This is a genomic window from Micromonospora trifolii (genome assembly GCF_022229005.1).
Classification (GTDB): domain Bacteria; phylum Actinomycetota; class Actinomycetes; order Mycobacteriales; family Micromonosporaceae; genus Micromonospora; species Micromonospora trifolii.
Genome location: NZ_JAKKFD010000015.1, coordinates 56,561 through 113,284, shown reverse-complemented (window position 1 = coordinate 113,284; position 56,724 = coordinate 56,561). Strand labels below are relative to the sequence as shown.

Sequence of the window (56,724 nt, the reverse complement as noted above, 5' to 3'; positions counted from 1 at the left end):
TTCGTCACCACCTACGGCGCGAGCCACGCCAACGGTCGCGCCGCGGCCGAGGTCCTCGGCCTGGCCGGCTGAGCCACGGCGCCATCCGGCCGGGCTGAAACGCTCGGCCGGAGGGCGCGCTCTCGGCGGCGCACCAGAGTGTCCACAGTCACTGGCCGCCACTTCTTGAACATGTTCAATATCAGCCCTAGTCTGATGACGTCGGTAGTTGAACACGTTCAAGAAGGGCGTCCACATGGACATCAAGGTCTGGATGTACGTGATCTACCTCGCGGTCAGCGTCGGCCTGACCATCTGGGTGGCTCGAGCACTGTCCCGCAACGGGCTCGTCTTCCTGGAGGAGGTGTTCGCCGAGAAGCGACTCGCGCAAGCGGTCAACAGCCTCCTCGTGGTCGGCTTCTATCTGCTCAACCTCGGCTACGTCACTGTGGCGATGAAGCACTCCGACCCGGTGCGTTCGACAAGCCAGGCCATGGAAGAACTGTCACTCAAGATCGGCTTGGTGCTGCTGGTGCTCGGCGCGCTGCACTTCTTCAACGTCTTCGCACTCGGCCGCTACCGCCGAAACCGTCTCCGCCAGCTCGCCACCCACCCCCCGATCGCCCCGATCGGCCGACTCCCCATGCAACCCGCCCCGGCCGGACCGCAGTTTGTCGGCGCGTACCCGGGCGGAGGGCAGCAGACCGGCGCCCACCCGGTCGGACCCCAGCCGGGTGGCCCGCAGCCCGGTGGTCCGCAGCCCGGTGTCGGCCCGACGAACAACCCACCGACCCGATGACAGTGCCCCCGACCGACGGCGTCGGCCGGCTCCCGGATCCCACCGCTCACTCCGGCGGTGGGATCCGGGGGTTCATCGTCCTGTTCGACGCGGCCTGCCCGCTCTGCCGCGCCGCCCGCCGCTGGTTGTCGTCCCGTGCCCAGCTCGTACCCCTGGAGTTCGTGCCGGCCGGGTCCGCCGAGGCCCGGCGGCGCATCCCCGGCCTGGACCACGACGCGACGCTGCGCGACCTCACCGTGATCGCCGACACCGGCGAGGTGTACGCGGGCGACGGCGCCTGGTTCGCCTGCCTCTGGGCGCTGGCCGACCATCGATCCACGGCCGGGCGGTTGGCCCGACCGCACCTGCTGCCCCTCGCCCGGCAGACGGTGGCAGCCGCCTCGGCGATCCGGGAGCGGATCCGCGACCCGCGGGCCGAGCCGACCGACGAACCGGCGGGATACGGTGAGCCCGATGACCGAGCAGCCTGCGCAGACGACCACTGCGGGTGACCCAGCAACCGCCCGAGGCGAGCAGACCCGGCAGCTGATCCGGGACACCGCGATGCGGCTGTTCCGCGAACGCGGGTACGCCCAGACCACCATGCGGGCGATCGCGCAGGAAGCCGGCGTGGCGGTCGGCAACGCCTACTACTACTTCGGTTCCAAGGACCACCTGATTCAGGAGTTCTACGCCCAGGCCCAGGTCGAGCACCGGGCCGCCGCGCAGCCCGTGCTCGATCGGGAGGAGGCGTTCGGTCCCCGGCTCGCCGGGGTGCTGCACGCGGGGATCGACGTGTTGACGCCCTCACACGGGTTCGCCGCGACCTTCTTCAAGACGGCGGCGGAGCCCACCTCCCCGTTGAGCCCCTTCTCCGCGGAGTCCTCCGGCCCCCGAGAGGCGGCCATCGACCTCTTCGGCGAGGTGTTGACCGGCTCGACCGCCACTGTCGACGCCGAGCTGCGTCCGCAGCTGCCCGAGCTGCTCTGGCTCGCGTACATGGGCGTGATCCTCTACTGGGTGCACGACCGATCGCCGGACCAGACCAAGACCCGCCAGCTGATCGACGGGGCCGTACCACTGGTCGACCGGCTCGTGGCGCTGTCCCGGCTCCGGGTCCTGCGGCCGGTGACCCGACAGGTGCTCGACCTGATTCGCACGCTCCGTCACTGATCCGGCCGGCACCGACCGGCCAGCGAAGCCGCAGGTCAAGTCTGGTTTTCGACACTCCGAACCGACAGCTTCAACCTTGCCCCGAGCCAATTCGATACGTAGCGTGATCGACACGTAGCGGCTCGCCCACGGCGCGGCCGCTACACCCGGTACCGGGGCCTGGGGGGAGGTTGCGGACCGTGGATCCGGCCCGGGATCCACGGTCCGCGCCGGTACACACCGCCCCGCCCCCGCCCCCTCCCGCGCCGATCTTGCAGTTTCGGTTGCCTGGATGCGTGAAATGCCCGTCATGTCGCGACAGAAAGCGCAAGATCGCGGGCCTCTGCCGGTCAGCGGGGATAGACGCCGTACGCGCGCCAGCCCCGGTCCGGGAAACCGGCCGCTTCGGCGACCCGGGCCGAGGCGTGATTGTCCCGCTCGTGCAGGTAGGTGGGGACCGCCCCCTCGTCGAGCACCCGCCGCGCCGCCTGGGCCACCAGTCGACGGGCCAGACCGCGCCCCTGGGCCGCCGGCACGGTACCGACGGCCAACTCGTGCCCGTACGCGTCGTGCCGTTTGATCCCGGCACCCGCCAGGTAGCCGCCGTCCGGGTCGCGGACCACCAGCACCGGCCGGTCGAAGAGTCGCAGCCACGGTGGCAGCCCGGTGGCGGTCGGCTCGGTCCACTCCCCCACGTCGGGCAGCGGCGCGGGCGCCAGGGTCCACCGGAAGAGGCCGTCGTGTACGCAGAAATCGGGCCGGCCGACGGTCTCCGGCAGTGCGGCGAGCAACCGAGCCGGTGTACGGCTGACCAACGCGCGGGTCGCCGCCACGCGGTCCGGTGCCACGGAGAGCACGGCGCTCTGCCCGGTGTCCACGGCGAGCGCGGGGCGTAGCCGGCCGTCCCAGGCCGGTTCGGCCCGCCGCTGCGAGGCGACCACGTGCAACCCCGGCCCGGCCGGCCACTGGCCGAGCCAGGTGGCCAGGTGCAGGTGGAGTCGCCGGTCGAGCATGCGCACCTCCCCGTCACCCGACCCGTCGTCGATCACCGTACGCCGGACGGCAGGGCCGGGCGCAGGATACGTCAGGGCCGGGCGGTAAAGGGGTGCGGGAACCAGGCGTGCGAATCGACCGTCATATGTATTTCCATACCTGGACACCTTTGTTTGGGACGGTGAACGCATGCCGATTCAGCCGAGCGACCACTACCAGCAGGACCCCGAGCGACTCTGGCAGGCGGCGGAGGCCGTCGGAGGCAATCCGCCCCAGCCGCGCTACCGGAACCCGCGGACGATCGGCGGCGCGCTGTCGTGGGCCGGGCTGAACAAGCTGTCCGTCGGCAGCTCCGGTCGGCACCGCCTGAACACCCACTGACGCACCGCCGCTCGGGTGGCACCGAGGGTGCAGCCTCCGACGTTCGGAGCGACACACCGGAGGAGGTCCAGCGGCGGCTTTCGCACACCTGTCGGGTAATTTCTTGTGGTCCGCCATCCCGGCCTACGACAGGAGAAGCTCCGCGCATGGGCAAGAAGACGATTCACGTCTCCGACTTCACCGGCACGGTTCTGCAGCAGGACGACGAGGTGGTCCGCGTCGTCGTGCTGGAGCACCCGGACCTGGTCGCCGGGCCCGTGCAGTTGGATGCCACCCCGGGCGAGGTGGAGAACATCGACGACGCCGCGCTGGACGTCGCGGTGGTGGAGATCCACGACCGGCACGGTGGCGGCGAGCCCCGCCGGGTGGTGTTGACCGCCAGCGAGTTCGACGCGATGGCCACCGACGTGCCGATGGCGCAGCTGTTGAAGACGGCCGAGCGGGTCCGCCCACCCAAGGCCCGCAAGACCACCGAGAAGATCGACTACGGCACGCTGGAGCACGCCGGCAAGCCACACCGGGGCCGGGTCACCGAGGAGGAGGCCCGCCTGGTGCGTGAGCAACTCGACGAGGTCAACAAGCGCCTCGCCGACGCGGGCGTACGCCAGATCGACCCGGCCGATCCGGAGCACGCCCTGCGTTACGGCTTTCCTGAGGTCCCCTGACGCCGGGTTCTCACTTCTTTCCGACGGCGGCGGCGAGGGCGGCGGCCAGGTCGGCCTCGACCGTCGCCTTGTCCAGGCCGAGGTTGGTGAGCACGCCGGCGCCGTCCTCCTGCTCCAGCAGGGCGAGCAGGATGTGCTCGGTGCCGATGTAGTTGTGCCCGAGGCGCAGCGCCTCCCGGAAGGTCAGCTCCAACGCCTTCTTGCCGCGTGCGTCGTACGGGATGAGGTCCGGGACCTGCTCGACCCTCGGCGGGAGGACGGCGCCGACCGCCTCCCGTACCACCTCGGGGGTGGCGCCGCGACCGGCCAGCACCCTGGCGGCCAGCCCGTCCGGCTCGGCCAGCAGGCCCAGCACCAGGTGCTCGGGGCCGATCTCGGCGTTGCCGCTGGCCCGGGCCTCCTCCTGCGAGGCCATCACCACGTTGCGGGCGCGAGGGGTGAACCGGCCGAAGCCGGCGTTGGGGTCGAGCGCGGCCGTGTCGGTCGCCTTCGGCACGAAGCGCTTCTGGGCGGCCTGCTTGCTGACCCCCATACTGCGGCCGATGTCGGTCCAGGAGGCGCCCGAGCGCCGGGCCTGGTCGACGAAGTGCCCGATCAGGTGGTCGGCCACCTCGCCGAGGTGGTCGGCGGCGATGACCGCGTCGGTGAGTTGGTCGAGCGCGTCGGTGTGCGCCGTCTTGATCGCCTGGATCAGGTCGTCGAGCTTGACGGTGTTACCCATTTGGAGAGGATCTGTCATGCGTCAACCATAGGTTGACGCACCCGTGTCGTCAACCCCGAGTTGACGATGTGGCGTCCAGTCAGGCGGCGTACTCCGGCAGGAGTCGAGCGACGGCCGCGGGCGAGGGCATGCCGGCGATCTCCTCGGCGATCAGACGGGCCGCGTCGCGCTGCTCGCCCTGCCCCCGCCGCGGCAGCAGCAGGCGCGCCTGCTCGGCGATGGCGCTCGCGTCCACCTCGCCCGGAAGGAGCCGCACCGCGACGCCGGCGGCGGCGAGCGTGTCGGCGTTGGCGAACTGGTCGGCGCCCTGCGGCAGCAGCAACTGCGGTACGCCAACCGCTAGCGCGCCGAGGGTGGTGCCGCTGCCCCCGTGGTGCACCACCACATCGACGAGCGGCAACAACTCCGCCTGCGACACCCACTGGTGAACGCTGACGTGGTCGGGGATCTCGCCCAACTGTTCGACGGGCACCCGGCCGGCCGCGACCACCACCTCGGCGTCCAGCACCGCCAGGCCGGCGATGGCGGCACGCAGCAACTCCGGCGTACCGAACGCGGTGCCGAGGGTCAGATAGATCAACGGCCGGGACGTACGACGACTCACCCGCTCGGGCAACGGGGCCGGTGTCGAGAAGGCGACCGGTCGCAGCTCGATCCGACGTTCCGTGGCGAGGAAGTCCTTGTCCTGGAGCGAGGGCGGCCAGATGTCCAGGTGCGGCCGGCCGACGACCTCGGTGTTCCTGGTGGGCGGTTCCAGGCCGATGCCCTCGGGAAACATCCGCCCGAACCCGTGCCACAGGCCCGGAATCCCGGCGCGGTGAGCTGCCACTGCCGCCCCCGGCAGCCCCCACTCGTGCACCACCAGGTCGGGCCGCAGCCGCGCCAACTCCGGTGCGAGATCCTCGGCGTACACCTCGTAGAAGGCGTCGCCGGGCCGGAACGGCCGCAGGCCGTGCGTGGCGAGCGGCGCGTGCACCTCCGTCCCGGCGGCGAAGTGGACCTCGTGCCCGGCGTCCCGGGCGGCGATCGCCAGCGGGATCAGCGGATAGGTGTGGCCGACGGACGCAAGACTGGCGAACAGCACACGCATGGCGTCGGACCCTACCTGTCGCACCGTGGGCCCGGCCGGGTCCGGCGGCCCGTATACGGTGGGCTCCGGTCGAGCGCGGTCACCGGCGGGGAGGGCGGTCATGCGTCTGCACGTGGGGTGCGCGATGTGGAGTCACCGGTCGTGGCCGGGCCACCGGCTGCCGCCCACCGAGCGCCTGCGGCACTACGCCAGTTGGTGTGACGCCGTCGAGGGCAACACCACGTTCTACGCGACCCCGGCGCGGGACACAGTGGCCTCGTGGGCCGCCCAGACGGGTCCCGACTTCCGGTTCGTCCTCAAGCTTCCCAAGGTCATCACGCACGAACGCCGGCTCACCAACGTCGACGAACCGCTGCGCGTCTTTCTGGACGCCATCGAACCGCTCGGCCCGCGCACTCACGCCCTCTGGATCCAGTTGCCCGGCTCGTTCGCGCCCGCCGACGTCCCGACCCTGGGCCGTTTCCTGCAACAGCTTCCGCAGTCGCACCGGTATGCGGTGGAGGTCCGCCATCCCGCGTTCTTCACCGACGCCCACGCGGCCCGACTGCTCGGGGCGACCCTCGCCGCCGCCCGCGCCGAGTGGATCCCCTTCGACACGACAGCCTTCTTCGCGAGCCCGCCGACCAGCGACGCGGAACGCGACGCCTGGACCAAGAAGCCCCGCGTGCCGCTCCGGTCCCTCGCGCTGACCGACCGGCCGATCGTCCGCTACCTCGGTCGCGACGATTCGACGCGCACCGTCGAGGGGTGGCAGCGCTGGGTCGACGTGACAGTCACCTGGCTCCGCGAGGGGCGCTCGCCGACCATGTTCATCCACACCCCGGACAACGCCGACGCGCCGGCGCTCGCCCGCCGGTTCCATGACGAGGTACGAGCACGCGTACCCGGGCTCGACGCGTTGCCCGAGCCGATCCCGGTCGAGCCGCTGACGCTGTTCTGACCCGACCGGTCAACCCTGCTGGTCGAGCAGGTCGTCGAGGTGCGCCGCCGTGCTGATCAGCGAGAGATGGCTGAACGCCTGCGGGAAGTTGCCGATCTGCTCACCGGTCGGCGCGATCTCCTCGGAGTAGAGGCCGAGCGGGTTGCTGTAGGTGAGCATCTTCTCGAAGGTCAACCGGGCGTCGTCGATCCGGCCGGCCAGGGCGAGCGCCTGCACGTACCAGAAGGTGCACATGTTGAAGGTGCCCTCGGTGCCGGCGAGGCCGTCCGGCGAGGCTCTCGGGTCGTAGCGGTAGACCAGGCTGTCGGAGACCAGCCCGGTGTCCATCGCCCGCAGCGTCGACTCCCACATCGGGTCGGTCGGCGAGATGAAGTTCAGACCGGGCATAGCCAGCAGCGACGCGTCCAGGATGTCGGAGCCGTAGTGCTGCACGAACGCGCCACGTTCCTGGTTGAACCCCCGCGTCATCACCTGCTGGTAGATGGCGTCACGTTCGGCGGACCAGCGGGCGATGTCACCGGGGCGGCCCCGGCGTCGCGCGATGCGGATGGCCCGGTCCAGCGCGACCCAGGACAACACCCGACCGTAGGTGAAGTCCTGCCGACCGGAACGGGTCTCCCAGATGCCGTCCTCGGGCTGGTCCCAGTGCGCACAGAGCCAGTCCATCAAGCCGGCCGTCTTGCGCCACCCCTCGTACGGCGCGATCAGCCCGTTGCGGTCCGCGAGCTCCAACGAGACGAGCGCCTCGCCGTAGATGTCGAGTTGGAGTTGCCCCGCGGCGCCGTTGCCGATCCGCACCGGCGCGGAGCCGCGGTATCCCTCCAGGTGACCCAGCACCTCCTCGGGGAGGTCCGGTGAGCCGTCGATGCGGTACATGATCTGCAGGGGAAGGTTGCCGTCCCGTGCCTCACGGATGCGCGCGTCGAGCCAGAGCAGATACTTCTCGGCCTCGTCGGTGAAGCCCAGGCGCAGCAGCGCGTGCACGGAGAAGGACGCGTCCCGGATCCAGGTGTAGCGGTAGTCCCAGTTCCGCTGCCCGCCGATCTGCTCGGGCAGCCCCGCGGTGGGCGCGGCGACCAGGGCGCCGGTCGGTGCGTACGTCATCAGCTTGAGGGTCATCGCCGACCGCTCGACCGTCTCCCTCCAACGGCCCTTGTACCGGGAACCGCTCACCCACCGCCGCCAGTAGTCGCGGGTCTCGGCGAGCAGATCGCACGCCTCGTCGGTGCTGAGTGCGCGGGGTGCGTGCGGACAGGCAGTCTCCAGGGTCACCCCGCCGATGTCACCGGCGTGCAGGGTGAACGACGCGGACACCCCGTCGGCGTCGCGTTTGATGTTTCGCGTCTCGAACTCGCGGAGCGAGTTCTTGAAGGCGGCGAGGGTGAAGCTCATCGTCGCGCTGCGGAAGACGTCGCCCTCGGGGTGCACCTCCAGCTCGTACGGATCGCGCCCGTAGTTGAACCGTGGGTGGCAGTGGAAGCGGAACCGCATGCTCCCCCGGACCATCCGTACCAGCCGGATCAACCGGTGCCGGTCGGTGGCCTCCGCACCTGTGACCGGCATGAAGTCCAACAGCTCACCGACACCGTCGGCGCTGTGGAACCGGGTGATCAGGATCGGCGTACCGGGCAGGTAGAGCTGCTTGCTCGTGTAGTCGACGCCGTCGGGCGAGAGCTGGAAGTGGCCGCCGTTGCGGCGGTCCAGCAGCGCGCCGAAGACGCTCGGCGAGTCGAAGCGGGGCGCGCAGAACCAGTCGACAGTACCGTCCGTGCTGATCAGCGCCGCGGTCTGTAGATCACCGATCAGACCGTGGTCCTCGACTGCCGGGTAGCTGTCCACGCTGTCCCCCGCCATCAGTACTGGCAATGGCGGCGACTACCCGGGCACCGTCGAAAGATGCGGCCCGCGGCTGGACACGGTCGAGACCACCGCTCATTGCGGAAGCACACCTTCCGCAATCGTCGATAGCGTCACCACCGACGACATCGACGAGAGGACACCCGATGAGCCTGCGAGGATTCGCCACCCTGAACATCTGGGCGGACGACGTGGAAGCGGCCACCGCCTGGTACGCGGACTTCCTCGGCGTCGAGGCGTACTTCATGCGCCCCGGCCCCGACGGACGCCCGGCCTACACCGAGTTTCGCATCGGGGACTACCAGGCCGAACTGGGCATCATCGATCGCAAGTTCGCACCGGCCGGCGCGGCGACCGGACCCGGCGGCGTGGTCATGCACTGGTACGTCGACGACCTTGACGCGACAGTCGAGCGGCTGCTGGCGATGGGTGCCACGGAGTACCAGCCGATCACTCCGCACGGAGACGAGGGGTTCATCACCGCGGCGGTGGTCGACCCGTTCGGCAACGTGCTGGGGGTCATGAAGAACCCGCACTACCTCGACGTCCTCGCCTCACTGAAGACCACCTGAGGGGGCGCGCGCGGCGTTCCCGACGCGCGGCTGGGGGCTCGGCGACAGTGGCGGAGGTGCCGGGGTGGGTCAGTCCCACTCGTCCCGGTCCGCCGTCCGCCGCACCAACGCTGCGGCCTCGTCGGCGTTCAGCCCGCTGGCCATCAACAGGTCGTGTGCCGACGTGCGGAAGTCACCCGCAGCGATCATGCCGGAGTAGCCCAGCCGGTGGGTGTGCGGGCGGGTGGGGTCCGACGCCGCGGGTCCCTGCGCCTTACCGACCAGCTCGACGGCGGTCAGGATCTGCTGGCGCGCCTGTTGCGGCTCGGCCCGGGCGCGGATCGCGCATCGCAGCGTCTGCACGCTGTCGGCCAGCAGGTCGATGGCCGCGGGAAACTCGTCCGGCACCGGTTCGCCGTCCCGCAGGGCCCTGGTGAGCCTCCTCGCGATCGCTCGCAAGCTGTACAGGGTGCGTTCCATATGTCGGACGGCATCGGTGTAGTAGGCCAGGGATGGGCGCTCCCGCCAGCGCAGTGGTGCCAGTCTCACCACCTCCTGTGCGGCGCCCAGGCCCTCGTCGAGCACGGTCAGCCGGGAGCCGAGACCGCGTAACGCATCCAGGCTCCGCTGTGCGCCGTCAAGATCCCGAAGGCGTAGCGCCCCGGCCAGGTCATGCATGGCGGCGATGGCCGGGTCGAGGACGGGTTCGGCCAGACGCCGCACGGTCCGTTGCGGGTGGATGGGCACCACCAGCAGACCGACCGCCAACCCGACCAAGCCGCCGACCGCGGCATCGACGAAGCGAGGAACGGACAGGTCACGCACTGGCGGTTCCAGTGTGGCGATGAGCACCGCTGTGCCACCGGCCTGGGTGAGCAGGGAGCCACCTCCCTTGAGCAGGATGGCGACGATGATCGCCAGTACGACGACCAGGCCGGTCTGCCAGGGCCCGATGCCGAACAGCGGCATGACCGCGTCGCCGACGGCGAGCCCGAGAACGACCCCGACCAGCAGCTCGATGGTGCGCCGCAGGCGTGAGCCCATCGCGGCGGCCACGATGCCGACAGCTGTGGTGGGCGCGAGCACCGGGGCGGGGTTGTCCAGGAACTGGGCCCCCACGAACCAGGCGATCGTCGCGGCGACGCCGGCCTGCACGGCGAGGAGCCCGTAGAGGCGCAGGCGCCAGGCGCGGGAGCGCACCCCGTGCCGCACCCGCTCGCGCAGGCCGTCCCACGTTCGGTCGACCCGGGACACCCCGTGCGGGGGCGGGTCGTTGTCAGCTGCCGGCTCCTGCGTGGCGGGCATCCGCGCCGCTTACCCGGCGGAGACGTACCTATCCGGCCAGAGCTGAATGGTGTGGTGTCCCGTCAGTGGGCGGGGTTCGGCGTGTGCGGGAGTTTGCCGAGTTGGCGCCAGTTCGTCTCGGCGACGTCGACACCGTAGTGCTTGGCGGCGGCGAGAATGTTCTGGAAGGCCAGGTCGCGGTCCTTGTCGGTGACGCCCTGCACCTGATCGAACCGGGCGATGGCGTTGCGGACGTGGCTGGCATCGGTCATCGGTTCCTTGCGTTTGTCGGGGAACGCGAAGACGCTCTCCGGCAGCTCGCGCTTGTCCTTGTCCGACAGGCCGCCGTGCTTCTCGTGGGGCTTCCAGGTTGATGTCATCGCCCAGCATTACCCGCGCGCTGTCCGGCAGCACCTCCGCAACCGACATTTGCCGGACAGGGCCCGCGTACTTTAAGGAAGGTTTAAAGACCTTCCGGGCGCGGGCCGGAAGCGCCTAGCATTCGGCCGCCGTGGCCGTTCGGGTCATCCTGGCGTCCACTCGTTGGGAGTGACAGTGTCGTACGACAGCGCGCCACCGCCCCGTCATCGCGTCCCTGGCTGGCTCGGCCGCAACAGGCTGGGTGTGGCCGTCGGCGCGGCGGCCGTACTCGTCATCGCGGCGGGGGGCGTGTACCTGGGTTCAGGCGCACCGCAGCCCGAGCCGTCGAACGCGGCCAACGCCCTCGACTACCCGTCGTCACCGGCCGGGCAGCCGGCGGCGACCGGCGTGGCGGTGTCGGCCTCCGCGACGCCGTCAGCCTCCACGACCCCGTCGCCCGGCGCGACGCCGTCGACCGCAGCCGCGCCGAAGGTCCCGGCAACCGGCTGGATTCCGGTCGACCGGGCAGCCTGGAAGGCGCAGGCCGACGCGTACCGGGCGTTGACGATCGACCCCGTCCCGTCCGGGGTGGGCAACCTGCCGGAGTTCCGGGCGGACTGCCAGTACAGCCACCGGCTACCGGATGACCCGATCGTCGCCCCCGGACTCCCGGGCGCGTCACACATGCACTCGTTCGTCGGCAACAAGGCCGTCGACGCGAACACCGTCGCCGGGGACCTGACGAAGTTCACTGCCACCTCCTGCAAGCCGGTCCAGGACCACTCCGCCTACTGGGTGCCCACGCTCTACGACAACGCGACGGGAAAGCCGGTCGAGACCACCGGGTTCCGGGTCTACTACCGCTCGCTCGCCAAGAACTCGACCGGCCAGATGCCGATGCCCAACGGCCTGCGCATGATCTCCGGTGACGCCAAGAAGAAGAAGCCGACCCCGCGCGGCGCGACCGGCCAGTTCTACTGCGCCTTCTACGGCCCCGGTGACCTCGACGGCATCGCCCGCAGCACCAACGGCAACTGGCCGATCTGCGGGGGCGACGCGACGCTGCACTTCATGATGCAGTTCCCGGACTGCTGGGACGGCAAGCACCTGGACAGCCCCAACCACAAGGACCATGTGGCGTACGGCAGCGGCAACTCCTGCCCGACCAGTCACCCGGTCCGGATCCCGGCGATAACCTTCGACATCCAGTACCCGGCGAAGGGCACCCCGGCGGGCTACTACCTCTCCTCCGACAAGGAGGGCAAGAGCGCCTCGTCGATGCACGGCGACGCGTTCGTGATGTGGGACGTCAACACCATGAACAAGCGCACCAGGAACTGCGTCCAGGGACGCCGGACCTGCGACAACTACGGCTATCAAAAGTAGCCGGGGCCAGGCCCGTGTCGGCCTGGCCCCGGAGTCTGGTCGGGTCAGCTACGCAGCGTCCACCGCTGGTTCGTGCCGCCGTTGCAGGACCAGAGGATGAGCTTGGTGCCGTTGGCGGTGGCGGCGCCATTGGCGTCGAGGCAGAGCCCGGACTGGGCGTTCGTCACGGTGCCGTTGGCGTTGAGGTTCCACTGCTGGTTGAGCCCGCTGTGGCAGTCCCAGATGATGACCGCGGTGCCGTTGGCCGTGCCGGCCCCGGAGGCGTCCAGGCACTTGTTGCCATACACGGTCAGTTGCTTGCTGGCGGTCTGGGTCCACCGCTGGTTGGTGCCCGTGGAGCAGTCCCAGAGTTGGGTCTGGGTGCCGTTGGTGGTCGAGGAGTTGGGCACCTCGGCACAGCGACCGGACTGGGCACCCACGAGTTGTCCACTCCCCGTACCGCTGCCACCGCCCTGCTGCTGCCGGACGATCGCTGTCGACTCGGCCGACCGGTTGCCCTGTGCGTCGACGACGTAGAGCCGGTACTCGCCCTGAGTTGCCGGCACGGCGATGGACGTGGCGGTGCCGGCTGCCCTGGTCATCGTCGCCCCGGCGGTGAAGGTGGTCGTGCCGTACGGCGCCAACCAGACCGACTTGGTGGCGTCGCCGATGCTCCGGATCGGGATCGACGCCGTGGCACTGGTGACGAAGGTGCTGGCTGGCAGCACATAGTTCGGTGCGGAGAAATTGCTCGCCGGAATGACGTCCCGGTAGGCGTCCTCAAGGCCGGAGTTCGCGGCTATGCCGTATGCCGCCGCCGGCCAGACATAGTCGGACGAGACGAGGATGTCGGCGACGGTGCTGTTCGGCAGATTCTTGTTCGAGACCTTGTTGATCGGGCCGTAGATCTGCGTGATGCTCAGATCGTGCTTCCGCCCGAAGTCGTCCGAATTGATCATCCAGGTGACGTTCTTGTCGATACTCAGGACGTTGTCGCGGAACGTGATGAACGCCGATCCCTCATCCGGGTGCAGTCCGTACTTGTGGCCCGACGGAACACCCTGGAGATAGTTGTTGGTGATGGTGGTCCCGGGCTGGCTCCCGAGCGTGTAAATGGGGGCCGTGTCGCTGAGGCGCTGCACAGTGTCGATGATGTGGTTGTAGCTGATGGTGTTGTTTCTCGCCGTGGTGGTCGGTCGGTTCGGCACGATCGAGCCCGACGACCCGTCGAAGTTCCACCAGCCCCAGCCGAGCGTGATGCCGGACCACGGGGTCTTCTCGATCCGGTTGCGCTGGATGGTGAGGGTGTCGACGAAGTACGCGGAGATGGGGCTGTGCCCGTTGAACAGAACCGCGCTGTCGTAGAGGTAGTTGTTCTTGATGTCGATGTTCTTCGGTAGCCCCTCGACCGACGCGGAGTACTTCTCCCGGTTGGTCGACGTGCCGTCGCCGATGTAGACGTGCTGCGGATGGCCCACGAGGATCGCGGACCCGGCGACGTCGTTGGTGTGGTTGCCGATCAACTGCGTGCTCTGCACGTCGTTGACCATGCTGATCCCGTCGGCACCGGTGTGCTGGATCCGGTTGCGTTGCAGGAGGATCCCGTCGGCGTTCTGCACCTGGACGATGCCGGGGACCACGTCGACGTTGCGGTAGTGGTAGACGTGGAAGTTGCCCTTGGCGTACACGTTCGCGCTCAGATTGCCCTGCTGCGCCTGCTTGAGGACCGAGCCTGCGACGTTGACCAGGTTCCAATCGGAGTGCTGCACCGTCAGGCCGGAGAACGTGATGTTGCGCGCGTGGCTGCTCGTCGAGGTGCCGGCGACCCGCAGCACTGTGGAGACGTTGTTCGGCGCGTAGACCGTCGCTGTCGACATGTTCTCGGCGCTGGCCTTGTAGTAGTAGAGCGTGCGGCTGGTCTTGTCGAAGTAGAACTCCCCGGGGGCGTCGAGGAACTCGTAGGCGTTCATGAGCTTGTGAGTGCCACCCACCTGGGCGTTGCCGTTGAACGAACCCTGGGCGATGGCCGCCCCGGGTTGCTGGAAGAGAGCGACCCGGTTCGCGCCGTCGGAACTCGTGGTCACCTGGCGGACGCCCACGATGGCAGTGGTCCAGGTCGTTCCGGTCTCGATCTCGATGTCGTCCTGGTTGTTGGCGACGGCCGGGAAGTCGTTCAGGCCGTATTTCGCGCCGTCGCACTGCGAGCCCGACTCCCAGGCCCAGGAGGCCTGGTTGGCGGTGATGTTGTACGTCCCGTAACAGCCCGCCGAGCTGATCGTCTTCGACGCCATGAACGCGCGCTTGTCATTGACGTAGAGCGCCCGCAGCTTGTTGGCGCGGTCGAGCGGAGCCTTCCAGATGTTGCCGCTGTGCTGGCTCCACCCGGTCACCTGGACGCCACCGTCGAGGACGGGCTTCTCGTTGCTGTAGGCCGCGTAGCTGACCCGGAATCCGTTGGTGCCGGAGTCGCTCGTTCCGAATTCGACGGTGCTGCTGACCGGATAGGTGCCACCACGGAGGTAGACGTTGACGTCGCCGGTCATGTTCGTGTTTACCGTACGAACGACGTCCCGGGCGCGTTGGACAGTCCGGAATGGCGACTCCAGAGTGCCCGGATTGGCGTCGTTACCGCCCGGGGCTACATAGTAGGTCGCCTGGACCGCGGCCGAGGCCGGCAGTTGGTTTGTCAGCACTGCCGGCAGTGTGGCGGCGACAAGCGCCGCCACCGCCAACACTGACATTCGAGCGGTGGATATGGCTGACTTCACGTCTGTTCCTCTCACTGGTCGTCGATGTGGTGCCCAAAGTGCGTATCGAGCGACGAGTACGGAACAGCGACGCCACTAAGGGCCGGCGGGGACTTCCGTCGCCCCGACCGCACTCTTTGTTAACCGCCCCGAAATTCTTACTGGGAGCGTAGGTCACACGTCTGACCAATGCAACCGGCAATTGGAGGGCGTCTATGCAGAAATGCCGTCGGATCGGGCAGATCAACCATGCCGTCCGCGCACCTCTGCCTACGTCGTCCGACGAATCCCCAGCGACGACGTGGGCTCGCCGTGGAGGCCCGCGACCACTCGCACACGCCTCGACGGCCGGCGACCGGACGGTGGCGTGGGGCTTGCCCGCAGCGCGGGGGCGCTGAACGTCGCGTGCAGTCGGGGCGACCCAGGGAGCGCCGGGCCAGGGAGCGTCGGGCCAGGGAGCGTCGGGCCAGGGAGCGTCGGTGCTCCGGCCTTCCTTTGGAGCTGAATCGCCTACGACATCACCGACTGCCGGCCCCCTCGCCTGACTCGCTTGCGGCATCAGCTCCATAGGCGCCGCAGTTGCTGAGCCCACCCGTCAAGGCGGGTCACGTGGAGGCTCAGCGACCCCGGGCGGGACCGACGATCAACCCGCGACCAGGAACTGATCAGTCGAGACGCTCCGAGGCCGAAAGACTCCGAAACTTTCGGCGGTCTCGGTAGTCGATGCGACGTCCCGGGCATGCCCACGTCAGGCGCCCCGCACCCTCGCCAGCCGGCCCCGGGACCTGCATGTGCGCACGGATCACACATTGACTTCGGTTGATGTTCTGCTTACAGTCACCAACGAAATACCGAAAGTTTACCGAAAAGTAGCCCGGAGGTCCGGCCACCTTCGCAGGTCGCCACGCAGCGACGGCGGACCTGGCGTCGGCCCACTCCGGCGTGAACCAGGAGGAACCCCAGCGATGTCGCAGCTCGTCCTGTTCGCGATCGACATCTGCGCGGTGGCGCTGCTCGTCTTCGGGCTCTACTTCCCCCGGCACCGCCGGCGCGACCTGGTCGTCGCCTACCTGGGGGTCAACGTCGGCGTCCTCGCCGTGGCGAGCGCGCTGAGCGCCAGCGACGTCGGTGCCGGGCTCGGGCTGGGGCTGGCGCTGTTCGGAGTGCTCTCCATCATCCGACTCCGGTCGACGGAGCTCGACCAGCACGAGGTCGCGTACTACTTCTCCGCTCTCGCACTGGGGATTCTCGGCGCACTCAGCACCACCTCGGTCTGGCTCAGCGGAGGCCTGATGGCACTCATCGTCGCGGTGATGTTCGTCGGCGACCACCGACGGCTGCTCCGGCACTACCGGCACCAGATCATGGTGCTCGACTCCGCCGTCACCGATCACGTCGCTCTCGTCGCCCAGCTGGAGCAACTACTCAACGCCCGCGTGCACAACGCCATCGTCCAGCGGCTCGACATGGTCAACGAGACCACAGTGGTCGACGTCCGATACTCGGTCGCCCGGCGCAGCGCGGCGGCCGGCACCAGCAAGTCGGTCCGGGCCGGGGCGCTCCGATGAGCGCGCCACCGCTGGGCACGCTGGCACCGATCGCACTCGCCGAGGTGATCGACCGAGCGGCGCTGCAGTGCAGGGTGGACCGCAAGTACGTGATCGCGGTGGACGAGTTGCCGCACCTGCTGGACCAGCTCACCCCGTACGCCCGGGTGCTGGACATCGATGGCGAGCGCAGCTTCCGGTACGAGTCCGTGTACTTCGACACGCCCTGTCTGGCCAGCTACCACTGCGCCGCGTACCGGCGGCGCAGGCGCTTCAAGGTACGGACCCGGACCTACCTCGACTCCGCCCAGTGCTGGCTGGAAGTGAAGATCAGCGGAGCGCGCGGACGGGTCACCAAGCACCGACTGCCCTATCTCGTCGAGGACCGCCGCACCGTCCGGTCCGGGCGCGGGTTCGTCGACGAGGTGCTCGATCGGGAGTCGATCCTGTCCGATCTCGTCGGCAGCCCGCTCGAGCCGGTGCTGGTCACCAGCTACCGTCGCTCCACTCTGCTGCTGCCGTCGACCGCGAGCCGGGTCACCATCGACACCGGGCTCACCTGGCAGGACGGTGACCGCACCCTGCGGCTGCCCGGCATCGCCGTGGTCGAGACCAAGACCAGCTCGGCCCCTTCGCTGGTCGACCGCGTGCTGTGGCAGCGCGGGAACCGGCCCGTCCGCATCTCGAAGTACGCCACCGGTCTCGCTGCTCTCCGCCTGGACCTTCCAGACGTGCCGTGGCGACGGACGCTACGCCGCCATTTCCGCGCCGACCCGTCCTCGGCGTTCCTGGAGTTGGCAGTTCCCACCCGATCAGAACAGGAGGCATCGTGCGCATGACCACCCGCAACACCGGTCTTCCGCTGGGGGCCCTTCGTGCCGCCGGGATCGCCGCCACCACAGTGTTCGTCGCAGGGCTCCTCGTGGTGTCGTCGCCGCCGGCCGGCGCCGAACCCGTCGCGACTGCCCAGGCCGCCCAACCGGTCACCGAACTCCTCGCCGGCACCCCGGCCGCCGATGCCGCCGCCGCACCCGACGACCTGGTCGGCGACATCACCTTCTCGGTGCCCAGCGGCACCTTCCAGGGGGAGGTGGCGGTGACGCTGAGCAGCACGGTCAGCGGTGCCCAGATCCGCTACACCACCAACGGGCAGCCGCCCACCGGCCAGTCGTCGCTCTATTCGGGCTCGGCGCTGCGCTTCACCCGCACCACCCAACTGCGGGCACAGGCGTTCGTCGGCCAGACACCGACGGGTGCGCCCGGCACCGCCATGTACGCGGCACAGAACGTCACCACCGCCCACGACCTGCCGGTGGTGCTGATCGACTCGTACGGCGCGGGCCGGCCCGACCGTGAGTACTTCGACGCCACCACCATGATCTTCGAACCGACGGGCGGCGGCACCACGTCGCTGGCGGCCGCCCCGACGCTCAGCACCCGAGCGGGGTTCCGGCTGCGCGGCAACTCGTCGGCGACGTTCGAGAAGACGCCGTTCCGCGTCGAGTTCTGGGACAACGAGAACGACGACGCCGACCACCCGGTGCTGGGCATGCCCGCCGACTCCGACTGGGTGTTGCGCGGCCCGTTCCCGGACAAGGCGCTGATCCGCGAGGCGCTCGTCTACGACCTCGGACGCGAGATGGGGCTGCCGGCCCCGCGCTACGCGTTCGCCGAGTTCTACCTCAACACGGACGCTGCGCCGGTGGGTGCCGGCGACTACATGGGCGTCTACATGTTCATGGAGACGATCAAGAACTCGAAGGACCGCCTCGACCTGAAGCAGTTGGACTCCGACGACGTGACACTGCCGAAGATCCAGGGCGGGTACATCTGGAAGTTCGAGTGGATGGCGGCCGAGGAGCCGACATTGCCGTGCACCGGGCCGGCGGCCACGTGCTGGAACTATCTTGAGGTCGCCGACCCGTCGCCCCTGCAACCGCAGCAACGGGAATGGCTGCGCGGTCACCTCCAGGAGTTCAACGACGTGCTGCACTCGTCGAACTTCGCCGACCCGACCACCGGATACCGCAAGTACATCGACGTCGACTCCTTCATCGACCTCATGACCGTCAACGAGCTGAGCCGGGAGATGGACGCCTACGTCCGCAGCTCGCACTTCTACAAGGATCGGGACAGCAAGATCTTCGCGGGTCCGCTGTGGGACTTCGACCTCAGCTTCGGCGTCGGTGGGTTCTTCGCCAACGACCAGGTGTCAGGCTGGCAACACCAGCAGACCCGGCAGCCGTCGGCAAACGACTGGTTCGCCCAGTTGCTGCGCGACCCCGCGTTCGTCAACCAGGCCCGGTCGCGCTGGCAGACACTACGACGGGGCCTGCTCTCCGACGCCGCGCTCCAGACCCGGGTCAACGCTCTCGCGACCCCGCTGACCAACGCCGCTCAGCGCAACTTCCAACGCTGGCCGATCCTGACGGCGCCGACGGTCAGCTTCTTCCGTACCCCGACCTCGCCCACCTGGCAGGGGCAGGTCCAGGTCATGCGGGACTGGATGCTGCGGCGCGCCGCCTGGCTGGACTCCACCGCCGGCTGGGGTGGTTCCGTCACCACCCCGCCTCCCACCACGCCGCCGCCCACCACTCCACCTCCGGCGGTCGGCTGCACCGCGACGTACGCGCTGACCAGCCAGTGGACCGGCGGCTTCCAGGGCGAGGTACGGGTCACCGCGGGAACGTCGGCGATCAGCACCTGGACGGTGACGTGGACCTTCGCCGGTGGCCAGAGCGTCAGCCAGGCCTGGAACGCGACAGTCACGAGCCAGGGATCGGCGGTCACCGCCCGCAACGTCGCCTACAACGGGGCTCTCGGCGCCGGCGCCAGCACCGCGTTCGGCTTCCTCGGCTCGTCCACCGGCACGCCCAGCACACCGACGCTGACCTGCACGGCCAGCTGACCAGCCACCGGCCCGGGGCCGGGTCGACGAATCGACCCGGCCCCGGGCTCCGGTCACCTGATGGAGAATTCCGCCAGCCGCAGCGGGGAGTCGAACACCAGGTACACGTCGTGGGTGCCGACGGCCCGGGCCAACTCGGTGCTGATGCTGACGTACCGGTAGTCGTCGCCGGTGCTGGGCACTGTGGCCGTGCCCAGCAGACGGCCGGTGGGCGACCCCAACCGGACCTGGATCGTGCCGGCGCCCGCGCCGGCCTTGGCGACAGTTGCGGTGAAGGTGCGCGCGTCGGCCCGCAGCGCGGAACCGTCGAAGGAGATCCACTGGTCGGCCGCTGTGGCGCCGACCGCCGTACCGCTGGGTTTCGTCTCGTCGACGAGCCGGGCTCCCGCGTACCTGTCGAAGTTCTCCGCCCTGGTGGGCCGGGACAGGTCGCGGGCCGGGATGGTCTCACCACGGACCCGGACCGCGGCGCGGGCCCGGATGTCCTCGGCGGACGCCCCGACCATCAGGTCGTGGACGGACGACTCGACGACCCACCGGCTGCGGGTGACGTCCCAGTGCGCCAGGTCGGCGGCGGGCAGGCGCAACGTCACCGTACGGGTCTGGCCGGGCGCGAGTTTCACCTGCTGGAACGCCTTGAGCTGGCGGATCGGGGTGGTGTCCCGCGAGGTGCGCTGGTGGGTGTAGAGCTGAACGACCTCGGTCCCGGCCCGGCTCCCGACGTTTGTGACGTCGACACTGGCCGTGATGGTGCCGTCGGCCGCGACAGACTGCGCACCGGCACGCAACTGGCCGTACCGGAAGCGGGTGTACGACAGGCCGTGGCCGAACGGGTAGAGCGGCTTCGCGCGGCTGTACAGGTAGGTCTGCCCGGAGGAGATGATGTCGTACTCCAGCAGGTCCGGCGGCAGTTGCGAGTCCGAGCGGTACCAGGTCTGGGTGAGCCGGCCGGACGGGTTGCGGTCGCCGAACAGGACGTCGGCGATCGCGTGACCGGTCTCCGCGCCCGCGTGGGTGGTCCAGACGATGGCCGGCACGTGCTCCTGCTCCCACCGGGTGGTGACCGGGTAGCTGGTCTGGAGCACGAGTACGGTCCGCGGGTTGGCAGTGGTCACGGCCTTGACCAGCGCCTCCTGGCCGGCGCTCAGCGCCGTCGAGGTCCGGTCGTGCGCCTCACGGCCGTTGATGAACGGGTTGCTGCCGACCACCAGCACGGCGGTGTCGGCCGCCTTGGCCGCCGCCACGGCCCGGTCGATTCCGCTGCTGATCACCTCACGACTGAAGTGGGTAGCGGCGGCCGGGGTCGATGCGCCGAGCTTGAGGGCACCGTCGTCGCCGACCGTCACGTACGTGTCGGTGCCGAACCAGCTCTCGGTGGTCTCGTAGCCGACGTAACGCAGCACCACCGTCCCGTCGGCCTGCGGCTCCAGCTTGAACTGCTGCTGGACGTACCAGCCGTTCGGCTGCTCGTCGCGGGTGACGAACGGCCCCCAGTTGTAGCCGAGGTAGCGGCCGTTGGCGGCGTTGCGCAACGTCACCACATCCTGCCCCCAGTCGACAACGTCGAACTGGGCGACGAGCGCCGGGGTGGCGCCGGTCCCGAGGACCCGGTCGGCGTCGGTGGTGCCGGTGGCCGAGACGTACCGGCCGGTCGCCACGTCCTTCAGGGCGATCCGGTCCGCCCCGTCGAGCCCGCTCACACTGGCCGAGCTGCCCAACCGTTCGCGGATGCCGCCGAGCGCCGTCACCTGGTACGGCAGGTCGCCTCCGTACCAGTCCGAGTAGAGGGTGTCGGCCAGCGGGCCGAGCACCGCCACCTTGCCGGTCCGGGCCGGGTCCAGCGGCAGCGCCTGCCGCTCGTTCTTCAGCAGCACCATCGCCTCGCCGGCGGCCTGCCGGGCCAGTCGCTGGTGTTTCGGGCTGTTGATGACGTCCGGGGTGATGCCGCCGTACCGGCCGCCGCCCGGGTCGAACTCACCCAGCCGGAACCGGACGCTGAGGATCTCGCGGATCCGGGCGTCGATGTCCTCCTCGGTCAGCAGACCGGCCGCCAGGGCCTGCTTGATCGCGGTGATGGTCGGCTGCGCGTTGGTGTCGTCGGTGATGAAGCTGTTCAGGCCGGCCTTGATGATCGCGGCGTTCCCCTCGGCCTGGGTCGGGTAGTACCCCTGGGAGGCGACGAGGTTGTTCGGCGCCCAGGCGTCGGTGACGTTCATCAGCGGCTGGTCGGTCCAGTCGCGGACCACTGTGGCCAGGTCCGGGTCCACGGTGGCCGGGCGACCGTTGACCAGGTTGTACGCGGCCATCATCCCGGTCGCCGCGTCGGCGGCGATGGCCGGCTCGAAGGCGGCACGGTCGTACTCGTTGAGCACCCGAGGCGGCACGTTCGAGGAGGTCACGTCGCGCCGGACCTCGTTGTTGTAGGCCAGGTAGTGCTTCAGGGTCGGTGCGCTCTTCAGATGATTCGGGTCACCGCCGGTCATCCCCGACCCGTACGCGGTGGAGATCGCGGCGGTGAGCAGCGGGTCCTCGGAGTAGCCCTCCTCGTTGCGGCCCCACCGGGGGTCGCGCAGCAGGTTGACCACCGGCGCCCACAGGTTGAGCCCCCAGACCCGGGGGTTCTGCGCGTGGTAGCCGCGCGCCTCGTCGCCGACGGCCGAACCGACCTGCCGGATCAGATCGGGGTTCCAGGTGCTCGCCATGCCCACCGGCTGCGGGAAGACCGTGCCGCGGGCCTTGACCACCGCGCCGTTGTTGTCGATGTCGGTGGACCAGGCCACCCCGTGCAGCGCCTCGGTGCCGGTCTTGAACAGGCCGATTCCCAGCCGGGGAATGGCCGGCTGGTACTGGTGCAGCCACGAGATCTTCTCGTCCTGGGTGAGCCGGCCGAGCAGGTCGTCGACCCGGACGTTCACGGGCAGGTCGGGATCTCGGAACGGGTAGGTGGGCTCGGCGAGCGCGGTGCCGGGAACGGCCGGTAGGGCTAGCAGGGCGAGCGCGAGCGCGGTGATTCCGCGCCGAAGGCGCCAGTTCCGCATGCGGTTCTCCTCATGTCGTACGGCAGACGCCCAGAGGGGCGCCGAGACCGGCGTGACCAGGCTCGGCACCCGGCTGACGGGCCTGAACGACGAATCGTCGAAGCGCTTCGACGACCCAGCCGCGTCACCACGGCCATGATTGTGTTGATCCGCGCAACTATAGATGTGCACCAATGGATGGGCAACCAGGCGCATCCCAGATAGACATTCGTTGCTCCCTCGTGTCGGTGCGTCTTGTTAGCCTCCGGCCGTGGAGGTGCGCTTGCTTGGCCCGGTCGAGGCTCTCCTCGACGGGCGCGTCGTTCCCATCCGTCGTCGACAAGAGCGACGGCTGCTCGCCATCCTCGCGATGCGACCGGGCCAGTTCCACTCCGCCGAGCGACTCATCGACCTACTGTGGGAGAGCCGGCCACCGGCACAGGCGCGGGCGGGGCTACAGGCGATGGTCTCGCATCTCCGGTCCACTCTGGAGCTGAATCGGTCGGTGGAGCCGGCGCTGCTCGCCCGACCCAACAGCTACGCGTTGGAGATCGCGCCGGAATGCGTCGACGTGCACCGCTTCACCGCCATGGTGTCCGAGAGCAGGGGCGTCGCCGACGCTGGCCAGCGCATCGCACTGCTCACCACAGCACTCGGTCTGTGGCGGGGCGCGGCCCTGGCCGATGTCTTCGACGACGTCCAGCGTGTCCGGCTCTTCCCCGATCTGGACGAAGCGCGCCTGAGCGCGCGGGAGGCGTTGCTCGACGCGCGACTCGCGGCGTGCCAACACCGGGAGATGCTGACCGCGCTCCACGAGCTGATCAGCGAGGATCCGACCCGGGAGCGCCCGGTCGAGTTGCTGATGCTGGCCCTGGGCGGGTTGAGTCGGCGCAACGAGGCCATCGCGGCGTACACCGCACTCGCCGACCGGCTCGCCGCCGATCTCGGTGTCGCTCCCGGCGAGCAGATCCAGGCAACGTATCGGGCCCTGCTCCACGCGCCAGCGCCCGAGGCCGTCGCCCCGACGACCTCGGGCAACGGGCCGGCACAGCTACCGTTGCCACCGGGGCACTTCGTCGGCCGCGGCGCCGAGTCGCGTCAGCTCGACGAGTTGCTCGCCAGAGCGGCGGGGCCACAGGTGCTGGTGTTGTCGGCTGTCGTCGGCACGGCGGGGGTCGGTAAGACGGCAACCGCCATCCGATGGGCACACAGCGTCCGGGGCCGCTTTCCGGACGGGCAGCTCTTCCTCAACCTGCGGGGTTATTCTGCCGGCCGCCCGCTGCGGTCGGCGGAGGCGCTCGGTGCCCTACTGCGCGGCCTGGGCGTCTCGGCGGCCCGCACCCCGGTCGAGCCTGCGGAGGCCGCGGCGCTGTACCGCACTGTCGTCGCCGATCGCCGCCTGCTGATCGTGCTGGACAACGCCCTCGACGCCGAGCAGGTTCGGCCGTTGCTGCCCGGCTCGGCGCACAGCCTGGTGCTGGTCACCAGCCGCGACCGTCTGACCGGGCTGGTGGCACAGGAGGACGCGCACCGCCTGACCATCGGTCTACTACCGGAGTCAGACGCGGTCGAGCTGCTCACCGTCCTGCTCGGCGACGGCCCGCGAGCCGCCGAACGCGACGCGATCCGGGAGCTCGCCCAGGTCTGCGGCCGCCTCCCCCTCGCCATTCGCATCGCGGCGGCGCTACTGCGCGACGAACCGGACCTCGCGGTGTCGGCGTACGTGCGGCAGCTGAGACAGCGGACCATCGCCGCCCTGGCGATCGACGATGACCCCAGCGTCGCCGTGCAGACGGCGTTCGACCTCTCCTACACCCGGCTCTCGGGCGATGCCCAGCGCATGTTCCGCATCCTCGGCACCGTGCCCGGCCTCGCGCTGCCAGTCGACGCGGTCGCCCACCTCGCCCAGACGACGACCGACGCGGCCCATCGCACGCTGGAGCGGCTCGCCTCGGCGCATCTGTTGGAGTGCGACGACGACCGGGTCGTCCTGCATGATCTGCTGCGGCTCTACGCCGGACAGCACAGTGCCCGGCATCCTGGCCGGTCGGAGGCGCACGGCGCACTGTCCCGCCTGTTCGCGTGGTATCTCGTCCGGGCGCAGGCGGCCGGTGACCTGCTGGCACCTGGGCGGATCCGTCTTGAGCTTCCGACCGGTCTGGCGGTGGAGGCCGCCGGCTTTGCCGACCGCGCCGCGGCACTGGCCTGGCTCGAGGCCGAGGAGTCAAACATGGTGGCGCTGATCAGAGCGAGCGCCGACGGCGCGTTGAGGGCCACTGCCGCGCTGCTCGCCGACCAGCTCCGCACGTACTTCTGGGTCACCCGCAATTCCCTGAACTGGCTGCTGGTCGCCCAGGCGGCGCTGCACGCCTCGGGTGGCAGAACACACCTCGCGCTGCGGGCATCCGCGCACCTGAGTCTGGGCAACGTGTACCACCTGACCGGCAACCACCTGGTCGCCATCGCCCACCAGCGGCGGGCGGCTCACCTGTTCCGCAAGGCCGGGCACGTGCAGGGGCAGGCCGCGGCAGCCGGCTCGCTCGGGGCGGTCTTCGGCGACCTTGGGCAACTGGCGACAGCGGCGGCCTGCTTCGAGCACGCGCTGCGGTCGAACGAACGGATCCAGCACCGCTACGGCATCGCGGTGATGTCGAGCAATCTCGGCACGATCTACGCGATGTCGGGTCGACTGCGGCTGGCGGTCGACCGGCTCACCTCGGCCATCGCCATCCACCGAGAGGACGGCGCACGGCCAAACGAGGCGGTGATCCTCAACAATCTCGGCCTCCTGCACATCAATCGTGGCGACTACCCGGCTGCCCTGGCCGAGCTCCGGGCGGCGGTACTGACGGCCCGCGAGATCGACATGGCGTCGATCGAAGCGAACTCACTGGCCGGTATCGGCCAGATCCACACGCTGCGAGGCGAGGTCGCCGAGGCGAAGGCGGCACTCGCCGCCGCTCGGGGCCTCGCCGACCGGGCCGACGATCATCTCTGCAAGGCCTCGATCGACATCGCCGAGGGATCGCTGCTCCGGTTGACCGGCGATCCCACCCGGGCGGCAGCCACGCACACCCGCGCCGCCGAGTGGGCCAGGTCAGCGCGGTTGCCGGCGACAGAGGCCGAGGCGCTGGTCGGTCTCGCCGCAGTCGTCGCCGAGCGGACGCCCCTGCTGGCCAGTTCCTCGCTGGAGCGGGCGGTCACCCTGGCCCGCCAGGCCGGCGCCACGGTCATCGAGATCGACGCCCTGGCCGCGCTGGCTGACATCGCGCGGCGCCGCGGCGACGATGCCGAGGCGGCACGGTACGCCGGGGAGGCGGCACACCGGGCAGGAGTAGTCGGGGCACCCCTGGTACGCGCCCGCGCGCTGATCACGCTGGGCCACCTGGAGGGCTCCTCGCGGGCCTGGCAGGAGGCACTCGACATCCTCGACGCGCTCGGCTCGGCCGAGGCGAGTGCCGTCCGCGCCCTGCTGGATCGGCACGACGGTCGGGCGGTCGGTGCCACTGTCGGATAGCGGCCATACCACAAGGGATCTAAGCCGAGCGAGCGGCGCTGCGGCGGCGACGAATGCCTGGGCGATGCGACGGCGATGAATCGCCAGCGGACGCTGCCCCCACAGTCTCCGCTCCAGGAAAGGTCCAGATGAACCGCATCCTCACCGCGGCGGCCGCCATGGCCGTCGCGTCTACGCTGCTGCCCGGTCCGGGCACCGCTCACGCCGCACCGCAGGAGTCCAGGGCGCCGTCGGTTCGCCCGGTCGAGCCGGACCGGCCGCCGGCCACCCGCGACGATCCTCCGGATCGGCTCGCCGACCCGGCGCGGGACATCGGCCGGAACTGGCGCCGCTCCAACGACCGGGCCGTGACGACCTCCAGCGACGGGTCCGGTCTGCACGTGCTGGTCGCCGACGCTTCCGACGGCTACCGCTGGCGCACGGCCGCCACGCTCGTCGAGCCCGGGTTCCCGACCGACCAGTGGATCGGCCAGTTCTGCGTCACCGGGTCCGGTCGCCGCGCGCTTGTCGTGTACGCGCCGAGGGAGTTCGCCAACCGCGACGAACTGCTGTCCGGTGGAGCGTTCGCGGCCGTCGTGGATCTCCGGTCCGGGGCCGTACACAAACTGCCCGACCGGGTGTCGTTGGCCTACCACAACCCCGGCTGCGGTGCCGGCGAGACGGCCGCGTTGTCCCGCCGGGACACCCGCCCCGACGGGACGTTCGAGACCTGGGCGGCCACCGTCGACACCGTTCGCGGTGTGCGCACTTCCGCCGTCCGTACGCCAGGCCAGGTGACGTCGCTGCTGCCCTATCGGGACGGGCTCGCCGGGGCGATGGGTCGGGCCGTGGTCCGGCTGGACCGGGGTGGTCGCGCACACGAGTTGGCCCGCACCGAGGCTCCACCGCACCGGCTGCTGGCCGACGGCGCCAACGGGCTGGCGTTCCAGGTACGCCGGGGCGACCACGTCGTGCTCAACCGCTTCGCGGGGGGTCGGGTCAGCGCCGTCCGCACCGCCCAGGTCGGGACCGAACGGTTGCGCCCGGGTGCCGGCGGGACGGTGTACGTCGTCGGCACCCGGGCGCGGAGTCAGCCACGCGCCGGGTTGCCGTCGGGTTGGCGAGCGGTGGACGCTCCGCCGGACAGTGACGTCTCCACCACCGGGGCGCTCGTCGTCACCAGCGCCGCGACCGGTCGCGAAGCGGCCGGTCGAGCCGGCGACGCGCCGGTCGGCTCACGCCCGCAGCGGGTCACCATCTCCACCCGGCTGACCGGCTCGGCGAAGGCCCTGCGATTCTCGACGGTGCCCGGTGACACCACGGCGATCGATGCGCCAGCAGGTGCCACCTCGACGGCGGCCGACCCGCCGGTGGACACCGCGCGGGTGCCCTACGATCCGGACCGGTCCTGTGCCATCCCGCGCAACGACAGCTCGATGCAGGTCTACCAGCCGTCCGCCGAACAGGTCGAGTGGGCGGCGGACCGGGCCGTGAAGAGCGCCCTGACCTTCCAGCGGCCGGCCAACTGGAAGAACAACGGTATGCTCGCCTACACGCCGCAGGGGACGATGTTCCCGCCGATGCCGCTGGCCGGCGGCGGCTCCGTGCCCGCGCAGGTGCTGCTCGGCATCCTGGCTCAGGAGTCGAACATGTGGCAGGCCAGTTGGCACATCGTCGACGGGTCTGGGGGAAACCCGCTGACCAGCATGGGCTTCTACGGGATCTCGTCGGGTGACCGGCTGACCGCGCGGCAGATCAACTGGAACAAGACCGACTGCGGGTACGGCGTCGGGCAGGTGACCACCGGCATGCGCAAGGTCGACACGAACACCACCATCGACGGCCTGCAGTGGACCTACGAGCGGCAGAAGGCGGTGGCGCTCGACTACACGGTCAACGTGGCAGCTTCCCTGCGCATCTTGCAGACCAAGTGGAACACCACCCGCAACTACGGGCTGATCGCGAACAACGGCGACCCGCAGTACATCGAGAACTGGTGGTTCGCCCTCTGGGCGTACAACACCGGCTTCTACTTTCCCAGCGGCTCGCAGCCCTGGGGCGTGGGGTGGGCCAACAACATCGCGAACACCGACTATCCGGCGGACCGGGCGATGTTCCTCACCCAGCCGAGCACCGTGCCGTACGGCGACCCGCCGGTCTACGACGAGGTCGGCTACGACAACGCCAAACACCCGAACCACTGGTCGTACCCGGAGCGGGTGACCGGTTTCGCGTACACCTCGCTGCGGCGCTACGACTACCAGGACAAGTACTGGGGGACGACGTACGTGACCGCTGACGACCGGGGCAAGCTGGAGGCGCAGCCGGGGCACAACGGTCTCTACACGTTCTGCCGGTACGCGGTGAACCAGTGCGACCAGTCCATGCCGCCACACGTGCCGGCGCAGTACCCGAACACGAAGGCCGGCGCGTGCCAGCGCGACGACCTGAAGTGCTGGTGGAACGGGCCGGTCACCTGGGTGGACTGCGCGGCCAAGTGCGGCAAGGAGAATCTCCGCTACTTCTCCACCGCGCCGGAGCCGACGGCGTACAACATCTATCCGGCGCCCCGCAACGGTGACGGCTCCTGCACTGTCGAGGGGCTGCCGTCCGGCGCTCGGATCATCGACGACATCGACGTGCTGTCGGCAACCGGGCCGGAGGGATGCCGACCGACGTACGCCAAGGGCGGGACGTTCGGGCTGACCTTCGGCGCGATGGGCGGCCCGAACGGCGCGACCATCTACCCCTCGAAGGTCGACTTCCATCAGAGCTCGCACGGGTTCGGCGGGCATGTCTGGTTCGCCCACACCATGCAGCGCAACGACCCCGACGACGGACTGACGAACGACCCGTTGAAGGTCACCGGCACCTGGACCATCAACCCGACCGGCGCGTGGACCCGGGTCTTCGTCCACATACCGGATGCCGCCGCATGGACCCGGCAGGCCGACTACGCGATCACCGCACCGGGCATCGCGACCAAACACCGGGTCCTGCCCACCCGGCTGGAAGCGAACACCTGGGTGCCCCTCGGCGTGTTCGACTTCCGCGGCTCCGGCACGCCGAAGGTGGAGCTGACAAACATCACCCGGGACGGCAACTACAGCTCCGACGTGGCGTTCGACGCCATCGCCGTACAGTCGCTCAGCGCCAAGCCGGGCCACTTCGTCGTGGGCCTTGGTGACTCGTTCAGCTCCGGCGAGGGCGCTGGCTACTACAGCCGGGTCAGCGACCAGTACGGCAACGACTCGGCCCTGCGTAACGCCTGTCACCGCAGCAGCAAGGCGTGGTCCCGGCAGATCAGGATCCCGGGTACGCCCAACAACCGGACCGTCGGCGAGCTCAGTGACGGCAACGATCCGAACCTGGACTTCCACTTCGCCGCGTGCAGCGGCGCGGTGACCGCCAACCTGATGCTCAGTCAGAACGGAAGCGCGTCACCACCGGCGTCCGGCGGGACGATCCGAGGGCAGTTCGGCGAGCTGACCCAGCTCGACCAGGGTTGGCTCGACGAGAACACCACACTCGTCGTGCTGACCATCGGCGGGAACGACCTGAAGTGGACCGACGCGTTGATCGCCTGCGCGACCGCCAGCAACTGCGCCGCGCCGGGGTTCGTGCGGCAGGGTGATCCCAAGCCGCTGCGGGACATGATCACCGATCGGATCAACGGCTCGGTGAAGCAGGACACGCAGCGGGTGATCCGGGAGATCCGCTCGAAGGCCGCCAACGCCATGATCATGCTCGCCGGCTATCCGCAGGTCTTCGTCAGCGGCGGCCAGTACCAGGTGCCCGATTACCGGCCGCTGCCGGACATCGGGGGTGTTGGATTCAGCGGGGACGAGGTCGCCTTCCTCAACGAGATGACCGGCAAGTTCGTGATCACCATCGGTTCGACGTTCGACCTGGCCGTGAAGACCAACTACGTGGATGTCCGGGGTGACTTCGCCAATCACGAACTCGGCGTGCCGTTTCTGAACGAGGGCTACTTCAACTCGCTGTGGGTCCCCGGCGAGTACTACACCCAGCCGGGCGACGACGACGAGGACGGTGAGCCACCCACCTCGAAGAACAGCCCCCACTCCGGGCACCCCAACGTCGCCGGCTTCGCGGCGTACGGGCGGGCGCTCTCCAACCGGCTCCTGCCGATTGGTTACACCTGGTAACGCCGACAGGCCCACGGATCCCGTTCCCGTCTTCGGGGGCGGGATCCGTGCCGTTCGCCGGCGCCTCCGTCGATGAGCGCGCGATGCGTCGGCGATGTTCGGCACGCCGAGCATTGACACATCAGCCCACCAGGTAGGAGAGGACCAGCGACATGCGCTTGGGAACCAGCAGATTGAAGCGCGCGGCCGTCGCCGCGCTCGTCGGCGCGTCATTGCTCACCGGGCTTCCGGCAGCGCCGGCACAGGCCTCGGGCTCGTGTTCGTCAGGCACCGCGGCGGCGCTGTGGCCCGCACCGTTCAGCCTCCAGGTGCGGCGGACCTCGTCCTGCACCTACTACGCGCGGTTCACCATCGCCGATCCAACATGGGGCCCCGGCGTTACGGTCAATTTCAAGGTCGAGCGGCAGGTGTGGACCTCGTACGGCTGGATGATCATCGACTCCCGGTCCAGGAGCATGCTCTGGGGCCGCCCCGACTACTACGACACCGCCACGGTGGACGGTTACCCGTCCAGCTCGGGCAACCTGGACCAGCACCACGCCTGCTACTCGCTCAACGGTGGTGGCTGGACGTGCACCGCGTGGGCTGACCTCTGAGCCTGACACCTTCGGGGGGCGTGGTGCCCGGTCGGGCACCACGCACGCCTCGGTCCGGAGAGGTCGCGTACTGCGACCCCTCCGGACCGAGGGGGTGTGCTACTCGTTGTCGATCGAGCCGTCGGAGCCCAGGGCGGTTCCGTGCAGTTCCAGGCGGTAGCTGGAGTACAGGCCGGGCACCCGGCCCGAGGTGCAGTTCGCCGGACCGACGTTCCCGCTCTTGACGACCACGCCGTTCTGATAGTCCCGGACGCGGAAACTGGCGCCGATCGTGCCACCACAGACCCGGTAGTCGATGAAGTGGCTGATGTAGTTGGACGGGATGTAGTACGTCTTGCAGCCGGTCGCCAAGCCGCTCACTGAGCAGTAGTCGCTGGTGGCCAGTGCCGGGGACGCAACCAGCAGCGACGCGGCCGCTCCCGCGACCGCCGCGGCGGCCAGGCCCCTTCGGGCCCGTCTGGTGATTTCCACAGTGCCTCCTGATGGACGTTCAGCCCCGTGCTGTCGGGGACACCTGGTTCGTTGCCTCGCACGCCCGGCGCTGCCAAGGAAACGCCAAACCGCGCTGTGCACGCTGATGACCAGGCCGCACACGGGTGCGGTCGGCATGGAGGTCATCGCATGGAGTTCCGGATCCTCGGCCCGCTGGAAGCCACGGTCGAGGGAACGCCCCTGCCACTCGGCGGGCGCCGGCAGCAGCGGATCCTGGCCGTGCTGCTGTTGCGGGCGGGCCGGGTGGTCACGCCGGACAAGCTTGTCGACTGTCTGTGGCCGCTGCGACCACCGGCGACCGCATCGAGCCAGATCCGCAACTGTGCGGCCGCACTGCGTCGGCAGCTCATCGCCGGCGGGCTTCCCGAGGACTCGCTGATCCACCGGCCGGGCGGCTATCGGCTGACAGTGGCCCCCGGCGCCCTCGACCGGACCCGCTTCGACGAGGAAGCCCGTCGGGCGCGACTCGCGCTGGCCGACGGTCACACTCCGCGGGCCGTCGAGGCCTTCCTGCGGGCCGAGGATCTGTGGCGCGGACCCGCCATCGCCGGCCTCGCCGACGGCACGCTGGAGCCCGAGGCCATGAGCCTGGAGGAGTCGCGGCTCCAGGTGATCGAGGACCGGCTCGAAGCCGAGCTGAGCCTGGGCTGGCACGCCCGGGCCGTACCGGAACTCACCGTCCTGGCCCGGACGCACCCCGGCCGGGACCGCCTCCAGGCCGCCCTCATGGTCGCCCTCTACGGCAGCGGGCGGGTCGGTGACGCGCTGGCGTCCTTCGATCGGCTGCGAACGTCGCTGCGCGCGGAACTCGGCCTGGAGCCCAGCCGACGACTGCGGGACCTTCGCCAGGCGATCCTCACCGAGGACGAAGCCCGGTTGCAGCCGGTGGGCGCGTGGAGGCCGGCGCGCGACGGTGGGTCTCATCCGCTGGCATCTCCTCTTCGTCCCGAAGGGCGTTGACGAGGTCCAGCGTGGGCAGGGGCAACATCAGCGCGGCATCGTTGCCACACCGCTGTCGCTGACGCGCATGTTGGTCGGCGGCTCGAAGGGGACAATTCTGAATGCGGTTCACCAGTGGTAGAGCACATTCAGCGTCAGCGCGGCCACCACGGTGACGAAGAATACGGCCGGGCCCACCAGTTGGCGCGAGCCGACGCGCAGGTGCGCGATGAGCGCGCCGATGAAGTACAGCACCAGCCCAGCGGCGGCGAGGGCGCCCAGCAGCGGTACGGCGAAGCCGGCCAGCAACCCCAACGAGCCTGCCGCCAGCGCCATGCCCAACCGCGGCACCCACGACCGTGGCACGCGCTTCATGTCCGCCTGGGCCTTTGGATAGTCGTGACCGATCAGGTAGATGACGGCGGCGAAGCCGGTGAAGATCGACGCGAGAATGGTGACAGTGACATAGGCAGCGAACATGTGTTCCTCCGTTGTGGTTGCTCGCCCCCTGGACGATCTAGCGCGGTGGAATGTGACGACTGCGGGCTCTGCGATCAGCTCGTTGATCGCAGCGCGCCGAACCGCACGCCGGTGGCCTGTTCGGACAGTTCCCACAGACGGCGGCCGTGCTCGGGGTCGGTCGCGGCGGTGGAGAGCTTCGCCGGCGCGGGGTGACCGCGCAGCTCACCCGGCCCACCCGGGGCGACGAGCTGGCCCGGTTGCGCCCCCGGGTCGGTGGCGGCGAACAGCTGCGGCCAGACGCCGCTGTCGACCGGCTGGGCGAGGAGTGGGTTGCCGATCCGGCCCAGCAGCAGCCGCCAGATCGGGGTGGTGGCGCTGGTCTGCAGATTCGTCGCGGTGTAGCCGGGGTGGGCCAGGAAGCTGCCCAGCGGGCTCGCCACGGCACTGAGCCGCCGGTGCAGCTCGTACCCGAAGATGGCGTTGGCCAGCTTGGACGTGTTGTAGAAGCCCATCGGGGAGTAGCCCCGCTCGCCGGTCGGGTCGGCGAAGCGGACCTTCGCCTGCCGGTGGTTGACCGAGGTGACAGTGACCACCCGTGGGTCCCGGCCGGCCAGCAGGAGGTCGAGCAGGAGCCCGGTGAGAGCGAAGTGCCCGAGGTGGTTCGTGGCGAACTGCACCTCGTGCCCCTGCGGGCTGAGGGTGCGCGGCATCGCCATCACCCCGGCGTTGTTGATCAGCACGTCCACCCGACGGTGGTCGGCGTGCATCCCGTCGGCGAATGTCCGTACCGAGTCGAGGTCGGCGAGGTCGATCCGCCGGACTTCCAGGTCGACGCCGGGTCGGGTCGCGGCGATGTCGGCCGCCACCCGGCGGCCCCGCTCCTCGTCGCGCACGGCCAGCACGACGCGCGCACCGCGGACGGCGAGCGCCCGGGTGGTGGCCAGGCCGAGGCCCGCCGTGGCACCGGTGACGACGAAGGTACGGCCGCTCAGGTCGGGAATCTGTTCAGTGGACCAGCCATCGACAGTCATGGGACCCACTGTGCTGTCGATGGCACTCAGTGTCAAGTAGTGCGCAGAATGCCAACAAGGGCATGACGTGGCACCGGATGACGTAGCATCGGCGGATGAGATCCAGTGCGGACACCAGCCTGGCCGAACGCAAACGCCAGCTCGTTGCCGACGACCTGCGCGACGCCGCCCTGATGCTGCTCGCCACCAAGGGCTTCGACGTGGTGACAGTCGACGACATCGTGGCGGCGGCCGGCATGTCGCGGCGTACGTTCTTCCGCTACTTCGCGTCCAAAGAGGACGTGGTCGTCCGGTTCCTGGCCGACACCAGCGCTGACATCATCACCGAACTCGCCACCCGGCCATCCGCCGAGCCACCGTCGGTCGCTCTGCGCCACGCCCTCTGGGTGCCGCTCGCCGCCTGCAACGATCACCCGGAACACTCCGAGCGAGCCCGGGTCGTCGTCCGTCTCATCCTGGACACCCCCGCCCTGCACGCCCGCTGGCTGGAACGCCAGATCGAGTGGCGCGCCGAACTGGCCGCCGAGGTGGCCAACCGCAGCGGCCTCGACCCACACAGCGACCCCTACCCACGGATGGCCGCCGGGATGGCACTGCTGGCACTCGACACTGTGCTCCAGCGGTGGCAGCCGGGCGACGACGAGCAGCACCTGGCCGAGCTGATGGACCAGGCGTTCGCCATCGTGGCACCCGCCCTCGACGCGCCGGCCACGTTGCCCGCCGCCTGAGCGGCACCCTGCGCGAATCAGCGCGGTTTCAGCGCCCTTTCAGGCCGCTCCATACGTTCGCGGCATGACAATAAAACGTTCCACGCGCACCCGGCGCGGGACTGCTGTGCTGGCGATGATCGCGGTCACAGTGGCAAGCGCGCTCTTCGGTGAGCCCGCGTCGGCCGATCCCGTCCCCGTCCCCGTCCCTCAGGCCGCGCTCACCGACCGGGCCTTCGGCCAGGTCGCCGAACTCCATCTCCAGGGCGCCGCTCGGATCACCACCGTCGTGCTGTCGGCCGAGTTCGTCCAGTGGCACCGGCTGCACCCGAACGCCACTGCCGCACAGGCGCAGGCCCAGCTCACCGCACGCCAGCAACTGCTCGACGAATCGCTGACCACGTTCGACCTCCTGCTGCCCGAGCAGGACCTGCTACTCAAGTCCGTCGACATCCTGCTCGGAACGCCCGGCGGCGACACCCGGACCTCGCCGGAGATCACCGGCCTGGTCGGGGCCGTGATCGGCAGGACTGTCGAACCGTGGGACACCCGCGAGGAACTCGCCTCCGGCGCGCTGCGGACCGCCCAGTGGCTGCGCGGCCGTGACGACGCTCTCGCCGCGGTGTGGTCCGCGGTCCGACAGGCAGCGGTAGCCAACGCACCGGTCGCCACCGCCTGGAACGCCGTCCTCGGTGCGCCGAACGGGGTGGACGTCACCGACACCTACGAAGAGTTCCGGCAGGATCCCGGGCTCTCGCACGTGGACCTCGACGCGATCCTCGCGCTGCGGGACGACTCGGTGGCGTACGTCGCGGCCGCCAAGCAGCAGTTGGCCTCCCTGCACGCGCAACTGCTCGGCCTGAGCCTGGAGATCCGTCTCGAGATCGGCGAGAACAACAGCAAGTGCCCGCCCGAGGGCCCGCCGAGCGCCCAGTGCACCGCGGCGGCCAAGAAGGCCGCCGAGGACCGGGACAAGGCTCGGCAGCAGACGATCTCCGACGTCAAGGCCGGGGTGGGCATGGTCTCCACCATCATCGGGTTCGCCGACCCCGACGCCGGCAAGAAGTCGAAGGTGATCGGGGAGGCGGTCCTCACCACGATCAGCGCGATCTCCAAGTACGCGGCGGCGATCACCGGCCGCGGCCTCGCGGGCTCGATCTTCAGCACCGCGACGTTGGCGATGACCGGCAACATCTTCGGTGCGGTGATGTCGGTTGTCGGGCTCTTCGGCAGCAGCGGACCGTCGCTGGACGCGCAGATCCTCGCCCAGGTCAAAGCGTTGCGCGACGAGGTGCGGGCCCTCGGCGACGAGATGCGCGCCAGCTTCGCGCGGGTCGAGGCCCAGATCAACACGGTGTACGCGAACATGATGGCCCAGTTCGACAAACTGAACGCGGCGATCGCCGGCAACACCGCGCAGATCACCCTCGTCCAGCAGCAGGTCGCCCAGCTCGGCCTGCGCCTGGAGGACATCGCCGCCACCGTCCTGGCCGCGATCGGCGACGCCACACTGCACGACGCCCGCGCCGACATCAACAAGTACGTCGGCTACCTGGAGAACTTCGGTCAACCCATCCCGACGTTCAACGAGTTCGTCGGCCCGGAGAACGAGTTCCACCTGACCTCGACGCAGCTGGCCAGCGGCGCCGCCTTCGTGGTGCCCAAAACCGACGCCGACAACCCGGCGGTCGACCCGACCACCGTGCTGAACAGCTTCGGCGAAGCCCGGTCGATCAACTACCTGGCCCGGGTCGCCAACGGACGTGACCCGTCGATGGTCGAACCGTCGACACCGGTCGGCAACCCGACGGTGTGGAACCTCGGCGCGCAGGCGTACGCCATGGTGATGCTGCAGAACCCGACGTACGCCGCCCAGGTCAGCGCCGGCCGCGCGGCGCAGATCGAGGCCGAGGGCACCCGCATCGCCGACCTCGCGGCCAGCTTCGGTCGGCCGGCCAACGGCAACGCCAACGCCCTGATCACCGGGCTGGTCAACGACTACGTCGCCGCCACCAACGAACTGTCGACAGCGCTGCGGGCATTCCGGAGCAACGAGGTCCAGGTCCGCTACGAACCGGACGCCAATGGCGTACAGGTCAAGACGCTCAAGAGCTACGACCTGTTCTGGGACACCGACAAGCCGCTCGCCCCGGCGCCGGCGAAGGGCGACGAGGCGACGGTGCCCGCATGTGAGGGCAGCAGGCAGATCGACCGACCCAGCAACGTTCGCTACGAACTGATGTCGAACATGGTGCGGGCACTCCAGTACGCGTACACACCGCGCCACGACGAGCCGCCGGCCGGGGTACGGGAGTTGCCCGAGGTCGGCTACTGCTACACGCCGAGTTGGGTCTACACCCGTACGACGGGTTACGGCACCGGGGTGATCCGCCACTACGGCAAGCTGCGGTTGCAGATCCACAGCCGGTTCCGGCTGAACTCGAACACGGCCTGGCAGAACGCGCGCACCGCCGACTACACCTGGCCGAACGAGCAGGTCTACCAGGTCGACTGCGAGTTCTTCAACTGTGACAGCGAGACCACGCCAGAGCAGGGCCTGACCCAGAGGTGGCCGTCCGGGCGGTACGCCTTCGAGAGCGGCGCGACGGCCGTGAACAACACGGCGCTGGACACCACGCTGACGCCGACCCTGCGCGGTTTCCTTCAGGCCCGGCAGAAGTCCATGTACGACCGGGTACGGGACCAGAGCACCCAGGTCAGCGGGGCGGTGCCCGCCGCCCTGAAGAAGGTGAACACCGCGGCGCGGTTGCTCCAGGCGTACACCCGGTTGGGTCTGCCAAACGCCCTCGACTCGGACGACGTGTTGTCCGCGAACCTGTTCGGGCAGTACCAGATTCCGGTGAACATGCCGACGGACGCCAAGATCGGTAACGCCTATGCCAAGGCGAGCGGGAACTACGCCCTCTGCGGGCCCACGCCGTGCCCGCTCGACCCCAGCCGCCCACTGCGCGACCAGGTCAGCCTCAAGGTGCCCTGCGAGCCAGCTGTCGACTCGTCCAACCTGCCCGGCGACCCACTGGGCGACTGCCTGATCACCAGCGCGCGGTCGCGCGCCAACACCCTCGTGCAGCGGTACGAGGTGTGGGCGGACCAGATGACCGCCGGTCTGCACCGCGAGCGGGTGCCCTGGATGAACGACACCCTCATGGGCCTGCGCATCACCACGCGCCTGACCCACAACTGACCGACGCGTTGCCGGCGTCTCCGGGCGCCGGCAACGCGAGTCGCTCAGCCCGTCACCGGCCCGCCGTCGCGGACTCCCAGCAGACCCTGCTGTGCACGTACCTCTCGGCGGTCCTGCTGGTCGGGTTGGCGGTCAACTCGCTGTTCGGCTGGTGGTGGGCCGACCCCGCCGCGGCTCTGGTCATCGCCGCGGTCGCTGTGAAGGAAGGCCACGAAGCCTGGCGCGGCGACACCTGCTGCGCCCCCGGCTCCGCTCTGCGCTCCCCCGCCGCAGGCGACGACGCCAACGGGTGCAACGACGGGTGCTGCTGACCGGCGTGACTGGCCGGTCGCAGCAGGCAATTCGCCGGATTCTCGCTGCTGCGCAGCCCAGCGACATCAGGCCCGGCCGAACTCAGGAAGGGTCGCGTCGGTGCTGGACGGTTCGTGCCAGTACGCCGAAAAGCATGAGCAGGGCGACCGCCTGGGCAAGCACCACCGCGATGATCAGGCTTGGCACCGAGCGGTCGTAGAGCAGCCCCGCCGCGGCACCGCCGGCCAGGGCTCCGGCGCCCTGCACAGCGGCGAAGATGCCGTACGCGGTGGCCCGCCGCTCCCGTGGCACGAGATCGGCGACCATGGCCTTGACTGTGGAGTCCTGCAGCCCCACGGCAGCGCCCCAGACCACGACCCCGAACACCGCGGCCGGCAGACCGCCACCAAACGCCAGTGGCGGCACGATGGCAATCATTGCCGGTAGCGCCACCAGAACCCACGGGCCGACTCTGTCGTAGAGCACACCGGTCAGCAGTGCCGCGAGCGCACCGGCGGCCATCGCCACCGCGTACATCAGTGGCACCGCCGCTGTCGCGACCACGCCCGCGCGCACCAGATGGAAGCCGATCAGCCCGAAGGTCACCAGACCCGCGGTGCACACCGCCATCGCCGCTGCGAACCAGTGGAACCTGGCCGGCAGGGGTGCCCGACCGGCCTCCGCCGCGTCCCCTGACCTTGTGCTGGTGTCGCGCTCCGCCGAAGAGGTACGGGCCCTCGCCCGAAGTGTGGTCAGCAGGACCATCGCCACCACTGCCGGCACTGTCAACACCGCCAGCCCCGGCCACAGCGCGCCGGCGGTCACCGCGACGACTGCGGCGACCAGCAACGGACCGGCGAACGCGCCAATCTGGTCGAGCGCTTTGTGCACACCCAGCCCGCGGCCCATCCCGACCCCGCTCGCGGCGTCAGCGAGCAGTGCCGACTTGGCCGGGCTGCGGATGGCCTTACCGAGCCGCTCGGCGAGGATCAGCACCGCGGCCACTGCCAGGCCGGCGCCGCCCAACATCGGGGTCACCGCAAGTAGCGGTACGCAAACCGCTGTCAGCCCGTACCCCACGATCGTCAACGTCCAGTACCGGCGGGTCCGGTCCGCCAGCGGACCGGACACCAGACGCAGCAGCAACGCCGTCGCCTCCCCGGCGCCCGTGATCAGGCCGACGACGACAGCCGACGCACCAAGCGACGCCAGCAACGGTCCATAGATGGAACGGGCACCCTCGTACACCATGTCCGCGGCCAGGCTCACCACACCGAATCCGACGACCACGCGCCAAGCCTGAACAGTGCTCGCCGCCGTCGGGGTCCGAGCGGCTGCGAGGGTCACCTGCCCCGCGTCGGCAGCATCGTCGACACGATTCGCTCCAGCAGACATGCCGGAGATTATCCGCACCCCCGTTCCACACGGGGCACAGGCTCGGAAGCCACCGCACCAGCGGGGTAAGCGCCGCCGTCAGCCGCCGGCCTCGCAGGACGTGCGGCCTCCTGTAGACGGCCGGCACCGTTGGGCTTGCATCCGGTACTCGGGTACAGGCTTACCGTCGCCAGTATGAGCGATGACCAGGCTTGGGTGCCCGAGTCGTGCACCCTGCCGAGCGGGCAACGGCCGCTGCGGCTGGCCGAATTCGACGACCTGTTCGCCACCGCCCTGCTGGCGCAGCAGCGACTGTCCCCCACCGAACTGCTGTGGCGTCTCGACCCGGCCGCCGAGGCGACCGCTCGGGACCTGATCGGCCGGGAAAGCTCCTGCTGCTCGTTCTTCTCGTTCACCCTCACCGCCGCTACCGGCGAGCTGCGCCTCGACGTGCGGGTGCCGGCCGCGCACGTCGATGTCCTCGACGCGCTCGCGCTGCGAGCCGCCGCTGGGATGACGGGATGAGCGGATTGCGCAGCGGCCAGGTCGCCGCCGCAGCCGGGGTGAACCCGCAGACGCTGCGCTACTACGAACGCCGCGGACTGCTCGCCGAACCAGACCGAAGCCTGGGCGGGCACCGCCTCTACCCAGCCGAAACGGTCACCGTGGTCATCGCCGGCACACTGCACGCCGCGGTGAAGGCCGGCTGCGACGACCTCGTCGAGTGCGCCGGCCAGCCCTGCTGTCCCATCCCCTTCGCCACCATCGCTCCAGGAGGTACCTGTCGACCGGGTCACCGGCATGATCGGGGTCCGTGGGCACATCGGTACGGTCCACGGATGACCGTCGTCCGCTCTATCCTGCTGTTCGTCGTCGCCGCCCTGTTCGAGATCGGCGGGGCGTGGCTGATCTGGCAGGGCTGGCGCGAGCACCGCGGCCTGTGGTGGATCGCCGCCGGAGTCATCGCCCTCGGCGCGTACGGGTTCGTCGCCACCTTCCAACCCGACCCGAACTTCGGGCGCATCCTCGCCGCCTACGGCGGCGTGTTCGTCGCCGGATCCCTCGCCTGGGGCGTGATCGTCGACAAGTTCCGGCCCGACCGCTGGGACCTCATCGGCGCCGGCATCTGCCTGATCGGCGTCGCCCTGATCATGTACGCGCCGCGTTCCGCAGGCGGCTCCTGATCGCTCGTGACGAGCTCCGCGACTGACATCTGACTCGCTCTCGACAGCTCCGAGGATGCGGGTGCAGCCCTCATCGATCAGACCGAATAGCAGGGCGAACGAGTTGTCGACGTTCACCTATGGTCGCTGCAAAAGCCGGTGTTGCAACGACTCCTCAAACCAAAGCAGCACCCCGTGGTCGGAGTCCGCCGTACCTCGCCGTCCCTATCAAGCAGTGCACCGGAGGTGTTCGGACCTGTTCCGAACTGTCCGCGCGTCTGTCATTCATAGACGGCTCGCGCCCATCATCGATCGTGACGACCACACCGGTCGTTTGTCGACGGTAGGAGATTGCCGATGATCCGCAAGAGTTCACGCTGGTTCGGTGCCACGCTGATGGCGTTGGTGCTCACGGCCACCGGGCTCGTGGCCACCCCGAGCACCGCTCTGGCGGGGTACCCCGTGGTCGTGTATTCGGCCGACCCATACTCCGCCGGCAACGGCTTCGCCATCTACACCAACTCCGGGATTGATGCGTCGTTCAGTGCCTGCGACGAGGGCGCGCCGGACGGTCGCCGTACCATTGGCCGCATCTGGTGGGAGCCCGTATACGCCAAGGTCACGCTCCACGCGGCGAACGGCAGCGGCACCTGCTCCGAACCTTATTACGTCAGACTGCTGCCGGGCACGAGAGTCTATGTCGAAGCCTGCGAACGCAAAGGCGCGGGCGGCTCCGACGAGAAGTGTCGAACGACCTGGGACATTGTGGCGTGACGGAGGACGGCCGGCCGGCGTTCGGCCGGCCGGCCGTCGTTCGCCGCCGACGTTTCGCCGGGCAGGACGCTGACGCGAGCACCGCGGCCTGTGGTGGATCGCTGCCGGAGTCATCGCCCTCGGCGCGTACGGATTCGTCGTCACCTTCCAACCCGACCCGAACTTCGGACGCTTGGCCCGCGCCGTAGCGTGGCAGGGTGGCAGGGTGGCAGCACCCCGCATGGCACCGCCGTCAGGGATGAACCCCCGGTTGACGTTCCTTTTCGCGTTGGCGGCGGGAGTGGCCGTCGGCAACCTGTACTGGGCCCAGCCACTGCTCGGCTTCATCGCAGGCGATCTACACGTCACGACCGCGACGGCCGGCTGGCTGGTCACCGCGACGCAGCTCGGGTACGCCGTCGGCGTGCTGCTGCTCGTACCGCTCGGTGACGTCCTGGACCGCCGCCGGCTCGTCCCGATCATGCTGCTGACCTCGGCCGCCGCACTGCTGCTCTGCGCGCTGGCGCCGTCGATCGGCGTACTCCTTCTGGCACTCGGCGTGCTCGGCGTGACGACGATTTCCGGGCAGATCCTCACCCCGCTCGCCGGAGACCTTGCCGGCGACGCCCAGCGCGGTCGGATCGTGGGCGTCGTCGGATCGGGGACCCTCACCGGCATCCTGGCCTCCCGCACGATCAGCGGCCTCGTCGCCGACGCCGCCGGGTGGCGGACGATCTTCGCCCTCGCCGCGGTCCTCGCCGTCCTGCTCGCGATCGTGCTCCACCGCGCGATTCCACAGCTGGCACCACGGACACGCATGCCCTACGCGCAGCTCATCGCCTCGGTCGGCGCTGTGGTCGTACGCGAGCGGGCGGTCCGATGGACGCTGGTCCTGGCCGCCACCGGGTTCGCCGCGTTCTCGCTGTTCTGGACGGCGCTGACGTTCCTCCTCAGCGAACCGCCGTTCCGGTACCCGGTGGCGGTGATCGGGTTGTTCGGGTTGGCCGGCCTCGCTGGCGTCCTCTCCGGCCTGCGCGGCGGACGGCTGCACGATCGCGGTTGGTCGCTCCCCGCCACCGGCGCGGCCTGGGTACTGGCCCTCACCGCATTCGTCGTCGCGGCGTTCGCCGTACGATCCGTCGTCCTCGTCATCATCGTGATCGTCATGCTCGACGTCGCCCTCCAGACGCAGGCCCTGCTCAACCGGGCGCGGCTGTTCGCCCTCTCGCACGAGGCCCGGAGCCGGCTCAACACCGCGCTGGCAGCCGGAAACTTCGTCGGCGCCGCCATCGGCTCCGCCGCCGCGACCGCCCTCTGGTCGGCCGGCGGCTGGACAGCTGTCACCATCGCAGGAACGGCGCTCTGCTGCTTCGCGCTCATCGTGTGGGCGCTGGGACGTCGTGGTCCACTCGTGATCGGCGTGGCCCTGCCGGACAACGCAATTCAGGGGGCATGACCAATTGGTCATGCCCCCTGAATATTGCTGGTGCGCCGCCAGGGACTCGAACCCCGAACCCGCGGATTAAGAGTCCGCTGCTCTGCCAGTTGAGCTAGCGGCGCTCGCTGACAACGGGACGAGACGTTAGCACGGTCCCGGGACACGCCGTCGCCGCACGGGTGGGGCGGGCCGCAGGGCCGGTCGGCCAGGTCCGGTTGATCACGCGGGTACGCTCGTTACTGCTGACCGGCGCCACCGGCGCCGAGCGGCCGGCTCGGCCGCGAGCCCGCAGTGGATCCGAAGAACCTCGCGCCGCTCCAGGGGGAAGTAGCCAGGTGAGCACCCATTCGATGTTGTTGTTCGTGCTCGCCGCTGTCGCCGTCATCGTCGTCGTGCGGTGGGTGGCGGCCCGCACCGGTCTACCGGCCGCGGCGCTCCTGCCGCTCATCGGCATCGCGTACGCGCTGCTCCCCGGCCCCAACATCGGCCTGGATCCCGAGCTTGTGCTCATGATCGTGCTGCCACCGTTGCTCTACAGCGCCGCACTGGACTCCTCGCTGTTGGACATCCGCCGGAACCTCCGCATCGTGGTCAGCCTGTCCGTGCTGCTGGTGCTCCTCACCGGGGTACTGGTCGGCATCGGGTTCCACCTGTTCGTCGCCGGGGCGACGCTCGCTGCCGGGATTGCGGTCGGCGCCGCCATCGCGCCGCCCGACCCGGTGGCCGCCCTGGCGGTGGGCCGCCGAGTGAACCTGCCACCGAAGATGGTCACGATCATTCAGGGCGAGGGACTGCTCAACGACGCCACCGCGCTGACGATGCTCAGCGTCGCGGTGGCCGCCGCGGTGGGTGGTGAGTTCTCGTTTCCGTCCGCGGTCGGTCAGTTCGTGTTGGCGGCGGTCGGCGGAGTCGCCGTGGGAGCGGCAGTGGCCTGGCTGGTACGTCTGGCCCGACCGTTCACCGCGGACCCGCTGTTGTCGAATGCCATCTCGCTCGCGACACCGTTCGTGGCCTACCTGTTGGGCGAGGAACTGCACGTCTCCGGGGTGCTCGCCGTGGTGATCGCCGGGCTGATCGTTGGCCATAAGACGCCTCAGCTGACCTCGGGCGCCGCCCGGCTGCAGACCAGCGCGGTGTGGCGGTTGGTCGACTTCCTCCTCGAAGGCTTCGTCTTCCTGCTCATCGGCCAGCAGCTTCCCGAGGTCGTCAAGGGCCTGCGTCAGTACGACACGTCGACAATCGTCATCGCCGTCGCGGTATCGGTGGGCGTGGTGCTCCTGCTGCGTCCCGCGTGGCTGGTGATGACCCAGTCCCTCCCCCGGTCGCTGCACACCCGGCTGGGCGGCATTTCCGAGCAGGACGACCCCGACGAACCCGGAAGCGCCCGGCAGATCGAGCGTGCCGACCGCAACGCCCGCCGACTCACCTCTCGTGAGGTGGTGGCACTGAGCTGGTCCGGCACCCGTGGGGTGATCAGCCTGGCCGCGATCTTCACCCTGCCGCTGACCACAAACAGCGGCGCCCCCTTTCCCGACCGGGACCTCCTGCTGTTCTGCACCTTCGTGGTCGTCCTGGTGACACTCGTCGGGCAGGGCCTGACGTTCGCGCCGCTCGTGCGGATGCTGGGCCTGCGCGCCAACGAAGCCGACCAGGCCCGCGTACGCAACGAGGCCCGTTCGGCGGCGGTCGAGGCCGCCCTGGCCCGCCTCGACGAGGTTGCCGCGGTGGAGCCGGACAGCGCGGTGGCCGTCAACACCACCCGTACGCAGCTGCTGGCCCGACTGGCGCGCTACCGCGGGCGGCTGGACCTTCTGGAGCAGAGCGGCTCGTCGGAGCTGCCCACCTCACCCGCGTACGAGGCGGCGCTTCGTATCCGGCGGACGGCCATCGACGCGCAGCGCGAGGAACTCGTGCGCTGGCGCGACTCCGGCCGACTGCCGGACGAGGAGCTCCGCGTTCTGGAACGTGAACTCGATCACGAGGAGCTTCTCCTTCCGCGGCGGTCCTCCAGCTGACCTGCCACGACGCGGTCCAGCCACCGGCATCGGACCTCGCCGCGCCGGCGTACGCGAAAAAGGCCCCGACCGGCAGACATCTGCCCGGTCAGGACCTTCATCGTTGGTGCGCCGCCAGGGACTCGAACCCCGAACCCGCGGATTAAGAGTCCGCTGCTCTGCCAGTTGAGCTAGCGGCGCTCATCGGCAACGGAGAGAACATTAGCACCCCTCCAACAGGGGCTCCAATCTGGTTCCCCGGGTCCCCCCTTCGGTCGAGCTTTGCCGGCAAAAAGCCCCAAACCGGCCACCGCCGCCAAGATCGGGGCGTGAGTTGCGGCGGTGATGCGGCACGATGTCCGCCAGGTACGCGAGAACAGAGGTGGGCATGGCACGGTTCACGCGAGCCGGGGCGGTGGTGGGCGCCCTGACTCTGGCGGCGTCGCTGGCACTGACCGGATGCGGCGGCGACGAGAAGAAGCCGGAATTCGTTGGCGGGGCGTCCTCGGACGTGAGCGCCACCCCCGGCTCAGCCGCGCCTTCGACACCGAGCACACCGAGCGGGCCGCCGCTCACGCTGAGCCCGGCCAACGACACGAAGAACCGGCCGGTGAGCACGGAGATCAGCGCGAAGCTCCCGGACGGCGGGAAGGTGTCGGCTGTCACCCTGACGGCGGACGGTGGCGGCTCGGTCGAGGGCAAGCTGCGCACCGATGGTTCGTCCTGGGTGCCGTCAGCTCCGCTGAAGTGGGGCACCCGCTACACGGCGACGGTGACGGCGAGCGCGTCGGACGGCACGAGCAGCCAGGGCACCAGCAGCTTCACCACGATGGCCAAGCCGAAGTCGACAATCGGTTCGGGCCTGTACCTCTTCGACGACAAGAGTTACGGGGTGGCCATGCCGGTGGTCACCGAGTTCCACCCGGGCATCCCGAAGAAGGACCGGGCGGCGGTGCAGAAGCGGATGTTCGTCCGGACCGACCCGCCGCAGCCGGGCGCGTGGCACTGGGTCAGCAACGGCACGCAGGCCTACTACCGGGCCCCGGAGTACTGGAAGCCGGGCACCACCATCACCGTGCGGATCGCCCTGGCGGGGATGCCGTTGAGCAACGGCAAGTACGGCGACGTCGACCGCAAGGCCACCGCGAAGATCGGCCGGTCGTTCGAGATGAAGGTCGACAACGCCAACAAGAAGATGACTGTGTACGAGAACGGCGCGGCGGTGCGCACCATCCCGGTGAGCCTGGGCAAGAAGAGCACTCCGTCGTCGAGCGGCACGATGGTGGTGATGGAGAAGAAGGAAGCCACTGTCTTCGACACCCGCGACGACCCGGATCCGGCCAACCGCTACGTGACCGACATCCAGTTCGCTCAGCGGCTCACCTGGGGTGGCGAGTACATCCACGCCGCGCCCTGGTCCGAGCACGTGCAGGGTCGGCAGAACGTCTCGCACGGCTGTGTGAACGTGTCGATGGCGAACGCCAGGTGGTTGTTCGACAAGACCCGGATCGGTGATCCGATCACGATCAAGGGCACCGAGCGCAGGATCGCCGCCGGTAACGGTTGGACGGCGTGGAGCCTGAGCTGGTCGGAGTTCGTCAAGGGCAGCGCGTTGCCGGTGCCCGGTGGTGGGGCCGGCCCGGCGGTCTGAGCCGTGGGGATCGTTGCGCCGGCTCGGCCGTTGGCCGGGCCGGCGTACCCTTGCACTCCCGCCGCTCGATGACGGCGCGGCGACCCCCGCACTCCCGGTACGGAGACGAACCAGGCTCACGAAACGCCGGATAGTAGCAGAATTTGGGCACTATTGATGCGTGTTTCGGTTCACCCTCGGCAACCGGGGCCGGCTCTGGCGCGTCAGTAAGAGACGATGGGGCAGCGACCACAACTGTGAGGGACTTCATGCGAGCTAGCCAGGACCAGCTGATCAGGCCCGGTGGGCGACGCCGCGTGTTCGCGGCGGGGCTCCTCGCCGTGGCGCTGGCCTTCACCTCGGCCTGCACCGACGGCGACGGCGGCAAGCCGTCCTCGTGGCACGGCGGGGGCGAGAACCCGGCACCGAAGGCCGCCGCGACGATCAGTGAGCCGGCGGCCGACGCCAAGGACGTGCCGGCGTCCACCGGCGTCACCTTCACCACCAAGGACGCCGTGGAGACCGCTGTCGAGCTGAAGGACGCCGCCGGCAAGGCGGTCGAGGGCGCCCTCGCCAAGGACGGCAAGTCGTGGCTGCCGGCCGGCGCGCTCGCCTACGGCACGAGCTACACGGCCACCGTGACCGCCAAGGGCGACGACGGCCGTCCGGCCACCGCGACCAGCACCTTCACCACCATGGCCAAGCCCGGCAATCAGGTACGGGTGAGCAGCTTCCTCGGTGACAACCAGGTGGTCGGGGTGGGCATGCCGCTGATCGTGAAGTTCAGCCGGGCCATCCCGGAGGACTACCGCGACGACGTGCAGCGCCGGATGAGCGTCACCTCGACCCCGGTGCAGGAGGGGATCTGGCACTGGGTCAGCCCCACCGAGATCCGGTACCGGCCGAAGGAGTTCTGGAAGCCCGACAGCAAGGTCTCCTACCGGGTACAGGCCGGCGGCCTGCCGATGGGTGCGGGTTGGTACGGCCGCGCGGACCTCTCGGTGGACGTCAAGATCGGCGCGGCGGTGGTCATGACTGTGGACAACAAGACCAAGCGGATGACGGTGACCCGCAACGGCTCTGTGATCAAGACCATCCCGGTCAGCCTGGGCAAGAAGAGCACCCCGTCGTCCAGCGGCACCATGGTCGTGATCGAGAAGCTGCGCAAGACGGTCTTCGACACGTTCGAGGAGCTGGGCCCGGAGGAGGGCTACCGCACCAAGATTGACTTCGCGCAGCGCCTCACCTGGGGCGGGGAGTTCATCCACGCGGCACCCTGGTCCGAGGGTCAGCAGGGCACCACTAACGTGTCGCACGGCTGCGTTAACGTGTCGATGGCCAACGGCGACTGGCTCTTCAAGAACACCCAGATCGGCGACCCGATCACGGTCAAGGGCACCGAGCGCAAGCTCCAGAACGGCAACGGCTGGACCGACTGGAACATGAGCTGGGACGAGTACGTCAAGGGCAGTGCCCTTCCGTACGAGCCTCCGGCCGACCCGGACGCCGCCACCCCGACCCCGGCCGGGACGGTCACCCCGTCCCCCACGCCGACCGCCTGAGCCACCCGACGGAAGCCCCCTCCTCGGAGGGGGCTTTCGCGTGGTCCCCTCTTTCACCCCTGCAACGACTCAGGCCCCCTCCGAGGAGGGGGCCTGAGCAGTGAAACCAGTGGGGTGACTGAGGGGAATTGAACCCCCGACAACCGGGACCACAACCCGGTGCTCTGCCAACTGAGCTACAGCCACCATGCCGCCGTCGCCCGGACGATCGCTCCGGGCGGGGTGCGGACCAATAATAGCCACACCGCAGCGCGCCTCGTCCAGCGGGTTCCCTGCTCCCCGGGACGAACTGCCGCGGTCAGAGTTCGGCGGCGATGGCCTTGGCGGTCTCGACATCCGGGCCGGGCAGCGGAACGAAGACGGTGCGCCGGTAGTACTCCAACTCCCGGATGCTCTCCCGGATGTCGGCCAGCGCCCGGTGCGCGAGACCCTTCTGCGGCTGACCGAAGTACACCCTCGGGTACCAGCGGCGGCAGAGTTCCTTGATCGACGACACGTCGATCATCCGGTAGTGCAGGTGCGCGTCGAGGCGCGGCATGTCCCGGGCGATGAAGCCCCGGTCGGTGGCGATCGAGTTGCCGCAGAGCGGCGCCGTCCGCGGGTCCTTGACGAAGGTGCGCACGTAGTCCAAGACCAGGTCTTCGGCCTCGGCGAGGGTGACCGCCGAACGACGGACCTCCTCGGTGAGGCCGGACTTGGCGTGCATCGTCTGCACGATTTCCGGCATCCCCTCCAGTGCCGCCTCGTCGGCGTGGATGACCACGTCGACACCGTCACCGAGCACGTTGAGGTCGGGATCGGTGACCAGTGCCGCAACCTCGATCAGTTTGTCCCTGCCGAGGTCCAACCCAGTCATCTCACAGTCGATCCAGACGAGGAGATCAGCCACCGGGACAGCCTACGCGCAGCCCACGCCCCGCGGCTGCGCGCTCTCGGCGGACCGGACCGCTAGGGTTTCGGGGTGCCAGCAGAACCCGTCGCACCGCCCGCCGTCACCGAAGACGATCCTGGCGGCCGTACGGTCCGTCGTCTGGTAGCGGTGGTGGCCCTCGGTGCTGTGCTGCCAGCGCTGTACCTGCCCGGTCTCGTGCACAACTTCTTCGATCTCAAGATCTACATGTCCGCGATGGACTGGTGGCGCGTCGGCCACCCGCTCTACGACTACGTCCAGCCCGACCGGGTGCAGGGCGAGTTGTACTTCACCTACCCACCATTCAGCGCGCTGCTGCTGTGGCCGTTCGGTCTGCTGCGGCTCGGCGCCACCGTGGCGATCTTCACGGCGCTCACCGTGCTGGCAGTGGTGCTGACCACTCGGTGGCTGGTGACCCCGGTGATCGCCCGACACGACCTGCCCCGAACGTTCACCCTGATCGCCGCCGTCCTGCTGGTGCTGGCGGTGGAGAGCATCCGCGAGACGATCACCTTCGGCCAGATCAACATGCTGCTGATAGTGCTGATCCTGGCCGACCTGCTGTTCGCGGTACCGCAGGCGCGACGCTGGGCCGGGGTGGGCGTGGGGCTGGCGACGGCGCTCAAGCTCTTTCCCGGCATCTTCATCGTGTACCTGCTGGCCACCCGGCGGTGGCGGGCCGCGGCGGTGGCGAGCGCGACAGCGGCGGCGGCGACCCTGCTCGCGGCGGCGATCGCCCCCGGTGACTCGTGGCGGTTCTGGACGCACGAGCTGTGGACCACCGAGCGGGTCGGACGCACCGACATCGTCGGCAACCAGTCGCTGTTCGGCCTGCTCAGCCGGTTCACCGAGCCGGGGAAGCCGGACCGGCTGCTCTGGCTGCTGGTGGTCGCCGCCGTCGCCGGCTACGGGCTGTGGCGCGCCGCCCGGGCGGCGCGGGCCGGTGACCCGTTGACGGGCCTGACGTTGACCGGGTTGGTCGGCGCCCTGGCCAGCCCGATCACCTGGACCCACCACATCTACTGGTTCGTGCCGGCGGTGGTGCTGCTCGCCGACGCGGCGTTGAGCGCCGACCGCCCGGACGAGACACGCCGGCGTCGGTGGCTGGCCGGGCTCGCGCTGGGCATCACCGCCGTGACCATCTACGGGGTGGTGACGTTCCAGGCCTGGGGCGCGGGACCGGTCCGCACCCACGACCCGGTGGACTTCGTCGTGCAGAACACCTACGTGCTGCTCAGTCTGCTGCTGCTGGCGGCGTTGCCGGTGCGCTCGGGGCTCAGTGCGGAAAATCGCACCAATTGGACAGACCTCCCGAGTAGCCACGTTCGGCGCTAACCTGTCCTCATCTACCTCAAGCGTCGCTCGGGTAGCACCGATCCCCCGGTGAGGGTGGCCCTCCGCGTCGGCAGCGCGGAGGGCCACTCGCCGTCTCACCCACCGCCACCGGCCGGGCCACCACGGGCCGGATCGTCGCCCGGTGCGGCCGCCACTGGCCGGGCCGTGGGCTCGTCCGTGTCGGCCGGCGGCCAGGCGAGACTCAGCGTCACCTCCGGTGGGCGAGGCAGCCGGACCGGTTCGTCCAGGTCGGCGAGGGTGGCAGCGCGTGCCGCGCCGATCGCCGGCCGGGCGGGTTCCGGGGCTCCGGAGCCGACCGGTGCGAGTTGTCGCGCCGGCAACGGCGGAGTCGGATCCGGTTGCCGGGGGCCCAGGCCACTCAGCGAGGTGACGCCGAGCCGGCCGGCGAGCACCGGCACCTGATCCGGCTCGACCACGAAGATCACCTCGCGTGGCCGTAGCGGCCGCAGCAGGAGCAGCGCCGCGCACACCACCAGCAGCACGCCGACGGTCAGCAGACCCCAGGTGGCCGGGCCGGTCCACCCGGCCCGCAACTCGGCGCGCAGGTCCAGGGCAAGGTCGGCCTCGCCGTCGGGGCGCATCACCACCAGGCTCATGGGTTCGCCGTCGAGGTCGTCAGCACTCCACTCCAGCGAGCCGATCCCCTCGCGTACCCAGAAGGGCCGGCCCAGCGGCGTGACCGGCCCGTCGGGCGTCGCGACGCCCGGGGTGTCGGCGGCGGGGCCGGCCGGGTCGAGCCGGACCGGCAGCGGACCCCGGGCCAGCGCCACCCGGCGGACAGTGGCGTGCGGCGTCGCCTCCAGCCAGCCACGCACCTCTGCGGTGGGTGCCAACCCGACGAAGGCCGGCCCGCCCGTGCTGCGGGCGTCCAGGCGCAGCCGGGTCTGCGCGGTACGCGCGAAGGGCGCCTCCTGCCGCAGCAACCGGTCGAGGTCGGTGACCACTACCGCGTGACCGGGCGTGCGGACCGTTTCGAAGCGGGCGGCGAAGGACCCGCCGGGGTCGGCGTGTCGGGTCACCAGCCACAGCCCGCCACCGGCGAACAGCGCCGGAATTCCCACTACCAACAGCAGCACTCCGGCGATCACCCGCACGAACCGCATCCGCACCGTCCCCCTCCGTAGCCAAATACCCGGCCGACCTTACCGACGTACACGGTCTGATCAGGGGATATCCACGGCACGGTCGGCATCGGCTCCGGAAAGCACGCTGGCCCGCCGGACAATCCGGTGGGCCAGCGGGTGGAACAGGGATCAGGCCTTGGCGACCGGCTCCCGGCGGGTACGCGTGAACGCCAGCCCGCCCAGCACCAGGCCGGCGAGACCGGCGACGAGACCTGCCACACCGAGGCCGACGGCGAGCCCGTTGCCGTCGTCGTCGTCATCGTCGTCGGGCGAGGCCACGGCCGCGGTCGGCGTGGCCGAGCCCGCCGGCGCCGCGGCGGCGGCCAGGGTGAGCACCGGGGCGGGGTGCTCCGGCTCCTCGGCGCCCGGCGCCGGATCGTCGATCCACCGGGAGATGTTGCCGTCCGAGTAGGTCTGCAGGGTCTTGAAGATCATCGAGTCGACCTGCGGCAGCGGCCCCATCGAGACGGGGAACTCCTGGAACTGGCCCGGCTTCACCCCCGCGTCGCCGGTGGCCGTCCAGGTGATCTTGGAGACCGCTTCGGTGAGCTGACTGCCGTGCACCTCGATCGGCGGGTCCACCTTGCGCTTCTCCGTGGTGACCGTCCAACCGGGCACCGGCATCGTCGACACCGAGCCGACCGGGGCGTTCTCCGGCAGCACGACCTCAAGCTTGGTGGTCGACGCGGTGTCGCTCTCGTTGGGCACCCGGAACGCCACCCGGGCGTAGCCGCCCTGGGTCGCCTCCTTCGGGTTCACCGTGACGTGCGCGGACGCCGGTCCGGCGAAGCCGAGCACAGCGGTGGCGGCGGCGGTGAACGCCAGGGCGGCAGCGGCGGTTGCGGTACGCCGGAATCGGGTCATGGGTTTCGCGAACCTCTCTAACGAATGGGCACGGTGGCGGTCACCGTGGCCTGGTCGATGTCGGTCGTTCGGGCGGTGATCTTCAGTTGCCACTCGCCGGCGGTCGGCAGGCTGATGTCGCCGTAGGCATGACTGTCCGTCAACCTGAGCAACGGCACCTCGATCGGCTCGATCCCGGCCGAGGGCAGCGCGACTGTCGCCTTCCACTCCGCCACCAGCAGTGGCTGGTTGGCCTTGTCGTACGCGTACAGGTGCACCGAGTTGTTGCCCCGCTCGGCGGGGCTCACCTCGACCTCGACGGACAGGAGCGGGCTGGAGAGCCTGGTGCTGAACAGGCCAGCCTCGGCCCCGGCGGACGGGGCGGCTCCGGCGGTGCGCGCGGGAGTGGTCTGCACGAGCGTTGCGGACACGGCCAGCACCACCACCGTGACGGCCAGCTCCACCAGGACCGCCCGGCGCACCGGCACCGGGCGTTGCGCCGCGACGCGGCTGCGCACCAACTTCCGGGAGTACGCGGCCACGGCGATGACCAGCGCGAACAACCCGATCTTGGCGAGCAGCAGGCGCCCGTACGTGGTGTCGAAGAGCGCCTGCAGGGTGGCCACCTCGATCAGCGCCTGGACGGTGCCGGCCAGCAGCAGCGCCGAGACGGCGAGCGCCGCCCAGCGCGACCAGATCGGCAGGATCGCGCCCAACTCCCGCTCGTCGGCCTGGCGCAGCAGGAAGACGGCGAGCATGAGCAGACCACCCAGCCAGACCGCCATGCTGCCCAGGTGGATCGCGTCGACCACCACGGAGACCGCCGGCGCCGGGGAGGCCGCCGGGTGCCCGGCCAGCGGCCAGGTCAGCAGTGCCGCGCCGCCGAGCACGGCCAGGATGATCGCGTCCGCGCGGCCGGCGGGTCGGGCCAGCAGCGGGCGGAGCAGGAAGACGGACGCCGCCAGCAGGCCGAGCCGGACCAGGTGGGCGGCGCCGAAGGCACTGCCGAACACACTGCCGAACCCCTCGCCGGTGACGTCGAAGAGACCACCGCCGGCCGTGTAGGGCACCTGCAACCACAAGTCGGCGAGGGTGGCGACGGCCACCAGCCCGAGGCCGGTCCAGGCCAGCCGGGTCGGCCCCCGCCGGGAGAGCCGTCGGGGCCAGAGCGCGGCGAGCACCAGAGCCGGCCCCACCAGCAGCACCAGGCCGGCGTAGCCGAGGAAGCGGGCCACCTTCACCGCCGTCTCCACCACCGGGTTGGCGCGGCTGTCAGTGCCGGAGTCGACGGGTGGGGTCGAGGGTGCGCCGACCGAGTAGGTGAACGCCCCGGAGACCGGATGGCTGTCGGCGGAGATCACCCGGAAGCTGACCAGGTAGGTGCCGCGGGCGCCGGCCGGGTCCACCGGGATGGTCACCACGCCGCCGCTGAACGACGGTTCGCCCCGGTCGGCCCGGGAACCGTCCGGCGCGATGATCCGGATCTTGCCGGGCACCTTGCGGACCGACTCGCTGAAGGTGAGGACCACCTCGGACGGCCCGCTCGGCACGATGGAGGCGGCGGCCGGGCTGCTGCTCTCCAGCACCGCGTGGGCGCTGGCGGAGGTAGCTGGCGCGATCAACAAGGCGACGACGGTGACCAGGAGGCCGGCGGCTGCGGCCAGCCTGGCGGCCCAGCGGCGGGGGGCGACAGTCATGCCGGCCATGGTCGCCGATGGGTGTCCCCTTCGGCGACCCGAGGGGGGTGGGGGCGTCGGTGGTCGCACGTCATGAACTGGTAGTCGGCAGGGGTCGGGGAAAAGTTCCCGACGTGGCGCAGACCATCCAAGGGCCGAACGACCCTGACGCGCCGCCGACTGCCGCGTAACCTGATGTGTCGTGATCCCTGTCCCGCGTGACCCCGGTGCCGCCGGTCCGGCAGAACCGGTCGACGAGGTCGCCCGGGACCCGGCCACCGAGTGGGCGCTGACCGCCCGCGACGGTGACCCCATCGCCCAGGCGGCGTTCGTCCGGCTGACCCAGGCCGAGGTGTGGCGGTTCGCCGCCGCCCTGGTCGACCCGGACAGCGCCGACGACCTGACCCAGGAAACCTACCTGCGGGCGTTTCGGGCACTCCCCGCCTTCGAGGGTCGCTCCAGCGTCCGCACCTGGCTGCTCGGCATCGCCCGCCGGGCCTGCGCCGACCACCTGCGCACTGTCATCAGGCGTCGACGGCTCGACGAGCGCCTGGCGGCGAATGCGTACACCGACCGGCCGCACCCGGACCCGGCCGGCCAGTTCGGCGCCGCCGACCTGGTCCGCCGCCTCGGCCCCGAGCGGCGCTCCGCGTTCGTGCTCACCCAACTGCTCGGCCTGTCGTACGCCGAGGCCGCCGCCGTCGAAGGGGTGCCGGTGGGCACCATCCGGTCCCGGGTCGCCCGGGCCCGGGACGACCTGGTCGAGGCGGTCGGCGACGCCCTGACCGGCTGAACGGGGAACTTCCGGCGCGGACGGGACGACAAATGAGCGTGACAGCACCTTCCACCCGGGGCGGCCGTTGGCCAGTGGTCCGCCCGTGGCTCGGCATCGCGGCCCGACTCGGCCTCGCCGCCGTCTGGCTGGTCGCGGGCGCGTCGAAGGTCAGCGATCTCGCCGCCTCCGGGCGGGCTGTCAACGCGTACCAGGTGATGCCGTACGACGTGGCGACCGTGATCGGTGCGGCGCTGCCCTTCGTCGAGCTGGCGTTGGGCGTGCTGCTGCTGCTCGGGCTGGCCACCCGGCTCGTCGCCGGGGTGTCCGCCGCGCTGCTGGTGGTCTTCATCGTGGGGATCGCCTCGGCCTGGGCGCGTGGGCTGGCCATCGACTGCGGCTGCTTCGGCAGCGGCGGGCAGTTGGCTGCGGGGCAGGCACCCAGTTACCTCCCGGAGATCCTCCGGGACCTGGGATTCTTGGTTCTGGCCGGATTTCTGCTGATCTGGCCGCGTACGCCGGTATCGGTGGACGGGTGGTTGTCCGGCGAACCCGTTGTGGAGGACGAGGATGAGTAGTCGCAAGGGGCAGCGGGACGCCGCCCGGGTGGTCCGCGAGCAGTTGGCCCGCGAACGGCGCCGCCGCCGCACGATCTGGGTCTCCGCCGCCGCGGTCCTCGTCCTGGTCATCGCCGGCGGCATCGGGTGGGCCGTCTGGTCCAGCCAGCGCTCCGACAGCTTCACCACCCCGCCCGGCGCCAACGCGGCCGGCACCGGCATCGTCACCGGCGGCGGGCCGGTCACCGTCGACGTCTACGAGGACTTCCTCTGCCCGGCCTGCAAGCAGTTCGAGCAGACCAGCGGGTCGACGCTCGAACAGTTGGTGGCCGAGAACAAGGCGACAGTGGTCTACCACCCGGTCGCGTTCCTCAACCGTTTCTCCACCACCGAGTACTCCACCCGCTCCTCGGCCGCCTCCGGCTGCGCCGCGGCCGGCGGCAAGTACCACGAGTACGCCAAGGCGCTCTTCGCCCAGCAGCCGCCGGAGGGCAGCGCCGGGCTCACCGACGACAAGCTCATCGACATCGGCACCAGCGTGGGCCTCGACCGCGGCTCCTTCGGCGGCTGCGTGAAGGACGAGACGTACCGGACCTGGACCGAACACGTCACCGAGGACGCCAGCCAGAGCAAGGTCACCGGCACGCCGACCGTCAAGGTCAACGGTCAAGCCGTCGAGAACCCCACCCCGGACGCACTCACCGCAGCCGTGGCGGCGGCCGGCAAGTGATCCGTACCCTGCTGGGCCGCGCCGGCCTGGTCGCCGCCGCAGCCGGCCTGGTGACACTGACCAGCGCGGCGCCCGCCGCCGCGCACGGCGCGGACGCACCGGACGGCACCGACTACCGCACCCGGACCACCGGGGTCGCACCGGCGCGGCCAGGGCTCGAGGTACGCGTCATCGAGGCGGGCGCCCGACTGGAGCTGACCAACCGCACCGGCCGCGCCATCGAGGTCATCGGCTACTCCGGTGAGCCGTACCTGCGCGTCGGCCCGGACGGGGTCTTCGAGAACAGCCACTCCCCCGCCACGTACCTGAACCGCACCATCACCGGGGACACCGCGCTCCCGGCCGAGGCCGACCCGGCCGCCGCACCGTCCTGGCGACGGATCGACGACGGCACCACAGCGCGCTGGCACGACCAGCGCGCCCTGTGGCAGGAGTCGGCGCCACCGGCCGCGGTACGCGCCGCGCCGGACCGCGAGCACCGGGTCCGGGACTGGACCATCCCACTGCGCGACGGCACCGACCCGCTGGTGATCGGCGGCACGCTGGACTGGCTGCCGCCGCCGGACGCGTACACCTGGTGGGCGGTGAGCATCGTGGGGCTGCTCGCGGTGGGCGCACTCGGCCTGTTCACCGCCACCGCCCCGGCCGGCGCCCGCGCGCTGTCCGCGCTCGGCGTGCTGCTGATCGTCGGCGGCGCGCTGGCCGTCGGGTACCCGGTGGGACGGGAGCTGGACGCGGGCGCCCAGGGCGCGGGCGGGGTGCTGGTCGGGCTGCTCTCCGGGCAGATCTGGTCCCTGCTCACCGGTGTCGGCGCGATCGCCGCCGGCTGGTACGCGCTGAGCCGCCGCCCGGCCGCCGACTTCGTGGTCGCGCTGGCCGGGGCCTGCCTGGCGCTCTTCGCCGGAGCCTCGAACGCCGCCGTGTTCGCCCGCGCCATCGCCCCGGTGCCCTGGTCACCCGAGGCCGCCCGGGTGATGGTGGCGCTCTTCCTGATCACCGGCGCCGGCGCGACAGCCGCCGGCATCCTGCGCCTGCACGCCACCTCCCGCACCACAGCGGCAGCACCTCGGGTCGAGACGGCCGGGAGTGGGTCTACGGCTGCGGGGTGAAGCCGTGGGG

At 70.1% G+C, this 56,724-nt stretch carries 47 protein-coding genes, 3 tRNA genes and 3 pseudogenes (2 of these 53 only partly in view); 33 read left to right on the top strand and 20 right to left on the bottom strand.

All coding sequences use genetic code 11. The features are described from left to right. From NIE79_RS10585 to NIE79_RS10570, 4 genes are all read left to right on the top strand, one after another. On the top strand, positions 1-72 hold the final stretch of the coding sequence (locus NIE79_RS10585) for a glycoside hydrolase family 3 N-terminal domain-containing protein (RefSeq protein ID WP_238678371.1). 1,383 nt of this gene lie to the left of the window's left edge; the window shows 72 of its 1,455 coding nt (coding positions 1,384-1,455); its start codon lies beyond the left edge, outside the window; its stop codon occupies positions 70-72. A 136-nt stretch (positions 73-208) separates the two neighbouring features. After that, entirely contained in the window at positions 209-778 is a 570-nt protein-coding gene (locus NIE79_RS10580; protein ID WP_238678370.1) for a hypothetical protein, read from the top strand. Further along, positions 775-1,269 (top strand): thiol-disulfide oxidoreductase DCC family protein, encoded by a 495-nt coding sequence (locus NIE79_RS10575; protein ID WP_238678369.1) that lies wholly within the window; start codon positions 775-777, stop codon positions 1,267-1,269. The genes NIE79_RS10580 and NIE79_RS10575 overlap by 4 nt, the downstream gene beginning before the upstream one ends. Then, positions 1,232-1,930: a TetR/AcrR family transcriptional regulator gene (locus tag NIE79_RS10570; RefSeq protein WP_238678368.1), complete on the top strand. Its 699-nt coding sequence runs from the start codon at positions 1,232-1,234 to the stop codon at positions 1,928-1,930. Before NIE79_RS10575 ends, NIE79_RS10570 begins: the two co-directional genes overlap by 38 nt. A 329-nt stretch (positions 1,931-2,259) precedes the next feature. Here the strand turns inward: NIE79_RS10570 and NIE79_RS10565 are convergent, their stop codons facing one another. After that, positions 2,260-2,922 (bottom strand): GNAT family N-acetyltransferase, encoded by a 663-nt coding sequence (locus NIE79_RS10565; RefSeq protein WP_238678367.1) that lies wholly within the window; start codon positions 2,920-2,922, stop codon positions 2,260-2,262. A gap of 169 nt (positions 2,923-3,091) precedes the next feature. Between NIE79_RS10565 and NIE79_RS10560 the strand changes: the two genes are divergently transcribed. Together NIE79_RS10560 and NIE79_RS10555 are read left to right on the top strand one after the other, a co-directional pair. Continuing rightward, a complete protein-coding gene (locus tag NIE79_RS10560) occupies positions 3,092-3,283 on the top strand; it encodes a DNA repair protein (RefSeq protein ID WP_238678366.1) in 192 nt (63 codons plus the stop codon). Between the two features lie 146 nt (positions 3,284-3,429). After that, positions 3,430-3,948: a hypothetical protein gene (locus tag NIE79_RS10555; RefSeq protein WP_124855122.1), complete on the top strand. Its 519-nt coding sequence runs from the start codon at positions 3,430-3,432 to the stop codon at positions 3,946-3,948. Positions 3,949-3,958: 10 nt separating this feature from the next. Here NIE79_RS10555 and NIE79_RS10550 read toward each other — a convergent pair whose 3' ends face one another. Both NIE79_RS10550 and NIE79_RS10545 read right to left on the bottom strand, forming a co-directional pair. Beyond that, the gene (locus tag NIE79_RS10550; RefSeq protein ID WP_238678365.1) at positions 3,959-4,687 is read right to left on the bottom strand and encodes a Clp protease N-terminal domain-containing protein; all 729 of its coding nucleotides are present in this window, start codon (positions 4,685-4,687) and stop codon (positions 3,959-3,961) included. 61 nt (positions 4,688-4,748) lie between these two features. Then, complete coding sequence (locus NIE79_RS10545; protein ID WP_238678364.1) at positions 4,749-5,759, bottom strand: glycosyltransferase; 1,011 nt, start codon at positions 5,757-5,759, stop codon at positions 4,749-4,751. A 100-nt stretch (positions 5,760-5,859) separates the two neighbouring features. Here NIE79_RS10545 and NIE79_RS10540 point away from each other — a divergent pair, with 100 nt between their 5' ends. After that, positions 5,860-6,699, top strand: coding sequence for a DUF72 domain-containing protein (locus NIE79_RS10540; RefSeq protein ID WP_504893474.1), 840 nt, complete (start codon positions 5,860-5,862; stop codon positions 6,697-6,699). A 9-nt stretch (positions 6,700-6,708) separates the two neighbouring features. Here the strand turns inward: NIE79_RS10540 and NIE79_RS10535 are convergent, their stop codons facing one another. Next, a complete protein-coding gene (locus NIE79_RS10535; protein WP_238678404.1) occupies positions 6,709-8,538 on the bottom strand; it encodes a glycoside hydrolase family 15 protein in 1,830 nt (609 codons plus the stop codon). 164 nt (positions 8,539-8,702) lie between these two features. On the opposite strand from NIE79_RS10535, the gene NIE79_RS10530 reads away from it, so the two are divergent. After that, the gene (locus NIE79_RS10530; RefSeq protein ID WP_238678363.1) at positions 8,703-9,128 is read left to right on the top strand and encodes a VOC family protein; all 426 of its coding nucleotides are present in this window, start codon (positions 8,703-8,705) and stop codon (positions 9,126-9,128) included. A 69-nt stretch (positions 9,129-9,197) separates the two neighbouring features. Here the strand turns inward: NIE79_RS10530 and NIE79_RS10525 are convergent, their stop codons facing one another. Then, complete coding sequence (locus tag NIE79_RS10525; protein WP_238678362.1) at positions 9,198-10,412, bottom strand: FUSC family protein; 1,215 nt, start codon at positions 10,410-10,412, stop codon at positions 9,198-9,200. Between the two features lie 62 nt (positions 10,413-10,474). Beyond that, positions 10,475-10,771, bottom strand: a complete 297-nt coding sequence (locus NIE79_RS10520) for a DUF6582 domain-containing protein (RefSeq protein WP_238678361.1) — start codon at positions 10,769-10,771, stop codon at positions 10,475-10,477. A gap of 175 nt (positions 10,772-10,946) precedes the next feature. On the opposite strand from NIE79_RS10520, the gene NIE79_RS10515 reads away from it, so the two are divergent. Then, the gene (locus tag NIE79_RS10515; RefSeq protein WP_238678360.1) at positions 10,947-12,137 is read left to right on the top strand and encodes a DUF1996 domain-containing protein; all 1,191 of its coding nucleotides are present in this window, start codon (positions 10,947-10,949) and stop codon (positions 12,135-12,137) included. Positions 12,138-12,181: 44 nt separating this feature from the next. Here NIE79_RS10515 and NIE79_RS10510 read toward each other — a convergent pair whose 3' ends face one another. Continuing rightward, positions 12,182-14,857 carry a ricin-type beta-trefoil lectin domain protein gene (locus NIE79_RS10510; protein WP_238678359.1) on the bottom strand — a complete coding sequence of 892 codons (2,676 nt, stop codon included), beginning with the start codon at positions 14,855-14,857 and terminating at the stop codon, positions 12,182-12,184. Positions 14,858-15,828: 971 nt separating this feature from the next. Between NIE79_RS10510 and NIE79_RS10505 the strand changes: the two genes are divergently transcribed. The 3 genes from NIE79_RS10505 to NIE79_RS10495 are packed head-to-tail and all read left to right on the top strand — an operon-like array spanning position 15,829 to position 19,318. Then, positions 15,829-16,431, top strand: coding sequence for a DUF4956 domain-containing protein (locus NIE79_RS10505; RefSeq protein WP_091393400.1), 603 nt, complete (start codon positions 15,829-15,831; stop codon positions 16,429-16,431). Next, positions 16,428-17,249, top strand: coding sequence for a polyphosphate polymerase domain-containing protein (locus NIE79_RS10500; RefSeq protein WP_238678358.1), 822 nt, complete (start codon positions 16,428-16,430; stop codon positions 17,247-17,249). Before NIE79_RS10505 ends, NIE79_RS10500 begins: the two co-directional genes overlap by 4 nt. Next, positions 17,246-19,318: a CotH kinase family protein gene (locus NIE79_RS10495; protein WP_238678403.1), complete on the top strand. Its 2,073-nt coding sequence runs from the start codon at positions 17,246-17,248 to the stop codon at positions 19,316-19,318. The genes NIE79_RS10500 and NIE79_RS10495 overlap by 4 nt, the downstream gene beginning before the upstream one ends. A 53-nt stretch (positions 19,319-19,371) precedes the next feature. Here the strand turns inward: NIE79_RS10495 and NIE79_RS10490 are convergent, their stop codons facing one another. Further along, the gene (locus NIE79_RS10490; RefSeq protein ID WP_238678357.1) at positions 19,372-22,356 is read right to left on the bottom strand and encodes a glycoside hydrolase family 3 protein; all 2,985 of its coding nucleotides are present in this window, start codon (positions 22,354-22,356) and stop codon (positions 19,372-19,374) included. Between the two features lie 250 nt (positions 22,357-22,606). Here NIE79_RS10490 and NIE79_RS10485 point away from each other — a divergent pair, with 250 nt between their 5' ends. From NIE79_RS10485 to NIE79_RS10475, 3 genes are all read left to right on the top strand, one after another. Continuing rightward, positions 22,607-25,852 carry an AfsR/SARP family transcriptional regulator gene (locus NIE79_RS10485; RefSeq protein ID WP_238678356.1) on the top strand — a complete coding sequence of 1,082 codons (3,246 nt, stop codon included), beginning with the start codon at positions 22,607-22,609 and terminating at the stop codon, positions 25,850-25,852. A gap of 128 nt (positions 25,853-25,980) precedes the next feature. Then, positions 25,981-30,000, top strand: coding sequence for an SGNH/GDSL hydrolase family protein (locus tag NIE79_RS10480; protein ID WP_238678355.1), 4,020 nt, complete (start codon positions 25,981-25,983; stop codon positions 29,998-30,000). 152 nt (positions 30,001-30,152) lie between these two features. Next, positions 30,153-30,596 carry a hypothetical protein gene (locus tag NIE79_RS10475; RefSeq protein ID WP_238678354.1) on the top strand — a complete coding sequence of 148 codons (444 nt, stop codon included), beginning with the start codon at positions 30,153-30,155 and terminating at the stop codon, positions 30,594-30,596. 99 nt (positions 30,597-30,695) lie between these two features. On the opposite strand, the gene NIE79_RS10470 is transcribed toward NIE79_RS10475, so the two are convergent. Continuing rightward, a complete protein-coding gene (locus NIE79_RS10470) occupies positions 30,696-31,067 on the bottom strand; it encodes a hypothetical protein (RefSeq protein WP_238678353.1) in 372 nt (123 codons plus the stop codon). Positions 31,068-31,217: 150 nt separating this feature from the next. Between NIE79_RS10470 and NIE79_RS10465 the strand changes: the two genes are divergently transcribed. Further along, complete coding sequence (locus NIE79_RS10465) at positions 31,218-32,048, top strand: AfsR/SARP family transcriptional regulator (RefSeq protein ID WP_238678352.1); 831 nt, start codon at positions 31,218-31,220, stop codon at positions 32,046-32,048. A gap of 108 nt (positions 32,049-32,156) precedes the next feature. Here NIE79_RS10465 and NIE79_RS10460 read toward each other — a convergent pair whose 3' ends face one another. Further along, entirely contained in the window at positions 32,157-32,507 is a 351-nt protein-coding gene (locus NIE79_RS10460) for a DoxX family protein (RefSeq protein ID WP_238678351.1), read from the bottom strand. 74 nt (positions 32,508-32,581) lie between these two features. After that, complete coding sequence (locus NIE79_RS10455; protein WP_238678350.1) at positions 32,582-33,520, bottom strand: oxidoreductase; 939 nt, start codon at positions 33,518-33,520, stop codon at positions 32,582-32,584. A 95-nt stretch (positions 33,521-33,615) separates the two neighbouring features. Here NIE79_RS10455 and NIE79_RS10450 point away from each other — a divergent pair, with 95 nt between their 5' ends. From NIE79_RS10450 to NIE79_RS10440, 3 genes and pseudogenes are all read left to right on the top strand, one after another. Beyond that, on the top strand, positions 33,616-34,248 hold the full coding sequence (locus NIE79_RS10450; protein WP_238678349.1) for an acyl-CoA-like ligand-binding transcription factor: 633 nt from the start codon (positions 33,616-33,618) through the stop codon (positions 34,246-34,248). 64 nt (positions 34,249-34,312) lie between these two features. Continuing rightward, the gene (locus NIE79_RS10445) at positions 34,313-37,432 is read left to right on the top strand and encodes a hypothetical protein (RefSeq protein WP_238678348.1); all 3,120 of its coding nucleotides are present in this window, start codon (positions 34,313-34,315) and stop codon (positions 37,430-37,432) included. A gap of 56 nt (positions 37,433-37,488) precedes the next feature. Next, a pseudogene (locus NIE79_RS10440) lies at positions 37,489-37,743 on the top strand (cation transporter); the annotation flags it as partial. An 82-nt stretch (positions 37,744-37,825) separates the two neighbouring features. Here NIE79_RS10440 and NIE79_RS10435 read toward each other — a convergent pair. Then, the gene (locus tag NIE79_RS10435) at positions 37,826-39,118 is read right to left on the bottom strand and encodes an MFS transporter (protein ID WP_238678347.1); all 1,293 of its coding nucleotides are present in this window, start codon (positions 39,116-39,118) and stop codon (positions 37,826-37,828) included. Between the two features lie 174 nt (positions 39,119-39,292). Between NIE79_RS10435 and NIE79_RS10430 the strand changes: the two genes are divergently transcribed. From NIE79_RS10430 to NIE79_RS10410, 6 genes and pseudogenes are all read left to right on the top strand, one after another. After that, positions 39,293-39,622 (top strand): hypothetical protein, encoded by a 330-nt coding sequence (locus tag NIE79_RS10430; protein WP_238678346.1) that lies wholly within the window; start codon positions 39,293-39,295, stop codon positions 39,620-39,622. Continuing rightward, positions 39,619-39,750, top strand: a pseudogene (locus NIE79_RS33660) (MerR family DNA-binding transcriptional regulator); the annotation flags it as partial. The gene NIE79_RS10430 and the pseudogene NIE79_RS33660, both read left to right, overlap by 4 nt. 186 nt (positions 39,751-39,936) lie before the next feature. Then, positions 39,937-40,281, top strand: a complete 345-nt coding sequence (locus NIE79_RS10420; RefSeq protein WP_238678402.1) for a YnfA family protein — start codon at positions 39,937-39,939, stop codon at positions 40,279-40,281. A gap of 336 nt (positions 40,282-40,617) precedes the next feature. Further along, on the top strand, positions 40,618-41,034 hold the full coding sequence (locus tag NIE79_RS10415; protein ID WP_238678345.1) for a hypothetical protein: 417 nt from the start codon (positions 40,618-40,620) through the stop codon (positions 41,032-41,034). A gap of 73 nt (positions 41,035-41,107) precedes the next feature. Continuing rightward, positions 41,108-41,218 (top strand): annotated as a pseudogene (locus tag NIE79_RS34265) (YnfA family protein); the annotation flags it as partial. Between the two features lie 66 nt (positions 41,219-41,284). After that, positions 41,285-42,469, top strand: a complete 1,185-nt coding sequence (locus NIE79_RS10410; protein WP_238678344.1) for an MFS transporter — start codon at positions 41,285-41,287, stop codon at positions 42,467-42,469. Between the two features lie 28 nt (positions 42,470-42,497). On the opposite strand, the gene NIE79_RS10405 is transcribed toward NIE79_RS10410, so the two are convergent. Continuing rightward, a tRNA-Lys gene (locus tag NIE79_RS10405) sits at positions 42,498-42,573 on the bottom strand. Positions 42,574-42,801: 228 nt separating this feature from the next. Here NIE79_RS10405 and NIE79_RS10400 point away from each other — a divergent pair. Then, complete coding sequence (locus NIE79_RS10400; protein WP_238678401.1) at positions 42,802-44,466, top strand: Na+/H+ antiporter; 1,665 nt, start codon at positions 42,802-42,804, stop codon at positions 44,464-44,466. 104 nt (positions 44,467-44,570) lie between these two features. Here the strand turns inward: NIE79_RS10400 and NIE79_RS10395 are convergent. Then, positions 44,571-44,646 (bottom strand) — tRNA-Lys (locus NIE79_RS10395). A 187-nt stretch (positions 44,647-44,833) separates the two neighbouring features. Between NIE79_RS10395 and NIE79_RS10390 the strand changes: the two genes are divergently transcribed. After that, positions 44,834-46,096, top strand: a complete 1,263-nt coding sequence (locus NIE79_RS10390) for a L,D-transpeptidase (RefSeq protein ID WP_238678343.1) — start codon at positions 44,834-44,836, stop codon at positions 46,094-46,096. Positions 46,097-46,344: 248 nt separating this feature from the next. Further along, positions 46,345-47,637 (top strand): L,D-transpeptidase, encoded by a 1,293-nt coding sequence (locus NIE79_RS10385; RefSeq protein ID WP_238678342.1) that lies wholly within the window; start codon positions 46,345-46,347, stop codon positions 47,635-47,637. A 110-nt stretch (positions 47,638-47,747) separates the two neighbouring features. On the opposite strand, the gene NIE79_RS10380 is transcribed toward NIE79_RS10385, so the two are convergent. Both NIE79_RS10380 and orn read right to left on the bottom strand, forming a co-directional pair. Then, positions 47,748-47,823, bottom strand: a tRNA-His gene (locus tag NIE79_RS10380). 112 nt (positions 47,824-47,935) lie between these two features. Then, positions 47,936-48,526, bottom strand: coding sequence for an oligoribonuclease (orn, locus tag NIE79_RS10375; RefSeq protein WP_091393455.1), 591 nt, complete (start codon positions 48,524-48,526; stop codon positions 47,936-47,938). 72 nt (positions 48,527-48,598) lie between these two features. Between orn and NIE79_RS10370 the strand changes: the two genes are divergently transcribed. Next, the gene (locus NIE79_RS10370) at positions 48,599-49,882 is read left to right on the top strand and encodes a glycosyltransferase 87 family protein (protein WP_238678341.1); all 1,284 of its coding nucleotides are present in this window, start codon (positions 48,599-48,601) and stop codon (positions 49,880-49,882) included. Between the two features lie 95 nt (positions 49,883-49,977). Here NIE79_RS10370 and NIE79_RS34200 read toward each other — a convergent pair whose 3' ends face one another. From NIE79_RS34200 to NIE79_RS10355, 3 genes are all read right to left on the bottom strand, one after another. Beyond that, entirely contained in the window at positions 49,978-51,006 is a 1,029-nt protein-coding gene (locus NIE79_RS34200; RefSeq protein WP_372471440.1) for a hypothetical protein, read from the bottom strand. A 150-nt stretch (positions 51,007-51,156) separates the two neighbouring features. Continuing rightward, positions 51,157-51,891, bottom strand: coding sequence for a YcnI family copper-binding membrane protein (locus NIE79_RS10360; RefSeq protein ID WP_238678340.1), 735 nt, complete (start codon positions 51,889-51,891; stop codon positions 51,157-51,159). A 17-nt stretch (positions 51,892-51,908) separates the two neighbouring features. Beyond that, positions 51,909-53,576 carry a copper resistance CopC/CopD family protein gene (locus tag NIE79_RS10355; RefSeq protein ID WP_238678339.1) on the bottom strand — a complete coding sequence of 556 codons (1,668 nt, stop codon included), beginning with the start codon at positions 53,574-53,576 and terminating at the stop codon, positions 51,909-51,911. 172 nt (positions 53,577-53,748) lie between these two features. Between NIE79_RS10355 and NIE79_RS10350 the strand changes: the two genes are divergently transcribed. The 4 genes from NIE79_RS10350 to NIE79_RS10335 are packed head-to-tail and all read left to right on the top strand — an operon-like array spanning position 53,749 to position 56,714. Next, positions 53,749-54,339, top strand: coding sequence for a sigma-70 family RNA polymerase sigma factor (locus tag NIE79_RS10350; RefSeq protein ID WP_238678338.1), 591 nt, complete (start codon positions 53,749-53,751; stop codon positions 54,337-54,339). A 32-nt stretch (positions 54,340-54,371) separates the two neighbouring features. After that, positions 54,372-54,896 carry a MauE/DoxX family redox-associated membrane protein gene (locus tag NIE79_RS10345; protein WP_238678337.1) on the top strand — a complete coding sequence of 175 codons (525 nt, stop codon included), beginning with the start codon at positions 54,372-54,374 and terminating at the stop codon, positions 54,894-54,896. Further along, on the top strand, positions 54,889-55,605 hold the full coding sequence (locus NIE79_RS10340; protein WP_238678336.1) for a DsbA family protein: 717 nt from the start codon (positions 54,889-54,891) through the stop codon (positions 55,603-55,605). The genes NIE79_RS10345 and NIE79_RS10340 overlap by 8 nt, the downstream gene beginning before the upstream one ends. Continuing rightward, on the top strand, positions 55,602-56,714 hold the full coding sequence (locus NIE79_RS10335) for a hypothetical protein (RefSeq protein WP_238678335.1): 1,113 nt from the start codon (positions 55,602-55,604) through the stop codon (positions 56,712-56,714). The genes NIE79_RS10340 and NIE79_RS10335 overlap by 4 nt, the downstream gene beginning before the upstream one ends. On the opposite strand, the gene NIE79_RS10330 is transcribed toward NIE79_RS10335, so the two are convergent. After that, positions 56,698-56,724: the 3' portion of an energy-coupling factor ABC transporter ATP-binding protein gene (locus tag NIE79_RS10330; RefSeq protein WP_238678334.1), read on the bottom strand. It continues 732 nt past the right edge of the window; the window shows 27 of its 759 coding nt (coding positions 733-759); its start codon lies off the right edge, out of view — the gene reads right to left on this strand; it ends in the stop codon at positions 56,698-56,700. The genes NIE79_RS10335 and NIE79_RS10330 overlap by 17 nt on opposite strands.

Coding starts and splice junctions, on each gene's coding strand:
- NIE79_RS10550 (WP_238678365.1), bottom strand. CDS start 4,687: ATGACAGATCCTCTCCAAATGGGTAACACCGTCAAGCTCGACGACCTG.
- NIE79_RS10480 (WP_238678355.1), top strand. CDS start 25,981: ATGAACCGCATCCTCACCGCGGCGGCCGCCATGGCCGTCGCGTCTACG.
- NIE79_RS10495 (WP_238678403.1), top strand. CDS start 17,246: ATGACCACCCGCAACACCGGTCTTCCGCTGGGGGCCCTTCGTGCCGCC.
- NIE79_RS10435 (WP_238678347.1), bottom strand. CDS start 39,118: ATGTCTGCTGGAGCGAATCGTGTCGACGATGCTGCCGACGCGGGGCAG.
- NIE79_RS10575 (WP_238678369.1), top strand. CDS start 775: ATGACAGTGCCCCCGACCGACGGCGTCGGCCGGCTCCCGGATCCCACC.
- NIE79_RS10565 (WP_238678367.1), bottom strand. CDS start 2,922: ATGCTCGACCGGCGACTCCACCTGCACCTGGCCACCTGGCTCGGCCAG.
- NIE79_RS10390 (WP_238678343.1), top strand. CDS start 44,834: ATGGCACGGTTCACGCGAGCCGGGGCGGTGGTGGGCGCCCTGACTCTG.
- NIE79_RS10525 (WP_238678362.1), bottom strand. CDS start 10,412: ATGCCCGCCACGCAGGAGCCGGCAGCTGACAACGACCCGCCCCCGCAC.
- NIE79_RS10340 (WP_238678336.1), top strand. CDS start 54,889: ATGAGTAGTCGCAAGGGGCAGCGGGACGCCGCCCGGGTGGTCCGCGAG.
- NIE79_RS10420 (WP_238678402.1), top strand. CDS start 39,937: ATGACCGTCGTCCGCTCTATCCTGCTGTTCGTCGTCGCCGCCCTGTTC.
- NIE79_RS10445 (WP_238678348.1), top strand. CDS start 34,313: ATGACAATAAAACGTTCCACGCGCACCCGGCGCGGGACTGCTGTGCTG.
- NIE79_RS10490 (WP_238678357.1), bottom strand. CDS start 22,356: ATGCGGAACTGGCGCCTTCGGCGCGGAATCACCGCGCTCGCGCTCGCC.
- NIE79_RS10460 (WP_238678351.1), bottom strand. CDS start 32,507: ATGTTCGCTGCCTATGTCACTGTCACCATTCTCGCGTCGATCTTCACC.
- NIE79_RS10560 (WP_238678366.1), top strand. CDS start 3,092: ATGCCGATTCAGCCGAGCGACCACTACCAGCAGGACCCCGAGCGACTC.
- NIE79_RS10360 (WP_238678340.1), bottom strand. CDS start 51,891: ATGACCCGATTCCGGCGTACCGCAACCGCCGCTGCCGCCCTGGCGTTC.
- NIE79_RS10545 (WP_238678364.1), bottom strand. CDS start 5,759: ATGCGTGTGCTGTTCGCCAGTCTTGCGTCCGTCGGCCACACCTATCCG.
- NIE79_RS10555 (WP_124855122.1), top strand. CDS start 3,430: ATGGGCAAGAAGACGATTCACGTCTCCGACTTCACCGGCACGGTTCTG.
- NIE79_RS10530 (WP_238678363.1), top strand. CDS start 8,703: ATGAGCCTGCGAGGATTCGCCACCCTGAACATCTGGGCGGACGACGTG.
- NIE79_RS10465 (WP_238678352.1), top strand. CDS start 31,218: ATGGAGTTCCGGATCCTCGGCCCGCTGGAAGCCACGGTCGAGGGAACG.
- NIE79_RS10385 (WP_238678342.1), top strand. CDS start 46,345: ATGCGAGCTAGCCAGGACCAGCTGATCAGGCCCGGTGGGCGACGCCGC.
- NIE79_RS10540 (WP_504893474.1), top strand. CDS start 5,860: ATGCGTCTGCACGTGGGGTGCGCGATGTGGAGTCACCGGTCGTGGCCG.
- NIE79_RS10520 (WP_238678361.1), bottom strand. CDS start 10,771: ATGACATCAACCTGGAAGCCCCACGAGAAGCACGGCGGCCTGTCGGAC.
- NIE79_RS10345 (WP_238678337.1), top strand. CDS start 54,372: ATGAGCGTGACAGCACCTTCCACCCGGGGCGGCCGTTGGCCAGTGGTC.
- NIE79_RS10570 (WP_238678368.1), top strand. CDS start 1,232: ATGACCGAGCAGCCTGCGCAGACGACCACTGCGGGTGACCCAGCAACC.
- NIE79_RS34200 (WP_372471440.1), bottom strand. CDS start 51,006: ATGCGGTTCGTGCGGGTGATCGCCGGAGTGCTGCTGTTGGTAGTGGGA.
- NIE79_RS10450 (WP_238678349.1), top strand. CDS start 33,616: ATGAGATCCAGTGCGGACACCAGCCTGGCCGAACGCAAACGCCAGCTC.
- NIE79_RS10415 (WP_238678345.1), top strand. CDS start 40,618: ATGATCCGCAAGAGTTCACGCTGGTTCGGTGCCACGCTGATGGCGTTG.
- NIE79_RS10430 (WP_238678346.1), top strand. CDS start 39,293: ATGAGCGATGACCAGGCTTGGGTGCCCGAGTCGTGCACCCTGCCGAGC.
- NIE79_RS10400 (WP_238678401.1), top strand. CDS start 42,802: ATGTTGTTGTTCGTGCTCGCCGCTGTCGCCGTCATCGTCGTCGTGCGG.
- NIE79_RS10455 (WP_238678350.1), bottom strand. CDS start 33,520: ATGACTGTCGATGGCTGGTCCACTGAACAGATTCCCGACCTGAGCGGC.
- NIE79_RS10355 (WP_238678339.1), bottom strand. CDS start 53,576: ATGGCCGGCATGACTGTCGCCCCCCGCCGCTGGGCCGCCAGGCTGGCC.
- NIE79_RS10505 (WP_091393400.1), top strand. CDS start 15,829: ATGTCGCAGCTCGTCCTGTTCGCGATCGACATCTGCGCGGTGGCGCTG.
- NIE79_RS10475 (WP_238678354.1), top strand. CDS start 30,153: ATGCGCTTGGGAACCAGCAGATTGAAGCGCGCGGCCGTCGCCGCGCTC.
- NIE79_RS10500 (WP_238678358.1), top strand. CDS start 16,428: ATGAGCGCGCCACCGCTGGGCACGCTGGCACCGATCGCACTCGCCGAG.
- NIE79_RS10510 (WP_238678359.1), bottom strand. CDS start 14,857: ATGTCAGTGTTGGCGGTGGCGGCGCTTGTCGCCGCCACACTGCCGGCA.